We start from the raw sequence: 57,671 nt of genomic DNA, 5'->3' as shown, positions 1-57,671 counted from the left end.
TAACGGTTGGCGTTCCGGTTGGTTATAGTGCGCAGGCATGGGGAAACAGGAAAAACCGATGACGCATGGCGAGCCACTACCGCCTTCATCCCGCGCCCGGCCGCCGTCCGGGCCGCAGGGTACCCAGCTCCTTTCGGCGGAGGAGCTGCACCGATACGCGCTTGAGGACGGACACGTGTCGGACGGTCGTGCCAGCGTGCACGAGCCGGTACTGAAGGGACTCAACGGCGCGTTGAAGGATCGGCGCTTCCTGCTCCGGTCCGGGCGGCAGACGGTCGGGCGGCGGCCAGGCAACGACATCGTGATCGAAGACGCCAGCGTCTCCGCCTCGCATGCATGGATCGTCAACCAGCACGGCCACTATGTCGTGATGAATACGCTGTCGACCAACGGTACCTATGTGAACGGCAAGCGCATCCACGAAGCCGTACTCAAGCACGGCGACCGGCTGCACTTCGGCCACACCGAATTCGAGTTCCTCACCCGCGAGCGCGGCAATCTCACGACCAGCTGGCGTTGGGCCGCCGCTCTTGCCGTCGCGGGCATCCTGTTGATCGCCCTGCTGGTTTATGGATTCGCCTGAGCCTCTGCCTGCCAGTCCGGCCATCCCTGAAACGATCGGCCGGTTTCGCATCGAGGGCGTGTTGGGCGAAGGAGCGATGGCGGTTGTCTATGCCGGCTTCGATCCGGAAATCGAGCGGCCTGTGGCGATCAAATGCCTGCATCGGGAGATAGCCGGCGATCCGGTCTATCGCGAGCGATTCCAGGTGGAGGCCCGCGCTGCCGGCCAGCTTGTCCATCCGCACATCGTCACCATCCTCGATGCGGGCGAGATGGACGATGGCCGCTCTTACCTGGCGATGGAACGCCTGTCCGGCGAGACGCTGGCGCAGCGCGTCGCCAACGAAGGGTTTCCATCCGTTCCCGTGATCATCGACCTGGTCAGCCAGCTGGCTGCCGCGCTCGATTACGCGCACGCGCATGGCGTGGTCCACCATGACATCAAGCCTGAGAACATCATGCTGGTGGATGGCTGGCGCTACGCGAAGATCACCGATTTCGGCATTGCCGAGCGCGGAGCAGGGGCGTCGCTGCCAGCCGAGCCGCTTGCGGAGATCGGAGGCACGCCCGCCTACATGCCGCTGGAGCGGTTACTCGGCGGACGCTCCGATGCGCGTGGCGATCTGTTTTCGCTGGGCGTGGTGCTGTACTGGCTGGTGGCGGGCCGGCTGCCGTGGTCGCAGGCACCGGATCTGCGGCGCCTGGTCCGGCAACGCCGGCGCCTGCCGCAACCGCCGATCAAGCCGCGCGATCCGGCCACGCCATCGATCCTCATCGATATCATCCGTACCCTGATGGCGCCTACCGCGGACACTCGCTACCAGCGGGGCGCGGAAGTGGTGGACGACCTGCGGCTTGCCCGCCGCAGCTACGAGCGCTCGCACGAAGATCGCCCGCCGCCGCGCGCGCGTTCCATCCGGGTGCGCTGGGCGACGCTGCTGGGCGCGGTATTGAGCCTGGTGCTGATCCTGGGCATGCTGGCGATCCATGCCACGCAAAGCATTGCGGTGACCGGACTGGCGCTGGACTTTGGCAGTTCGCTCGGCCGAATGATTGCGCGCGACGCCGCGGAGAATATCGTCATCGACGATCCCGCCGCCACGCGCGCCCTGGTACAAGACGTCGCGCGCAACCAGCAGATCGATTACCTGGCGATTGCCGATCGCCATGGACGGGTCATCGCCAGTACGGTACCTGGCGAGATCGATGCAACGCTTCCTGCCTGGACCACCCAGCAGGCGCTGGCCAGTGCGGGCGACATCAGCCGCTATCGCGGCCAGCTTCCCGGTCATGCCAGCCGGCAGCGCGCATTGCTTTTCGACGTGCCGATCCACTACCAGACCAAGCAGGTCGGCGACCTGCGCCTGGGCATCAGCGATGCTCCGCTGCGCGCGGCGCAGGTTACGGCACTGTGGGTGATCGCCGGGGTGCTGCTGGTGACGCTGGTGGCGGTGGTGGGCGCGGCTTATTGGCTGTTCCGCCGCTTGCAGGTCGTGCTGGACTTGCTTGCCGATGCCATGCTGCGCGTGGCGCGCGGAGACTATCAGCACCGCATCCGGCTGGCGCGGCGCGATGAACTGGGAAGGTTGTTCGTCGCCTTCAACATGATGACCGAAGCACTGTCGTCAGATAAACCGGGGCGGAAAGAAGCGCCGCGGGCTGGCGCCGCGAACGTCGATGTCATCCAGCCTACCTTGATCATCGCCACGCCGATCGCCAGGGACGATCCGGCCTAGCGCCGGCTTTCCCGCGTGCCGGCAAGAAGCGGTTCAAGCGGTTAGTACTGCTGGAGCCGCTGCTTCAATTCCAAGGCGCGCGCGCGATAGATCTTGGCCGGCTCGTTGGTGGGGTCGATCGCCAGCACGCGGTCCCACAACGCAATCGCCCGGTCGAGCTGTTGGTCTCGGTATAGCACGATGGCTTGCTGGTGGAAGGTGTTCACCAGCTCCGTGCGCAACGCTTTTTCCCTGGCATTCGTGGGTGGCAGGGTGGGATCGAGCACCAGCGCCTGGTCCAGGCGCGCCAACGCCAGGTCTTTCTGTCCGTGATCCAGCAACGCGAGGCTTTGGGCTTGCAATTGCTCTGCCCGTGCGCTCTGTGACGGGCCGTCAGCACCGGCGTTGCCATTCGTGTTGTCGGAAGCCGGGGCGGAACCACTGGCGCCTGTCGCCGTTCCGGCATGAGCGCCGGCATTGGCGAGATCCGCCGCGCCGTTCGCCGATGCCGGCAAGCGTAATGTGGTACCTGCACGCAGCCGCGAAGGATCGGTGGAGTTGTTGTAGCGAGCCAGCACCACGAATAAATTCGCATCCCCCAGATAACGCGCAGCCAGGGTGCTGAACGATTCGCCGGGCTGGACCACATGCGTGCGCGATGGCGCTCCCAGCATCTGCACCGGGTCGGCCGTCAGCTGTTTCAGGATGGATTGCGCCGCGTGATCGCCGGGATGCCGTTGCAGGTAGCGCTCCAGCGCCAGGCGCCCTTCGGTATAACGGCCGTTCTGGAGATCGTTGTCGAGGATGGATGCCAGTGACTGTTCCGGCACCGCGGGCGTGACAGTGTTGATGGATGCTTGCGGCGGTACGGCAGGATGGCTGGAGCCGCTGCCCCATTTCGATTTGATCTGCGCGCAAGCCGCCGCGTTGACCAAGGCCAGCAGGACCAGCGTGCGCACCAGCCAGGCAGCGGGCAGGGCGGTGAGAGTTCGGGTAGCGGTCATGCTTCACTTCTTTTATGCACAGCCGTGCACGCGGACAGCCAATATATATCAGCCTTCGGAACAAGCTAGGGCCTGTTCGCACGCGAACAGGCCCTCTAGATGCGTAGAGGCCAAACCGGCAAGCGCATGTCCCGGGCGCCCCTGGATGCCTCGCCTTATGCGTGGCTTTCGACCATGCTCGTGGCATTACCCAGGCGACTGGACAGCCACGGAAGCGTTACCGCAAGCAGGCAGAATTTGGAAGCGAAGAATTTGTTGCCCAGGCAATGCCGGTGATCTTCCAGCCATTTCGGCGCTCCCGGCAGCAATCCGCGCAACTGCACGGCGAACGCATGCACCTGCTCGAAGCGTTGCCTTGCCAGGCCTTGCACGTCGAAACGGAATGAGCCCTTGGACTGCACGTAGGGCAATTGCTGGAAGTGCTGGGCGATGTATCGGCGCATCAATACCTTGTTCAAGCCGCCGGGGCCAATCAGGCGATCGTCCGGAACGCCGTTGAAAATCCACTCGCAGAATTGCTTGTCGCAATAGGGATAGGCCAGGCGCAAGCCCGCGGCCTTGGCGGTGTACATGCCCTTGGCCATTCCCGCCGCCTCCAGCACGACCAGCACCATGCGCCGCACCGCCTCCGCCGACTGCGCGGCCTCGATGTCGCCATGGAACGCCTCCATGCGCTTGCGCGAGTGGGTGGATATGTTCCAGCCGAACATGTCATCCACTTCACCGTCGCTGAAGCGCGAACCTGGGAAGTAGCGTTCGAACGCGGTCATCTGCAGCGTGCCAAGCGCGAAACAGAGCTTGAAGCTGCGGCCGACGAGCGGGTGCTTGAGCAGCGCGCCGGGTATCCGCGCGCTTCGTGCCAGCACGCGCAGCAGGTGATCTTTCAAGTGCAGGGGCACGCCGAAATAAGGATCCACGCCCAGCGCATCGATGATGCCGTCGCCTTGGCGATGGCCGATTTCAGTAGCCAGATCCGCATAGGAAAGGGTGGCGAAATCGGCCGTCAACAGAGGCATGCGCGGCGCCATGGCCAGATAGCGGTCGTAGGCCCGCGCCGGATCGCATACCAGGCCTTCATGGCGCAGGCCCAGCCGCCGCGCGACGAAACGCGCCGACTCGACCTCGTTCTCCTCCTTGCCGCCGAGGTAAGTCACGCAGGTCGTATCCGGACGCACGTCGGCGATAGCGATAGCCAGGGACGTGGAATCCTTGCCGCCGCTTTGCAGGAGCCAGGGCGCCTTGATATCGGCCGTGCACTGTTGCACGGCGCGGGTGAGCAGCTGATGGTAGGTATGCAGCAATGCTTCGTCGCTTACCGCATTGGATGCCGGACGCGATGCCGCCGAAGCCGACTGGTAGGCGAAGTGGAAGCGCAGCTCGTTGCCCATGTCTTGCTGCAAAGCAAAGCCGGTCGCCAGGTTCTTTACATCGCGATAAATGGTGTGCGGCGGATAAACGAAGGCATTGCGCAAGAGATCGGCAAGCGAGACGTGATCGATGGGCCCGCTCTCTGCACGGCGCGTTTCCAGCGGAGAAAAATCCGCGTCGCCCGCGTAGGGGCTGGTGTAAAGATAAGTAGGTTGCGCACCGGCACCTATTGTCTCGATGTGCGCAAAATCGCCACGGCCGCCAAGCAGGCCAAGGCCAGATGGCTGGCACTTCACGATGTCGTCACGCGATGCCACGGCACCCCCCAGGTTTCTCGTCGTCCGCATTAGCGGATGCGTAGCAGCGATCCTAGGAAGGGTGCCGTGTATGCGCTGTTAAAGCTTGCCAACCTAAACGCCTATGTGCGATCCGGAATGGAATAAGGGTTATGGCGGCCTTCCGCATATCCGGAACACGGGTTCGCTCTGCGGGTTTTCATGGCTTGGCTGGCGCCGTCGACCTGGAAAACCGGCGCAAGCGGAAGGCTGGACGGGCGATCCGGATCATGTTTCTGCTCGGCATGGATTGTTGGCACGGATGGCGGCAGCGGCGCTATGTCGCCTTGCATGCGCAGCGGTAGCGGAGGCAGCGTGGCCTGCAAGGCGGACACGGCGGCGTCCAGTGATACGTCGCCGGGATGGGGACACGCGCGCAGCAGATTTTCGAGCAGTTGATCTTGTGCGCGCCCGCGCTCATGCGCGTAGGCATAAGGCAGCTGCGTGAACGTGACCATGCGATAGCGTGCCATGAAATGGTCTGGCGCGCGTTGCGCCAGCCGTGCGCCGAGTTCCAGCTTAGCCAGATAATGTGGGTCGGTGACGGAGTCGCGCATCTCGACATAGTTTTCCAGCGTCATGGCCGCGATGGCATCGGCATTGGGCTTGCGGATGCGTTGGAACGCCGCGAAGGCACCGGCAGTGTCGCCAGCGGAGTTCGCCAATTGCTCGGCCAGGACCACCGCATCTTCAAAACCGCAGTTCATCCCTTGGCCGTGGAACGGTGCGATGGCGTGCGCCGCATCGCCGATCAGCGCGGCGCGGCCGTCGATATGCCAGCGGTCGAGATAAAGCGTGGCCAGCTTGCCCACCGGATGGCCGTCGTAATCGTGCGCAAAGCGTGGCATCAACGGCAGCAGGTCGGGAAATTCCCGGCGGAAAAGCGCGCTGGCGGCATCCGCATCAGGCAACGTATCGAAGCTTGGGTAGGACCCGTGTTGTGGCAGGAACAAGGTAACGTTGAAGCTGCCGGCGATATTGGGTGTCGCAATACACATGTAGCGGCCGCGCGGCCAGATGTGGAGCGCGTGCGGCTCGATGGCAAATTGGCCTCGGCCAGCGGCCGGGATCTCCAGTTCCTTGTAACCGTGGCCGAGCGGTTCCACACGGATGCCGAGCGGCAGATGGACGTCCATGGCGGCGCGCAAGGCGGAGCCTGCGCCATCGGCCCCGATCAGCAAGCCGGTATCGTGTTCGCGTCGAATATGGTTCTCATCGAACAGCGTGATGCGTTGTGCATCGATATCGGCCTCCGCCAGTGCGTGGCCAAAATGGAACCGGGCGCCGGCCGCCTCGGCCTGGTCGATCAACAGCGCGTTGAGCCCACTGCGCGAAATGGACCAGATCACTTCGCTATCGTCCACGCCATAGCGTTGCAATCCAGACATGCCATCAAGCGGGTGCACCATCCGGCCACGCATCATCACCGATTTTTGCAGCGCATGCTCGGCCATATTCGCGACACGCAATGCCTGCAAGCCACGCTCGGCAAGGGCAAGATTGATCGTGCGGCCACGGGTGAGGCTGGCACGCCTGGGATCGGATCGCTTCTCGAATACCTCGACGTTGAAGCCGCGCGCGGCCAGGAGCTGCGCGAGCAACGCGCCTACCAGGCCGCCACCGATCAGGGTGATTGTTTGCCTCGCCATGCCGCCTCCTCGTGGCGTGAATGCCGTTCCACCGCGGTTCGGCGATCAACCATCTCAATGCGGCGATCAAAAGCGAATGAAGCCGCTGTTAATCGCAGACACACATGGGTGCACGGCAAAGGTGTTCGTCGTTCGCGCTGCTCAGGTCATCGCGCGCGGCGACTGCCGTATCGTTGCGCTCGCGCAAACTGATCGATGGCGGCTACAGAAGCGTAATGTCGAGGCTGCTCCGGTGAAACGGCATGAAGATATGTCCCCCTTTTTTATGAGAACCGCTTGGCGATGGCGCGCCATGTTTCCCTCCATCGTCACATCGCTTTGACTTTGCCTTCGGCAGTTTCACATTTGTAGGTCTTGCGTGAATCGTTCTTGTCGGAACGTCCGAAGCTACTGTTCTTCGGCCGTCAAAATAAGTCCCGTTGATTCATTTGCCGATGACAAGCGCCTATGAAAATCCTGCTTTTTCCAGGTCAAGGAAGCCAATATCCCGGTATGGGCAAGGAGCTGTTTGGCGCGTATCCGCGTCACGTGCAAGCCGCCTCCGAGCTGCTGGGCTATCCGATCGACGAGCTTTGCCTGCGCGATCTCCACAATCGGCTCAATCTCACCCAATACACGCAACCGGCACTCTATGTAGTCAACGCACTGGGCTATTACCAGTGGCGCGAGCAGCATCCGGGCGCCACGATTGAAGCCATGGCCGGCCATAGCCTGGGGGAACTGTGCGCCTTGCATGCGGCAGGCTGCTTCGATTTCGAGACAGGCCTGCGCATCGTGCAAAAGCGCGGCGAGCTGATGAGCCAGGCCGGTCAAGGCGGCATGGCCGCGGTACTTGGCATGCGGGCAGACGCTTTGCATTCCTTTTTGCGCGAGCACCAGCTGGATGCGATTGACCTGGCTAATTTCAACTCGCCTGCCCAGACGGTGATCGCCGGCGATACCGCCAGCATCGTTGCTGCCGAAAAACTGCTGACCGCCCATGGCGTGCAATGCATCGTGCTCAATGTGAGCGCACCCTTCCATTCGCGCTACATGCAAAGCGTGCAGCAAGCGTTTTCCCATTTCCTGCGGGACTTCGCCTTCGCCGATCCCGCCATGCCGGTTATCGCCAATGCAACGGCACGCCCGTATGGCCCAGGACAAGTCGCCGAACTGCTGGCGCGGCAGATCGTAAGTCCCGTGCGCTGGACCGATACCATCCGCTACCTGATGGGACGTGGTGCGCTCGAGTATGAAGAAATTGGCGCGGACTCGAATCGGGCCGGCGGCAACGTCCTGGGCAAACTTGTCGACACCATTCGCAGGACCGAATCGCCGATCCGCGACGACGTGCCGAAGGCACCCGGCGCCACAGCGCGCCCGGCTGTGCTTGCTCCGGTTGCCGTGGCATCGACCGATGGCAACACGGCGCCTTCCACGACATTACGCCTGGCGCCATCGTCCGCCACCGCGATAGCGTGGGATGCGCAACAACTCGGCAGCGCGGTTTTTCGTGAGCGCTATGACATCCAGTATGCGTATGTGGCCGGCGCGATGTACCGCGGTATCGCTTCCACGCAATTAGTCGTCCGCATGGGGCAGGCCGGCCTGATTGGCTACCTCGGCACTGGTGGTCTGAGTCTTTCGCAGATCGAACAAGCCATCCAGGACATCCAGGCGCAACTGCCGGCACACGCTGCCTATGGCATGAACCTGCTGGCCAACTACGGCGATCCGGCGCTGGAGCGCGCCACCGTAGATCTGTACCTCAAGTACCACGTCCGCCACATTGAAGCGGCGGCCTTCATGCAAATGACCCCGGCGTTGGTGCTGTTCCGCGTGAAAGGATTGAGCCGCGATACCGCGGGCCGGGTACAGTGCGCGCACCGCGTGCTCGCCAAAGTGTCCCGGCTGGAAGTGGCCCGTGCGTTCCTGAGCCCGCCGCCTGCGGCCATCGTCGAGGCGCTACGCAAAGAAGGCGCGGTCACCAGCGAGCAGGCCGAGCTGGCGAAGTATGTTCCGATGGCCCACGACCTCTGCGTCGAAGCCGATTCCGGCGGTCACACCGAGGGCGGCCATCCCGCCATCCTGTTGCCGGCGATGTTGCAGCTCAAGGATGCGCTGGTCGACCAATTTCATTATCAGGAACCCATCTGCGTCGGTCTGGCCGGCGGCATCGGCACGCCGATGGCCGCGGCCGCCGCGTTCGTCATGGGTGCGGATTTCATCCTTACCGGCTCGATCAACCAATGCACGATTGAAGCGGGCGCCACGCCTATGGTCAAAGACCTGTTGCAGCAGGCCGGCATCCACGACACGGCCTACGCCCCTGCTGGCGACATGTTCGAGACGGGCGCGCGCATCCAGGTGCTCAAGAAGGGATCGTTGTTTCCGATGCGCGCCAACAAGCTCTATTCGCTATACACCCAGCACGACAGCCTGGATGCGATCCCCACCGCGATGCGCATGCAGCTGGAGGGCAACTATTTCGGGCGCAGCCTGGCGCAGGTATGGGAAGAAGTCGAGCGCCACCTGCGCGAAGACGGACGCACGCAAGACCTCACCAAGGCGCAGTCCAATCCCAGATACCGCATGAGCCTGGTTTTTCGCTGGTATTTCGCCTATTCCATGCGCCTTGCTTTTAGCAACTCGGACGAAGACCAGGTCAACTATCAGGTGCACACGGGCCCCGCGCTCGGTGCTTTCAACCAGTGGGTGAAAGGCACGGCGCTGGAAGCATGGACACAACGGCATGTCGACCAGATCGCCGTGACCCTGATGCAGGCAACGGCGGAATACCTGGGTTCGATGACGGCTGCTCGCGGTAGTCAGCAAGCAGCGGCATCCAGTCATCCGCCGAACCGCCCATCGCATCCCGCGGTCATCGCCGCGGTGCCGTCGCCCGCGATCGAAGCCTGTTCGTCGATGACCTGATTGACGGTGTGGACATCACGAAGCAACGCCGAGGCGGCGTGCGCTGTTTGCCATATGTGATGACTTTGTGAAAGCCGGCTCCACCGGCTCGAAGGCTTTTGCAAAGAACGGAAAGCGCATCTTTTTGCACCAACGATTGCATTGCTACCTGGCGACTATCAATGCGAACATTGGCGCCGGTATCTCCGGGGGGAATTGCCAAGCGCTTTATTCGCAGCATCAGGATGACGTTGGTCGACACTTCCTCGTTATAGCGACGGTTCGTGCGCCCGTAAGGGGCGCACGCTGCGTGGCCGTCGGCATTGTGCTGCGACAAGGCGTCGCGGGTGGGCGCGACTGGATCGCGTGCCCGATCCGCGTGCCATGTAGCGCCGTGGCGATTTCCTCCGCTTCGCATGGGCCGTTGGCGCAGTGCGTCCTTGGGGACGTTGATCCAGCCGACCACGGATAGCGTGAGGATGGAAGCAGCGATGGCACTGATGCATAAGGCAGTTGACGGCGAAGAAGCGGTATCGTTGCGGCGTGCGCCATCGCATGGCGCCACCACTCAGGTAGCTACGCGCCTGATGCAACGCCTGCACGATGGCCCCACGCAATTGATGACGCTGGCCCTGCTTGAACTCGATCAGGCCAGGCAATCCGAACGTGTTGCCGGTGCCCAGGTGCTTGGCGGCATTCGCTCGCTGGTGTGCGAGGCGCTGCGCGGCACCCGGCAAGTGCTGGAGGAATGGGACAGTGGCATGGCAGCGGACAAGTCGATGTCGCTGACGACCTCGTTGATCCATCTCGGCCGGAGGCTTTCCTCGTTTACCGGCCTGGCGCTGCATATCGACTGCGACGATTCGGTATTCGATCCGCCGCCGCCGGTTGCCATTGCCGTGCTGCAGGCGATCCAGGAGTTGCTGCTCAACACCTGCAAGCACGCGCCAGGCGCCAACGTGGAGTTGGTGCTGACGGCGCTAGCCTACGGCTTTGAATTGACGGTGAGCGACGATGGCCCAGGTTTCGACCCGGTCGCGGTCTACCAGCGGCACAGCGAGCATGGCGGCCTGGGCTTGGGCGCCATGCCCGAGCGGCTGGCCCGCGTCGATGCCAGTTTCAACCTGCAAGCCGGTCCTGGCGCGGGAGTACATGCGTGTATCCGCTGGCCGGGCGATTTTGCCGAACAAGGTTGGCCGGGCAGGCGAGTCGTGCGTTTGCCTGGCCGGGCGAGCTTGCGATGAAGGTGCGGGTTGTCCTGGGCGACGATCACCTGATGCTGCGCGAAGGACTGGTGGCACTGTTGCAGCGCGAGCCCGACTTCGAACTGCTGGGGCATGCCGGCCACGGCGTGGACCTGTTGCGGCTTGCCCGTGCCCTGCATCCGGATGTCGTGGTCGCGGATGTCACCATGCCGGTAATGAACGGCATCGAGGTGGCGCGGCGCGTGCGCAGCGAACGCCTGTCCAGCAAGGTGCTGTGCCTTTCGGCCAGCGCCCAGCCAGGACAAGTGCGGATGGCGATGGAGGCGGGCGCATCGGGTTATGTATTGAAGGAAAACTGTTGCGATGAGTTGGCGCGCGCCATTCGCCATGTTTTCAACGGACAGTTGTTCCTGAGCGCCGAGCTGGTGGCGCCCATCTTGGGCGCCTGCCGGGAAGCCGGCGGCGGCCAGGATGCCTGGGTGCCGCCGCCGCTCACATGGCGCGAGCGTGACATTACGCGGCTGCTGGCCGAAGGCCATTCCACGCAGCAAGTGGCGGACCGGCTCCACATCAGCGCCAAAACGGTCGCCACGCACCGTTCGCATGTATTCCGCAAACTCAACATACGCAGCGTGGCCGACCTTACCCGCTATGCAGTCAGGCAAGGCCTGACCGCGCTCGATTGAACGCAAGGCCGGCGGCGCCTGGCGCCGGCCGGCCTCGGCCATCCGATCCACGCCAGCCAAACACTGCGTACCAGCGTGCGCAGGCATCGTAAAAGTGTTGTCCGGCACTTGGCCGGCGCCTCGTGCGCGGCGGGTCGCAAGCATTGCCAGCATCCCAGTGCGAGCCTCGTCGCGGTGTTCCGCACGATCGCTCGCCTCAGCAAAACGGAGGTCAATATCAGCAGATTGCTGATAGGTCGCGACGGGTACGGCGGCGTAACCTAGCCCGGCCTTCTTGCAGGGAACCCTTACGGGCGCGGCTCAGTCCGCGGTGCAAGGCGGGGCAGGTCATGCAGAAGGACAGGGGCGGGTAGTGATCGATCGCGTGCTCGAACATCTTGCGTCGCACCTCAACGGCCACTTCCGTCGGCAGTTCGATGTGGCCGAGGACGTGGTGGTGGTCTGCAATCTGCAGGAACTCGGCGGGGTTCCGGTGGTGCTGTCGGCGAACAAGCTGGTGCTGTTCCTCAGCGGGGTCGAACGCGACACGCTGGCGCACCGGTCGACCGCCATGCCGATCGGGTACGGCAACGGCGTCATCCAGAATGCAGCGCCGGTGTACTTGAACCTGCTGGTGATGTGCGCCGCCAATTTCAGCGGCAGCCATTATCCGGAGGCCTTGAAATTCCTGTCCAGGGCGATTGCCTTTTTTCAAGGCAATCCCGTGCTGGATCATCAGAACACCCCCGGCATGGATACGCGCCTGGAACGGCTGGCGTTGAACATGGAGAACCTGAGCAGCCACGAGATGCACAGCCTGTGGAGCATTCACGGCGGTCGCTATCTGCCGTCGGCGCTGTTCCGCGTGCGCATGATCACGCTCGACGCCGGCGCTGTGCGCAGTCGCGATCCGGTGGTCAGCCAGACCGAAACCGAGGCGACGCCATGAGCGCGGCCATCGATCGCGGCAGCCTGCGGCGGGCCGGGTAACCATGCAACGGTATGGCTCCTTCGCAAGGCTCGACGTGCGGCACGATTATTTTGCCGACGGCAGTGCGCGCCACCTGGTGTTTCGGCCGCACGCCGATACCTCGGCGTTTCTGCGGCGCTTCGCGATGCTGGTGCATGCCGACGGCTGCAGCCTGAGCATCAGCGTTCCCGACTCCCTACTGCAAGGCATCTGGAGCGAGCGCATGGACGAGGGGAAGCCCCGCACACTGCGCCTGGACATCCATTCGACCGATGCGGACTGCGCTTACTACACCGGAGCGGTCAACGCGCAACCGGCGACAGAAGGCAACGGCATCCAGCCGCCGCCGCTGCTGCCCGTGCCGCCTGCGCCGATGGCGCCCCTGGCGACGATCGCCTTGCCGCTCAACGGCACGGGCGGCGACGATTTCGCGGCATGGAAGGCGGCGCTGGGCACGCCGTACCAGTTGCGCATGCAAAGCCGCAGCACGATCTGGAAATACCTGCTGCTCGGCGACTGGCGCGGCCGCGCGCTGTCGATCATCGATCAGCGTGGCGAGGTGACCTTCACCGCGCCTGCGCAGGAACGCCTGCCCAACGGGCAATCCGCGCTGGCGGTGCATTCCACCGCGCCGATTGCCTTGCAGGAGCGGCCGGCGCAGCGATTTCAGCTGCGCGACGTTACCGACGTTACCGAGCGCGTGCTTATTCCGAGGTTGCCGGGCGCCGCCCCGCAGCGCTTGTGGCGCGAGACCGTACACGGCGAATCGACTGCCGTGTCGGAAATTTTTGTCCATGGCTAACACACTGACAGGAGCCCGCCGATGGGTGCAATGAAGACACCGGGTGTCTATATCGTCGAGAAGAATGCGTTTCCCAACTCGGTGGTGGAAGTGGCTACCGCCGTACCCGCATTCATCGGCCACACCGAGATCGCAGACAACCGCAGCAAGCCACTTTCGTTCAAGCCCTGGCGCATCAGCTCGATGGCCGAGTACCACCAGTATTTCGGCTTCGGGCCCAATCCGCGCTTCAACATCGTGGAAAAAACCGATCCGTCCGCGCTGGCTGATTTCAAGGCGGCCGGCAAGGACAACAAGCTCACCGAGTACGTGTTCGAGCAGCCTGCCGGCCAGGACGGTGGCCGCTATGGGCTGTACAACGCCATGCGCCACTTCTTCCAGAATGGCGGCGGCCCTTGCTACATCGTCTCGGTCGGCGACTATCAGTCGGACCTGGATCCGGACAAGTTCAACCGTGGTGTCGACGAACTGCTCAAGGAGCAGGAGCCGACCATGGTGGTGATTCCCGAAGCCGTGCTGCTCAAGCAACCCGACTGCATCGGCCTGCAGCAGGCCGTGCTGCAGCACTGCGGCGACAAGATGAGAAATCGCGTGGCGATCCTCGATGTATGGGGTGGTGACAAACCGCGCAACGATCCAGGCGGCGATCCGGTCGACCTGTTCCGCAACAGCCTGGGCATCAACTTCCTCAATTTCGCGGCAGCGTATTACCCGTGGTTGAACACCACCGTGGTCGGCGACAAGGAGTTGAGCTACGAGAACATCTCCTCCGCCGATGTGCTGCAGCTGCTGCTGCGCAACGAGCTTGGCTTGCCGGAAACCGCGCCGGATGGCGCCTCGCTCAAGGACAAGGAGCAGATCCAGGCCATCGCCGATATCACCAAGGACTGGAGCAAGGTCGAGCCGGCGCCCACGCCGGACGCGATCCTCGCCAACAAGGCACTGCTCAACAAGACGCTGAGCACCATCAGTCCGCTGTTCAACACCGTCATGGACTTGATCAAGGGCAGGCTGAACCTCATGCCGCCCAGCGCGGCGATGGCCGGTATCTACACCATGGTCGACAACAGCCGCGGCGTGTGGAAAGCGCCGGCCAATGTCAGCCTGTCCGGAGTGGTATCGCCTTCTATCGCCATCTCCGCGGTGGACCAGGAAGATCTCAACGTCACCACCCAGGGTAAGTCGATCAACGCGATTCGCTCTTTCATCGGCGAAGGCGTACTGGTGTGGGGTGCGCGCACGCTGGATGGCAACAGCCTGGACTGGCGCTACATCAACGTGCGCCGCACCATGATCATGTTGGAGGAGTCCTGCCGGCTGGCCGCCAAGGCGCTGGTGTTCGAGCCGAACGTCGCCAATACCTGGGTCACCATCAAGAGCATGATCCAGAACTTCCTTACCAGCATCTGGAAGCGCGGCGGCCTGGCCGGCGCCGTGCCCGAGGACGCCTTCGGCGTGTATTGCGGCCTGGGCGAAACCATGACCCCGGACGATATTCTCGAAGGCATCCTGCGCGTCACCGTGCTGGTGGCGATGGTGCGCCCGGCGGAATTTATCGAGATCACTTTCCAGCAGCAGATGCAGAAATCGTGACATGGCGCGGGCGCCGCGTTGCGCCCGCCGCATAGCGCCTCACCTTGCACTGACGGAGTATTCGTATGGCAGACGACGGTTCGCAACAGTCAACCAGCATTTGGCCGATGCCCAAGTTCTACTTCCAGGTGAAGTGGGATTCGGCCGTGATGTCGTTTGAGGAAATATCCGGGCTCGATATCGAAGCGCAGCCCATCGAGTATCGCCACGGCGACAGCCCGGTATATGCGTCGATCAAGATGCCGGGGCTGAAGAAATTCAGCAACGTCACTATGAAGAAGGGCGTGTTCAAGGGCGATAACAAGTTCTGGGACTGGTTCAACAAGATCAAGATGAACACGATCCAGCGCGTGCCCGTCACGATCAGCCTGCTCGACGAAGCCGGCAAGCCGACCATGGTATGGACGCTGGCCAATGCGTGGCCGACCAAGATCACCGGTACCGACCTGAAGGCGCAGGGCAACGAGGTGGCGATCGAAACCATCGAGATTGCACACGAAGGCCTGACGATCGCCAATGGCTGATCCGGCGGCATGGCCTGCCGAGGTCGTGCAGGAAGACAAGCTCGGGGCACTGCTGCCGGCCGCGTTCCAGTTCACGGTCAGCATCGGCAGCGGCGCGTCGGGCGTGGACAGCTCGTTCCAGGAAGTGTCAGGCCTGGAATTGAGCATGGAAGTGGACGAGCTGCGCGAAGGCGGCGAGAACCGCTTCATGCACCAGCTTCCCACCGGCGTGAAGCAAAAGCGCCTGACGCTCAAGCGTGGCGTCGCCTCGACCGATTCGCCGTTGGTGGGCTGGTGCAAGAACACCTTGGAAGGCGGCCTGTCGGTATCGATCAAGCTGGCGCCGGTAACGGTCAAGCTGCTCGACGCCAAGGCCAATCCGTTGCGCACCTGGTCGTTCACCAATGCGTATCCGGTGCGCTGGGAGATCGACAGTTTCCATTCCACCAAGAACGAAGTGGCGCTGGAGACGATCGAGCTTGCTTATCAGTTTGTACAACGAAGTGACTGAGGCCCAATCGTGACGATCGAAATCCGCCAGATGGTAATCAAGTCGAGTATCGATCGCGGTGGCGCCGATAGTGCCGGCGAGCCGGCGCTGGCGGATGACGATCACGACGGCGGCGGCAATAGCGAGGGCAACCTTGGCGGCAGCGAGGAGCGTCGGCGCTTGCGCGCGCTGTTCACGGCGGAGTCTGAGCGGATGCGGGAGCGATGAATGCCAGATAGCCTCTCCTCTGGGAAATCCCAGCTGAAAATCAGCATCTGCGATACCAGTGGCAATACGCCGACACCCAGCGGCAAATCGATTTCGCTGCTGATCAATCCGTCCGAGCTCACCTTGTCGCGCAAGACCCGGTTCGGCGGCAGCGTGCCGCTGGGCGATACCGGCAGTGGACGGAACTTTTCGCGCATGCAGCCGGGCACGCTGGATTTTTCCACCGTGTTCGACGGTACCGGCGTGGTGCCGGTGCCATCCAACCTCAATCTGCCGGCCGAAGTCGAGGATCAACTCAATGCGTTGAACGATGTCGTCTATACCTACAACGGCAAGCAGCACGAACCCAACGTGGTGCAGGTGCTGTGGGGACGGCTGGCGTTCTACGGGCGGCTGACCACCTTCAACATCGACTACACGCTGTTCCGCCCGAGCGGCGCGCCCTTGCGCGCCAAGGCGAAGATGACCTTCCAGGGTTACAAGAATCCGCAAGAGGCGGCGCTGGAGGCGAACATGTCCTCCCCCGACCTCAGCCATGCGGTGGTGGTCACGGAAGGCGATACGCTGCCGCTGCTGTGCCATCGCATTTATGGCGACAGCCGTTATTACGTCGACGTGGCCCGCTTCAATGGCCTGCATGCGTTTCGCGCGCTAAGGCCCGGCCTGACGCTGCGTTTTCCGCCGCTGGGTTGAGCCATGGCCGAGTCTCCCAACGCCGATAGCAACGGTGCGATCCGCGTAACCATCAGCGCAGGCGGCCAGACGCTCGCCACCTTGCCGATCGTATCGATCACGGTACGCCGCGCGGTCAACCGCATTCCCTGGGCGGAGATCGTGCTGGCCGATGGCGATATGCCCACCGGCGACTTCGAGCTGAGCGACGCGGCCACCTTTGCGCCAGGCGCCGCGTTGAGCGTCAGCGCCGGCTACGGCAGCGACGAAGCGCCCTTGTTCAGCGGCATCGTGGTGCGCCATAGCGTGAAGATCGACAGCGAGAACAATTCGCGCCTGGTGATCGAATGCCGCGACCAGGCGGCCAAGATGACGATCGGTCGCAACAACGCCAACTACCTGCAATCCAAGGACAGCGACATCATCGCCACCTTGATCGGCAATCACGGCTTGTCGGCCGACGTGAGCAGCACGGCCACGCCCTACGACGAACTGGTGCAGTTCTATTGCAGCGACTGGGATTTCATGCTGGCGCGCGCCGACGCCAATGGCCTGCTGGTCAATGTCGATGCGGGCACGGTGAAGGTCAAGGCGCCGAACACGTCCGCTTCCGCGGTGCTGTCGGTGACCTGGGGCAACGACCTGATCGCGTTCGAGGCGGATATCGACGCGCGCAGCCAGTACACCGCGGTGCAGGCGGTTGCCTGGGATCCCAAGCAGCAGTCGGTGATGCAGGGCAATGCGGCCAGTCCGGTCACCCTCAACCAGCAGGGCAATCTCAGCGGAGCGACGCTGGCGCAGGTCGCCAGCCCGGCGACCTATACCTTGCAGAGCGGTGCGACCCAGCCGATGGCCACCTTGACCGATTGGGCCAAGGCCGCGCAGCAGAAATCCGCATTGGCCCGTATTCGCGGGCAAATGAGTTTTCGCGGCAGCGCCGCCGCCGTGCCCGACAGCCTGATCGAGGTCAACGGGGTCGGGGCGCGGTTCAAGGGTTCGGTCTACGTGTCGGCGGTCGAGCATGACATCAGCAGCGGCAACTGGACCACGCACGTCGAGTTCGGCCTGCGGGCGGACTGGCACATGGAGCGCGAAGACGTGGTGGCGCCGCTCAATGGCGGCTTGCTGCCGGGCGTGAACGGCTTGCAGATCGGCGTCGTGATGAAACTCGATGGCGATCCGGAAGGTGAACAACGCATCCAGGTCAACGTGCCGGTGCTGCAAGCGCAGACGCAGGGCGTATGGGCGCGCCTGTTGCAGTTCTACGCATCCAGCGCGTTTGGCGCGTTCTTCCTGCCGGAAGTCGGCGATGAAGTGCTGCTCGGCTACTTGAACGACGATCCCAGCCATCCGGTGGTGCTGGGCTCGCTATACAGCAGCTCGCGCAAGCCGCCGTACACGATCGAGGCACAAAACAACACCAAGGCGATCGTCACGCGCTGCCTGCACAAGATCGAGTTCAACGAACAGGACAAGATCATCACCGTGATCACCCCGGGCAACAATCAAGTGGTGCTCGACGACAAGAACCAGGCGATCACCGTGCAGGACCAGCACAACAACAGCGTCAAGCTGTCCAGCGCCGGCATTGCCTTGACCAGCCAGTCCGACATCAAGCTCACCGCGCAGGGCAACGTGACGATCACCGCGAACGCGGCGATCAATATCAATGCCACCGCCGATCTGAAAGCAACCGGCATGAATGTCACCTGCGAAGCGCAGGTGGGGTTCGCCGGCAAGGGTTCGGCCAGCGCCGAGCTGTCCGCCGCCGGACAGACCACGGTGAAGGGTGCGATGGTCATGATCAACTAAAGCGCCGAGAGACCCGATGCCGCCCGCCGCCCGCCTGACCGACATGCACACTTGCCCGATGGTGACACCAGGACTGCCGCCGGTGCCGCACGTGGGCGGCCCGATTGTCGCGCCCTGCGTGCCGACCGTGCTGATCGCCAAATTGCCGGCGGCGGTAGTGGGCAGTCTTGCTACCTGCGTCGGCCCGCCCGATTCCATCGTGAAAGGGTCGGCCACGGTGATGATCGGCGGCATGCCGGCCGCCCGCATCGGCGATACCACCGCGCATGGCGGCAGCATCGTGATGGGTTGTCCTACTGTCATCGTCGGGGGTTGAGCATGGCCGATTTCCTTGGACGAGGATGGAGTTTCCCGCCGCGCTTCGACCCGCGCACCAAAGAAGCGGTGATGGTGGCCGACAGCGAGGATATCGCCGAAAGCCTGCGCATCCTGCTGTCCACCCATCCGGGCGAGCGGGTGATGCTGCCGAACTACGGTTGCGGTATCCGGCGCATGGTGTTCGAGGAGGCCAGCGAACAGACCGTGACCGAAATCAAGGAGATGATCCGCAAGGCGATCCTGTTCTACGAGCCGCGCATCAGCTTGAACAGCATGGATGCGCAGCTGGCCGATGCGATGAGCGGCCGGCTGGAAATCCTGATCGACTACACCATCCGCACCACCAACACGCGGCATAACCTGGTTTATCCGTTTTATTTGCACCAGGCCACCAATCCGGTGCGGGCCTGACTGGCATGAACGCCGGCACGCAACAGGACCAACGCCTCGCCGACGCGCTTTGTCCCGGCTACATCGTGCCGGACGAGTTCACGCTGGCCGAGCGCATTCGCCTCACGCTCGGTTACGCCGCGCAGCTGCGTTTCGCCAGTGGTGACGGCGCCGATGCCGGTTGCTGGGACGATGCGCTGCTGCGCGACGAAAGCGTACTGCTGGCGGATATCGCCTCGTTTCCGCTGGCCAGTGCGCAGGAAGGCTTCGCCGCAGCGTGGCCGTGGGCCGATGAGCGGCATCTATGGTGGCGCGTGCGTCAATTGCTGTTGCGTTTCGACCAGTGGTGCCAATGGCTGGCCAGGCACGACACGCCGGTGGCAGCGCAGGTGTTGCAGGCGATGATGGCGGCGATCGGCAGCAACCTGCGTGACCTGATGCAGGAAGCGGTGCGCTGTTTCGGGCTCGATCCGGTCGAAGCTAGGCGGCTGCATCCGGCGTGGCGCCTGGACATGCAAGCCACGGGACCGGCCCCTGCCATGGAAAACGCCGTGCAGCGCATGCCATTGCTGCGCCGGCTGTGGGGAGCCTTGTGCGTCACCATTGCGCGCCTGCGTCCGCTGGCGCAGGCGCAGCTGCCGGCAAGCCTCGCCAGCGGCCAGCACGAACCGGCGATGGGATTGCTGCTCGCTGCGCTGCAGCTGTACCAGGACACGCGCACGGTGGTGAATCGTTTTCCCGAACGGCTTACCAACTTCTACTATCTCGATCTGCTGCGCATGCAGCCGCGGCGTCCGGCGCACGAGCGGGTGTATTTGCGTTTCGAGCGCGACCCGCGCTATGTCGCGCCGGTACAGATAGCGCGCGATGCGCGCTTCGTGGGCGGCAAGGACAGCCATGGGCAGGCGATCGAATTCGCCGCCGAGCAGGCGCTGGAAGTCACCGACAACCAGGTCGCCGCGCTTTACAGCCTGCGGCTCGAACGCGATGCGCTGATCTCGCCCGAACGCGAATTCGGCTATGCCACGCGGGTGATGTCGCAGGCCATTCCTTTGCTGCCGCCGGACGCCGCCTATGCGGAGGAGCCGGCCTGGTGGCCGCTGCTCGGCGGGCAGGCCAAGGGCTCGGCGGCCCATGCGGAGCACGCGACGCTGGGTTTCGCGCTCGCCTCGCCGATGCTCGCGTTGAAGGAGGGTGATCGCCGAGTGCGCGTGTTGCTGCGCCTGTCGCATCCGGCCAACGACGACGATACCTTGGCCACGCTGCTGCGCTGCACGAGCAAGCAGCGCGACGAGGCATGGCTGGGCCGGGTATTCGCGCGACTCGACCTTGCCGAAGCAAGGCATCATCCCAGCCGCGGGCCGACGCGCAAGGTCAGCGCTGAACAGCTCGCCGCCTCGGCGTGGACGCGCACGCCGCGCACGGAAGGCGATGTGCGCCTGTGCTACCAGGTATCTTGTTGCCTTGCCGCCGATGATAACCAGTCGTTCCGCGACAGCCTGGGACGGCTGTTCGCCGTATGGCTGATCGCCGGCAACGAAGCGCTGGATCCGCTCGATGTCGATGCGCTGCGCAAGCATGCCGCGGCTTTGCCGGGTTACGGCCCCAAGGCCGTCGAGATCGACGACCCGCTGATCCTGATTTATCCGCACGAGCACGACGACAGCCATGCCGCCGGCCACGGATTGCCGGATCGTGGACTGATCTTCGAGCGTGTGTTCCGCGGCGTGTGGCAGGCCGAGTTCAGCGTAGCGGGTGGCTGGCTGGTGCCCGGCGACGTGCTCGCGCGGCGACGCGACAGCGATGCTTTCGGCTGGGGCGGCTGCATTGAACTGTCGATGCACCTGGGGCTGGAACGACCGCCGGTAGTGCCATGCAAACCGGCCCTGCATGGGCCGGCCTGGCCGGCGCAACCGGTGCTGCGGCTGACCCTGCAAAATCGCACGCGGCTGTATGCCTACAGCCTGTTGCAGCAAGTGATCCTGCACGACATCGTGCTGTCGGTGGACGTTACTGGCGTGCGCGACATCGTGCTGTACAACCAGCTCGGCCGGCTCGACGCAGGCAAGCCATTCCAGCCGTTCGGTCCGCTGCCGGCACTGGGTGCCTACTGTTTGTTCGGTAATGAAGAACTCGCCGGCAAACCCTTGCGCGCATTGCGCCTGAATGTGCGCTGGGGCCAGTTGCCGGGCGAGGAGGGCGGATTTGCCGCGCGCTATCACGGCTATCCCGGCGAATGGTCGGCGGCCGGCTTCCAGGTGCGGCCGGAAATATTGCGCGACGGCCAATGGCGCGGCGGTAGCGGCGGCAGCCTCGGGCTGTTTCACGGCGAACGCCACCTGCGCGATACGACCAGCCTGGTGCTGCCAGAGACCGATCTTGCGCTTTATCACCGGCCACAGTCGCGGGGGCAGGAGCCGTTCGTCTACGGCACCGCCACGCGCAACGGTTTTTTCCGGCTGGAACTGTCCGCACCGAACGCGGCCTTCGGCCATGCCCTGTACCCGCGCCTGCTGTCCGATGCGCTGACCACCAACGCGCGCCTGAAGCGCGCGCAACTGACCGTGCCGCTGCCACAGGAACCGTACACGCCGACGGTGGAGCAAATCTCGATCGACTACGTTGCCAGCCAGCGGATCTCGCTCAAGCAAAGCGCGGAATCGTCCCCGGCGGGCCAGTTGTTCCATCTGCATCCATTCGGCTATGACACGCCGCGCGCGCGACCGGGCATGGACGGGGTGCCGCTGCTGCCGCGCTATTTCTACGATGGCAACCTGCACATAGGTTTGTCCGGCTCGGACCCGTGCGGCGCCTTGAGCCTGTATTTCCACCTGCGTCCGGAGAGCGCCGCGGAATGCTGGCAGGCGGCGCTGCCGCAACCGGCGTGGGCGGTATGGGGCGAAAACGGGTGGCGTGCGCTCGAAACCGATCGCCTGCTGTCAGATGGCACCCTGGGTTTTCTGCGCAACGGTATCGTCGTGCTCGATCTGCCGGCCGGCATGACGCGCGATTGTCCGCAGTTGCCGGGCGGCTGGTATTGGCTGCGCCTGAGCGCCGATGGCGTGCTGGAACGGCTGGCCGGTTTGTATGGCGTGTACACGCAGGCGGTCACGGCGCGTCGGGTGCATCCGCGCAGCGTGGACGAGACGAGTACGCCGCTGCCGCCCGCCACCGTTCGCACGCCCTTGCATGCCATCGGCGGGTTGCGCGCGATCCAGCAGATCGGTCCGTCGTTCGGGCTGAGCCAGCCGGAGGCGGCCGGCATGTTGCGTGTGCGCAGCGCCGAGCGGCTGCGCCACAAGGATCGCGCCAGCACGCCCTGGGATTACGAGCGTTTGCTGCTCGATGCCTTTCCGGCCGTGTTCAAGGTGAAGTGCTTCGTCAACGGCGAGGCACCCGCCACGGCGATCGCCGGCGCGCCCGGCGGCGTGCTGGTGGTCGTCGTGCCGGCGCCGCGCCAGGGCGTGCTGTTCCACAGCACCGAGGCGCCGCGCTTCGATGCGGCCGTGCTCGAACAGATGGCCGCCCATGTGCGCGAGCGCAGTGCGCCAGGCATCCAGATCGTGGTGCGCAACGCGGTCTACGAACGCATCCAGGTGCGCTGCGCGCTGCGCCTGGCGCGTGGCGTGCATCCGGGCGCGGCGATCATCCGCATCAACCAGGCCATTGTCGAATTCTTGTCACCGTGGCACGCGGACGGCTGCCGCGCCATTTTCAATTGGGACGTGCGCGCCGAAGCGATCGAAGCGCGCCTGCGCGAACTCGCTGAAGTCGACGTGGTTTGCGCGATGTCGCTGCTGCATATCGTGCGCACCGACAGCAACACCTATCAATTGCTGGACACCGCGCGGACCGGCGACGGCGTGCCGGTGCGGCAGGTACGCCCGGTGCAGCCGTGGAGCCTGCCGCTGCCGACGCCACGGCACCTGATCGAACTGATCGGCGTGCCGTCGACCGGCGCGCAGCCAACCGGCGTGGGCAAGCTTGAAATCGGCGGCACCTTCATCGTGGGTGGCGTGCCGGCAGCGCCGGGACAGGGCGCGCCATGACCATCCGCAACCGCGAATCGCTGCGCAGCTACTTCAGCGACGGCGCGCTGCCGACGCAGGAACATTTCGCCGACCTGATCGACTCGATGCTCAACATGAGCGACGAGGGCTTTCGCAAGTCGGTCGAACGCGGCTTCGAAATTTCCGCGGCGGCGGGTTACGAGGCGTTGTTGAGTTTCTTCCGCGACCAGGATCCGGATCTGCCGCTATGGTCGCTCGGCTTTGGCGGAACCCAGGGGCAGCTGCTGCTCCGCGCCAACCGCGACCAGCCCCAGGATGGCCAGGCGGACACCGCGCCAGCCCTGTTGTGCCTGGATCCGGCCGGCCGCATCGGCATCCGCAATGCCCAGCCGGAGGCCGCGCTCGATATCGATGGCGTGGTGCGTAGCAAGGGACGGCGCGGCAGTTACGCACGAACCAACCCGATACCGCTGCCGGCCAATGGCCAGTGGCACGACCTTACCGACGATCTGAACGGCTGCCAGGCCTTCGAGGTGACTGCCGGCGCCGGTCACCAGGGCAAGGGCCGTTTCGCATTGATGCACGCGGTCGCGCTCAATACCTATAACCCCACGTTGGGAATCCTGAATTTTCTCAATCGCAAGCGCGGCATTCGCAGCACGGATGCGTTCTATGCGCGCCGCTGCGATCGCCTGCAATTGCGCTGGTGGGGCAGCAGCGGTCGCAATGCCACGTACCGGCTGCAAATCCGCAGCGGCTGCGATTACGGTCGCGGCATCACGATCACCGCGCATGTCACGCAGCTGTGGTTCGACCCGAACATGGAACAGAAACAGCCATGAACGCGCGGATCGAAGCGGGCATGCGTGTGCCGGTGGCTGCCGGCGTGGCCGATCCGTTCCTCGGTCCGCCCACGCCGGTGCCGGTGCTGATCGAACGGCATCGCGGCGACGATCCGTTCGCCTACGACGCCTTGCGCGCACAGGCGCTGGCGTCGCTGCAGGCGCTCAGTGGCGAGCCGTGGACCGACTACAACCATCATGACCCCGGCGTCACCCTGCTCGATGCGTTGTGCTTTGCGCTCACCGAGGATCTGTTCGGCGCGCAGCAACCATTGCTCGACCTGCTTACCGCACCGGACGGCCGTATCCATTACCGTCGCCTGGGCCTGCATGCCGCCGAGGAAATCCTGCCCAGCCGTGCCTGCACCAGCATGGATTACATGCGCTGGCTGCTCGACCGCGTACCCGGCGCACTACAGGCGCATGCGCAAATGCCGGCCAGCAACGGCTTGTGGCGCATGAGCATGGAAGTGACCACGGACCAGGCAGGTGGCGCCACGGCCGCCGCTGCGCGCGCCTACTGGGCGCAGCGTAATCTCGGCGAGGACCTGGAGGATTTGCCAAGCGTGTTGCAGCCGCGCTGGTGCACGCTGCAACTCAATCTGAATATCGACGGCGTGCGTGCGCCGGAAGACATCCTCGCCGAACTGGTGGCACGTTGTGCCGATCACATCGATGCGGCGCCGCGTCGCCAATCGCTGATGGCGCGCATCAACGCGCAGGCGGGCGATCCATCGCTGGCCGAGCTGCTGGACGGCCCGCGTCTGCAACAGGGCTGGATCGATACCGCCAGCCTGGAGCGCGATCTGGACAGCCGGGTTTATTTCGGCGACCTGGCGCGCATAGCGCTGGCCGTCGACGGCGTGTCCGAAGTCAGCGCCATCAGCCTCAAGGTCGACGGCATGGACGGTTCCGGCGGCTCCTTGCCGCGTCGCGGCGACGGCTGGGTGCTGCGCCTGCGCTGGCCGGACCATCACGAGGCGATGCAGGATTGGCAGATCAAGCGACGTGGCAATCCGATCGCAATAGCCGAAGACGCATTGCTGCAGCGCCTGGATGATTTGCGCCGTAACACCGGCGGGCGCGCGGCCGCCGACAGTTCGCCCGAGATGGCCGGTTCGCCGCTGCTGCGTCCGCAGGGCCAATACCTGCCGCCGGATGGGTACGTGTCGCTGTACCGGCAATTGCCGCGCATCTATCGCGAGCGCTTCGATCTGGCGGCCAATGCCACCGATGCCGCGGACGCATCGCAATTGCGCGCCTATCTGGCGCTGCTGGAGCAGTGGCTGGCGCATGGCGGCGCGCAGACGCATTACCTGCGCGAGCTGTATACGGTCAGCCCCAGGCTGCGTTCCAGTTATGCCTGGCAGGTGCTCGGTGACGAGCACATTCCGGGGCTAGGCGCGCTGTACACAACCGATCGCGAACACGTGCGCGAAACCGTATTCGCTCCGGCCGATGCCACGCTCGAGCGGCGGGGCCGCGTGCTCGACCATCTGCTGGCCCTGCACGGCGAGGGCTGCTGGCAAGGCAGCATCCGCCCATTCGGCTGGTATTTCGGCGCGGAGGCGTGGACGCTGCACTTGTTCGAACAGAAGCGGCTGATGCTTGGGCGCATTGCCAAGCTGACGCGCGATCGTTACGGCGCGATCGACTATAGCCGCCGCTCCCTCGGCCGGCGCGGCAACAGTCCGGCCTTGCAACAGCGGGTGAGCTTGCTGCTGGCCTTCAAGTATCACCACAGCCGATTGCTGATGGCTCCCATGCGCGAGGCCCATATCGGCATCGTGGCCGAGCATGCCGCGCCGCCCGCCAGCGACCAGCTCACCGCCGCGGCACAGCCGCCGACGCTATGGAGCCCGCGTCGCCGCCGCGTGGTCGACAGCATGGGGCCGGGCCTCGCCAGCGCCGCGCGCACGCTGGCCCTGCATTTTTCCGCCCTGGACCTGCGTGCGCTGTCGCCGGCGCTGTTGCGCAGCGCGGTGCATGCGGAACGCTACCGGCACATCGATGCCGAATCGGTATGGCTCGGTGGCGATGACAAGCAGGCCTGCTGGCGGCTGCGTTTGCGTTCACGGCGCGTTTCGGCCGAGGCGGCGGCGATCTGCCTGCACGAATTCGCCTGCCGGCTGCAACTCGAATGCGAAGGCATGCATGTGCTCGAGCACGTATTGTTGCGTCCGCTTGCCGGCAGCGATCCGGACATTCCCGACGATTTCTACCAGCATCGCTTGACCGCGGTGTTCCCGGCATGGACCGCGCGCGGACACGATGCATCATTCCGCCGCGTGGCCAACGAGACGCTGGCGCTCAACGCGCCCGCGCACCTTCGCTTGCAGACCTTATGGCTGGATGCCGCGGCGATGTTGCGCTTCGAGCGCAGCTACCAGGCATGGCTGGAGGCCAAGCAGGCCCATTGCGCGGCGTTACTTGCACCCGATGGCGATCAAGCGGCGGCGACGCGACGGCTGGACGACTGGACTCGCTTGCTGCGCTGGCTGCTGTGGCGGCACCTCGCCGCCGCCGATGCTGCGGGGAACACGGCATGAGCCGCCATGTGATCGAAACTCTGCAGTGGACCTGCCATGGCAGCGACCGCCAGCCAGGCCTGGCGCAGCAGGACATGAGCGATTTCCTGCAAGGCCCCGGCGCGCAGGTGCTGGAAACCGTGTTCGACCGGCTGTCGGCGCGCGAGGAAGTCTGGCGCATCGATCAACTGGAGATCGATCTTGGCAACGTGCCGGCCCGGACCGACGCCGATGGCTGGGCGCGGCGGCTGGAGCTGGCACTGGATACCGCGCTGCAACGATGGCGGCAGGGGCACGCCGCGCTGCCTGTGCACCACCCGGCCAAACACACCGTCAGCCGCACGGAAGACCGCGAACTCGAGCATTTCCTGTACTACCTCGAACACGGCCGCATGCATTGGTCGATGCCGCCGCGCGCCAGCGGCGGCATGGCCGACTGGCTGGCAAGTTTGACCAGGCAGGCCGGACCGCGCCTGTGGCCGGCGCTGCTGCGCCTGCCGCATGCCGATCGCACCTTGCAGCGATTGAGTTACATATCGCCATGCCACGGCTTGCAGGATTTGCTGGCGCTGCGTCATGGCGAACTCGCGCATGCCTTGGCGCACCTTGACGACACAGTGCTGGAGCCGCTGCGCGCACAAGGGCGATTGAGCGCGTACCAGCTGGCGCAGGTGTGCCAGGCCTGGCGCGTGGCCGGTTTGCAGGCGCTGTGGGGGCAGGGCAGCAGCGCCCTGGGCGTGGCGCGCGTGCAACGGTTGCTCGCCGCGTTAGGCGGCAGTTTGCTGGCGCAGTTGGGCGAAAGCGGCGCAGCGCGGCTCGGCGCGTGGCTGGATACCGCTTCTCCGGCGTGGGCCACCACCGGCTTGCGACGCAGTTTGTTGCTGGGCGTGCAAGCGCGCCTGCTCATCGCAACGCCAGACCTGCGCCAGCACGATTCGCAAACATCGCGCAGGCACGCCGATGGCAAGGGCGCATCCGGCGATGCTGCCAGCGACGTAGTGCTCACCGCAGCCTGGCACGAATCCCTGCGGCAATTCGCACTCGTGCACCAGTCTGATCCGAACGTGCGCGCGGCAGGATTGGGCCTGTCGGACCTGCAAATGTATCTGCTCGATTACAGCCTGGCCTATCTCAGCGAAGCCGCGCGGGTGCCGCAGGACCATGTCGCCTGGCAACAGGTATGGAACAGCGCGCTGCTTGCCTTGGCGGATGCGCCTATGGAAGACACCGCCCATCTCCTGGAACAACCGGCGCTATCGCCATCCGCCCGCGAGCTGGCCGTGGCGGACGAACGGCCGACGATCCGTCTTGCCAGCAACAGCAACGGCACCGTGTCGCCTGCTGACGATCATCCGGACAACGAAGCGATCTACATCGCCAACGCCGGGCTCGTGCTGCTGGCCAACTACGCGCCACGCCTGTTCGGCATGCTCGGCCTGTTGCGGGACGGCGCATTCGTGGATGAGGCCGCACGCCATCGCGCCGTGCACTGCCTGGTTTACCTGAGCGACGGGCACACCGATACCGAAGAGCATGAGTGGGTGCTCAACAAGCTGCTGTGCGGCGTGCCGATCGATGCACCGGTGCCGCCCGCCAAGTCACTCGATGCGATCGCGCCCACTCTCGACAGCCTGCTGTCGGCGGTGATCGAACACTGGAAGGCGCTGGGCAGTACCTCGCCGGCAGGGTTGCGCCAGACCTTCTTGCGCCGGATCGGCCGGCTGGTCGAGCACGATAGTTACGAGGACGGGCACTGGCGCCTGAAAGTACAGCCCGGACCGTTTGACTTGCTGCTGGACCGGCTGCCGTGGAGTTACGGCACGATCAAGCTGCCGTGGATGACGGGGGCGATCCATGTCGATTGGCGTTGACGATCGTTACGCGCTGCATGCCGCGGCCCTGAGCCAGGAACTCGACTGGCTGGATGCCGTGCTCAATCTGCGCCTGGAGCAGCATTTCCAGCAACATCCCGCCGGCTTCGATGCAGCGCCACCGCCGCCCGCGCTGCCATCGGGCAGCGCGCTGGCCGAACTGGTCGGCGAACTGGGCCTGGCGCCGGCCGAGCGGGCCGTGCTGGCATTGGCATTGGCGCCGCACTTGCGGCCCGGCGTGCTCGATCTGTTGTTTGTGCGCAACCAGAATCTCGATCGCGGTTTCACCGAATTCGGCGGTTGGAAGGCACAACGTCATGGCGGCTTCCTGCCCACCGGCGAAACGGCGGCCTTTCTGGTCGCCGGTGAAAACCTGGCCGCACGCATTGCGCTGCTCGAGCTGTTCGATGCGCAGCATCCTTTCAACGCGCGCGACATCCTGCGCCTCGATTGCGAGGCCGCCGGCAACGAGCCGCAACTCAGCGGTGCGCTAAATGTGGGCGCCGAAATATTGCAACGCCTGCAAACCGGCGTATGGCACAAGCCCGACTACAACATTCAGTTTCCGGCCAAGCGCATCGCCACCGACCTGGATTGGTCCGACCTGGTCCTGACGCCCGACGTCATGGACGAGCTGATGGTGATCCAGACCTGGATGCGGCAAGGAGCCGACCTGATGCATGAGTGGGGCCTGGCTCGTGCCGTCAAGCCCGGCTATCGCAGCTTGTTCTATGGGCCGCCCGGCACCGGCAAAACGCTGACCGCAACGCTGCTTGGACAATCGGCCGGGGTGGATGTCTATCGCATCGACCTGTCGATGGTGGTGTCCAAATACATCGGCGAAACCGAAAAAAACCTGGCGCGGGTGTTCGACCAGGCGCAAAGCCGGCGCTGGGTGCTGTTCTTCGATGAAGCCGATGCGTTGTTCGGCAAGCGCGCCGCCGTGCAGAGCAGCAACGATCGCCATGCCAACCAGGAAATCGCCTACCTGCTGCAACGGGTGGAAGATTTTCCCGGCGTGGTGATCCTGGCCAGCAACCTGCGCGGCAATATCGACGAAGCATTCTCGCGCCGGTTCCAGTCGATGGTGTATTTCCCGATGCCGGATGCCGAACAGCGCCTGCGGCTCTGGCGCGGCTTGCTGCCGCAGGCCGCGCGCATGGCGCCTGATGTCGACCTGGAAGCGATTGCCGAACAGCACGTGTTGTCGGGTGGCGCGATCGTGAATGTGCTGCGCTTCGCGGTGTTGCAGGCCGCGCGTAGCGGCGCCACGCAGATCGGCGCCGCGCATCTGCGCACGGCATTGGCCAAGGAGCTGGGCAAGGAAGGGAGGACGGTCGGATGAGGCTTTTCGCGCACGCACGCGCTGTCTTGCGGGATGCCGCCGCGCGTTGGTGCGGCGTGATGCTGTTGCTGCTGGCCTGCATGCCGGGAGCGGCCAAGGCGGTGTCATGCGCCAACGTGCAACCCTTGCAGCTTGGCAACAGCGTGGTGATCTTGCCGCCCGGTACGGTCGGCCAACCGTACCAGTACACCTTGCACGCTACCGGTGGCGTGCCGCCATATACCTACCACGCCGGCAGCTTGCCGCCGGGCGTCACGATCAGTCCTGGTGGCGTGCTGTCCGGCACGCCCAGTTCGCTGCCGCTGATCGCCGTATTCGTGGCCGGCGTGCGCGATCGACATGGCTGCATCGCACAGCAAACCTACAAGCTGGCGATCGTGGCGCCGTGGCAACCCTCGCCAGCCCCCGTGCCAAAGCCGGCGCCTGCGCCAAAACCACCACGGCCGCCGGCACCCGCGCCGAAACCGCTGCCGCCCACGCCGCTGGCCACGCTGCCGCTGGCCGACACGCTGGCCGCGCCGTTCTCGCCGCAATCGGCGATGGATACCTACCTGCTCAGCGATGCGATATTCAAGGACAAGGACGTGCTTGCCGCGCTCAAGCAAATGTCCGCCAACGCGGCTTCTGCGGGAGGCATGGCGCCGGCGGACGATCCGGACGATACCGGCAAGGACGCCGCGGCCGGCCAGGATGACGCCGCCGATGATGGCTCATCCGGCGATGCCACGTCGAAGCCTGCTGCGTCGAAGGACGACGCATCGAATGGTCTCGCCAAGGACGATTCATCCGGCGCTGCTGCCAGGCAGCCAGCAGATGCCGCGATCGAAGCCGATGCCCAGGCGCAATTCCAGCGCATGTTGCAGCCGCTGATCGGGGTGGAATATCCAGGCCAGGAATTATTTGCCGCCGCACTCGACACGCGCTTGTGCCAATTCTCGAAAGACCTGATCGTCGCCGCGGCGAATGCGCAAGGACGACCGGCGCCTTTATTCAAGGACAGCGATTGCCCGCCGGACTGGGCCAAGCTGGCCACGCAGGATGACTATGTGCCGCACGATCCGCTGCCATGGCAACAAGTGCCGCAATGGCTGATGACCCCCGCGCTGCGCAGCCTGCTGATCGACAAGGCCAGACAGTCCCACCCGCTGCTCAATCCACCGGCGCCGGAATGGACCGGCAAGGGCTGCGGCTGCGTGCGCCAGCTCAGCGGCGAGATCTACGGCTTCTATCCGTATTGGCACAACCAGGACAAGCCGTTGCCGCTGGATTTCAGCCTGCTCTCGCGCATCAGCGTGTTCGCGCTATGGTTCAAGGACAGCGGCGACCTGGTCGAGCCGGCATGGACGACCTTGCAGGACACCGATTTCATCCGCACCGCGCATCGCCATCGCACGGCACTGGATTACACGCTTTACCACAACGATTGGGGTTTCCTGAAAGACGCCACCGATGACGATATCAAGAGTGTGTCCGAACGATTGGCGGTGCAGGCGGCGAACTTCATCGACACGCCGCTTACCGATCTCGCCTCGCGCAGCCATGCCTGGGTACCCGGGTTTGCCAACATCGAGCGTTATGGCGGCGGACTGACGCTTTACCTGGACCAGATGCCGGCGGCCAACGATCCGCTGCGGCCGGCATTCCAGCGTTATCTCGACCGCCAGGTCCGGGAGCTGATTGCCGAGCTGCGCCGGCGCAATCGTCCATACGTACTTAATATCGTGCTGCGCGATGCGGACCTGACCGGTGCAAATGGCATCTGGCAAGTCAATGCGATGACCGAATACTTGCGCCAGGCCGAGTCGGTCGATCCGCGTGGCGGCAGCGTTGCCAGCCAGAATGCCCGCGCGCGCAGCAGTACCAACCTGACGCTGCGCTATCTCGTGCTGCTTGACCAGCCCACCGAGCACAGCATGCGCGAAGTGCTGTCGACCATCGACCGCGACAAGAACATCGATGAAGAAGCGTGCCGGATATTGCTGCGCCGGGTGATCCCGATCGTTTCCACCGGCGCCCTGACCGAACCGGAACTTACCGAAGACCTGGCTTACGCCTCCGATAACTTTGGCGGTGCCGGCTTCTGGAGCGCGCCAAGCCTGGAACAGCCGGCAGGGCGAACGACTGCCGCACGCATCCGCGGCAGCTTCCTGCAACGGGTGCCACGGGCGGAACAACTGAATGCGTGGACCTGCGAATACCGCTGGCCGCTGCGCATGGCGGCCGAAGCCCTGCTGCTGGTGTGGCTGATCGCGTTCATGGTGTACCAGTCCAGTTGCCGCATCCGGCAGATCGGCCTGCCTTACCAGTTGGGCTTGCTGCTGGGCGCCATCGCGTTTCTGATCGTGGGCGCCCTGTTGCTGGCCGGCGATCCCGCGCTGGCGCAGGTCCGCCAGGGCAATGCCCTGCTGGGATTGTTGCTGGTGGCGCTGATCGCCACGGTTGCTTATCACATGCTCAAACCAAGGGTGGAGAGACCATGAAGATGCATAAGGCGGCACAAGCCAGGCCAGCATCCGGGCCGGCGGCGGAACCGGGCGAGGGGATCGGCGCCGTGCAAAGGAAAGTCGCGAATACGCCAAGGCAGACCGGGGAGGCGACGCATATTGCGCAGCTCAAAGGCGATGCCAAGCCGAAGGGAAAGATGCCGCCGCCGAAGAAAGGCAAAGGCAAATAAGGCGATTTGGAGGCTGCGGATCATGAAGCAAACCGTTCCCGGCGACCCTGGCAAGGTAAACACCGAGCCAGCATCGTCCAATGCTGGCGGCAGCACCTTGCATCCGGCGCAACGAAAGGTCGATGGGAGCCCAAGGCAATGCGCCCAACAGGATCGCCTGACTCAATTGCAGGAGGCTTCGCCGCAGCCCAGGTCCAATGGCTTGCCATTGCCGCTGCGCACCGGCATCGAGGCGCTATCGGGCATGGATATGGGCGATGTTGTCGTGCACCGCAATTCGGCCAAGCCCGCCCAGTTGAATGCCTTGGCCTATGCACAGGGAAATGAGATTCATCTTGGACCCGGACAAGACCAGCACCTGCCGCATGAGGCCTGGCATGTGGTGCAACAAGCCAGGGGCAGGGTGGCTCCGACCATGCAGGCCGGTGACGGAACGCCGATCAATGACGATCACGCGCTGGAACGCGAGGCCGACGTGATGGGCGCCAGGGCGCTGCAGCGCAAGGAGGCCGCTGGACAAGCTGCGCAACACCATGCGCCCGCCTACGCCCAAGGTTCTGGCCTGTTCGCTCCCGCCTTCCACTCAAGGCAGTTGCGGCAGCGCAAGGTACCTGTCAACCCACATGGTTGTCCTATCGTTCAACGGCTCGAGGTGGGTGGAAAAGAAATCGCCGTGGATGCCAGCCTGGAGCCCTCGGTCGCGCGCGATTACCTTGTGCGGCTCAGCAAAAAAGACGCGGAAATCAAGGTCAAGGATAACGACGAGTACTACGCGCTCGCCTTGCGCGGCATGGCTGACAGCGAAGCAGTCCAAAATTACCAGGAAGCGCTTGCCCGTATCACGCTCGCGAGGGATAGAAGCCCCGAAATCCCGGCGCTCAAGGAATCGGCGACGACGATCAGGGACATCGCTGCAAAGGCGATCGGCGAAGCCAATGAAATCATGGCGGCTGGATGGCTGATAGCCGCCAGTAATCGGAACTGGACCGAAATGGCCCAGGCCATTGGCAAGGCTTACAACAAAAAAACCAATGCGCTGAGCAAGGGCAACGGTGACATTCGGCGGATCGGCTATCGTGTGGGCCTGCCGGGTTTCAACGAAGCGACGCTGAAGGATTTTGCGTACCTGGAACGGGTGAAAAAGCAAGCCCGCAAAACGCGAGCGCCGATCGACGACATCTTCAAGAAATTCTCGCTGGAATTGCATGGCAAGCTGCCGGGGGCGAAGCTTGCCTACCGCGGCAGCCTCGCGCGTGGGGTCAAATCACCCAGTAAACACGTGCCGAGCAGGTCAGGACCTGCGCTCGCCGAGTTCAATGCCGAAGCGTACAAATCGAATCCCGCGTCGTTGCGGCCGTCGAAGGGCGTGGCCTGTTTCGATGTGGATGCGAATGTCGAACTGCCGGAAGACATGATCAAGGATGGCATTGTCGAGGGCCCGATCTCGAGAAGCGACGCGAATAATAAGGTAATCAAAGTGCTGCTCGACCTGCAGAAGCAGATGGACAAGGCGATCAAGGAAGAACATATCAAGGGCTACGATACGAGCGACCCGTTTTCGTTCTTCATCTCTTCCGTGCGGAAAGCGGACCGGCAACTGGAGCAGGGAACGCCCTATCCCATCGACATGTTGACGAACGCCGGGCTAACAGGATTTGCCGCTTCCCTGCCACGCTTCTGGTCGGGCGAACTGGTGCGCAAAGTGCGCGAATACGCAGAAAGCCGTACCGTCTGGAAGACAGATGGCGTGTGGATCGTGCCGCCGCTTGACGATTGGGATCCGTATTTTGCCCGCCTCTACCAGACCATCAAGACCTCCGGCCCCCGGGCCGTCGCCATGCCCGATGTGCAAGTCGTATTCGAGAAAGGCGCGATGAGCGAAGCGACCGATACCGCCGAACCACGCGACGATTCGGAATTCAAAGGCCCGGTGGATCTGCTGACGCCCGAATACGGATATGAATTTGCAAAACTCGGCGGCGTACCGAAGGTCGGTGATTTCTATGCGGGAGCCATCACCAAGGTCGTCATCCCCAAAAAAGGCGGGAATGACATGGTATTTATTGATGCCGGCGACATCCATTTCCTGTCCTTCCAGAAGGAGGGCAGCGGATACGCGAGGGATGCGCATGTGTTATGTAAAGTAACCAGCCTGCCAAGAACGTCGGAGGAGAAACATCTCGTGAACATATTGAAGGTGATCTGATGGCTAATGCGACGCCGGGGGGGCTTCAGGTACGCCTCCTGTTCTCCTTTGATGGCAGCGGCGCTGCCTGCAAGCGGGCTGTGGAAAATGCGCTGGGAGTCGTTTTCCGCGAAGCGCGCCCCGACGCCACGGGACAGGCCTATCTGGCCGCCATGGCGATGGGACTTGAAATGCACCTGGGTCTGCCGGACGCCGGGCATAAAGGCTCGTTTTCCGCGCTCAGTCTTAACGACGTTCGTACCCAGGGCAGCGGTTTCGCAGACATAAGCTGGCACTTCGTTGCGATCTTTTCTGGAATTGAGGGAATGCGCGAGGTCACCGCGCTGGCTTGAGAGCGCGGGGTTATGAAAATTCGCTCGGGTAATACGAGCCGGGTGGTGCAAGGGGCAGGCATTTAGGCAGGGAAAATATGTTCCCCGTTGGCGCGGGAAATGGCGCTGGTTGTCAATTCTATTGAAACCGCGGGATGCGGCTCGGTTCATCTCAATGAGGATGGCAAGATGAAGCAAGCGGTTTCGATGAAGCGCGAACTGAACAGCTGTCATCGGTCTGCTCCGTCGGCGGCCGCGGCTTGCATGCATCTCATGCAGCAGAAGATTGATGAAGGTCCGCGGCAAGTGGCGCAGCAAGATAAATTCGCGCGGTGGCAAAGGCGCCCGGCCATGAACAACGAGAGTGGCTTGCCATTACCCCTGCGCAGGGGTATCGAGAAGTTATCCGGGATGGATATGGAAGGCGTAGTCGTGCATCGCAATTCCGCCAAGCCGGCGCAATTGAATGCCCTGGCCTATGCGCACGGCAATGACATCCATCTTGGGCCAGGACAAGACCGGCACTTGCCACATGAAGCATGGCATGTCGTGCAGCAAAAGCAGGGGCGTGTGCAGCCGACCATGCATGCGGACGGCCTGCGCATCAATGATAGCCGGAGCCTGGAAGCAGAAGCCGATGCGATGGGGCATCGGGCTGTTCAGATGCAGGTCGCAAACTCTTTTCAGCCATCTTCTGCCCCTGTCCAGAGCCAAAGCGTAGTTCAACTCGTGCGAAGGGAGCACAAGGGTATCGGGGGATTGACGCATCTGGTCGAAATGACCGGCGACGGCCACATTTACCACGACACCAACTGGGCAGAGAACGAGCGTGAAGAAGTCAGCGCCGGAGACCTGCTCCTGGTCGATATGGATGATGCGTGGCTTTCCCGCAGAGGCATGCATCAGGAGGCCAATTGGGAACGGGACCGGGCCGGCGAGCAGAAGCATCTTTGGGTCAAGGCGATTGCGCTCAATCACAAGAAGCTGGGCGCCAACCGTTATGTGCGGGAAGAAATGCTGATCGACGGTCATGAAGAAATCCCCAAGACCATGCATAGCATTTGGGTGCAAGGCAACTACGCAGATAACCCGGAAGCTGGAAAGGGATTGGCCACCAGGCAGGGCGACAACATGCCTGGATGGGTCAACATGATTTGGCTATACCGTAACGAATCGGAATCAGGCGGTTTTGATCCAGGCCTTAAATCCAAGCCATTGGATGTTCGCACCGAGGGTTTCGAACGCCTCCTCGAACGGGGATTCGTCGAAGAAATGGAGCGCTGGCAACGGCGCGGGGACAGGCCCGGCTGGGTCGCCCATTGGCTGCCCATTCTCGATGTCCTTTACAGGAAGAAATCGTATATCGCCATGAGCGATATCATGCGAATGATCATCCTGTATTACGAGGGTGGCCTTTATATGGATATGAAAATCCAGGTCGACGCAGGGCGTGCATCCTTCAAGGAACGGCCCATGCTGTTGATCAATACGGCCAATTTCTATGATCGCGAGAATTGGGCGATCATGGCCAATGCGGGTTGCAGGATGATCGAAGCCATCATGTTGGCGGCATCGCAAAAATTCCCTTCCGTGGAAGAGCTCCAGACCTATCCGGAAAATTACCAGGGTGCGGCTGGCCAGGAGGGGAGTACGCACGTGGCGCTGCACGAAGACAAAGGCGTCTGGAATGCCGTGGAAAAATACCGGGAACACTGCTATGAGCTGGGCATAAAGTTGACCAATCCCCGCGCGATCAATTCCTGGTTCGACGCTTACGACGATCGCGCGGGGACGACTGAACCGCAAGAAAAGGATTTGCTGGCGTCTTTCAGAAGAGAGCTGGAGCTCATGGGCAAGGCAGATGAGGATCGTGCCATTGAACAGCCCCAATCTCATTCCGATGACGATGACGATGAGCTGGATGCGTTGCTCAGCCAGATGCCCAGTGTCCCCGTATCCCGCCCAGGTGCGTCCTCGTCCAAGCGCGATGACGCCAACCTCGACATGTAGTCAGGGCGGGCTTGTCCTGTGAAAGAGTTTGCTCCAGCACAAAGTGCGGCAGCTAAAGCTGCGGATGACGTTTCCGTTCTGATCGAGCACCCGTTGCAAAAGCGAATCGATAGCGGTGCCAGGCAGGTGGCCCAGCGGGAAAGGCTCGCGCAACTGCGTAAAGAACCGCAGGCAACCGGCTCGAATGGACTTCCGCCGGCACTGCGCGCGGGCGTCGAAGCACTTTCCGGCATGGATATGAGCGAAGTCGCCGTGCATCGCAATTCTTCCAGGCCGGCGCAATTGAATGCACTTGCCTACGCGCAAGGCAACGATATCCACCTTGGGCCAGGGCAAGAACAGCACCTTCCGCATGAAGCCTGGCACGTCGTGCAGCAACGGCAAGGACGTGTCCGCCCGACCATGCAGCTGAAAGCGGGCGTGGATGTCAACGATGAAGCGACACTTGAACACGAAGCCGACGTGATGGGCGCCCGCGCGCTAAGCGCGGGCAGGCACGGTTTCCTCCAGGCCCGGACGGCATCCGTCTCCGCGCCTGCGCAGGTGGTTGCATGCAAGGTGGTCCAGGGGAATTTCGCGGTACAGGTGCTTCTCGATGAATTCGACATTGAAGACCCGTCCACGGGTGCGGATGCTGCCCAGACTTCCCATAAGGAGCTGCGCATCGCCAAGGTGCATATAGCCGATCGTCCGGATGGATTGTTCAAGCCGGACGAAAAAAGCCATACCACCGCATGGGCGGTCTACACCGATCAGCTGCGCAATGCCGTGCTGGGCCGGCCGGTATCCGAAGCGGCGATCGCCATCCACCACCTGTATACAGATGCCCAGAATCTGCCAGGCGTCGCACGGGTCGCCCATCTGTCCGGCAGGCCTTTGACCACGTATCAGACGGCCAAGCGCACTATGGATGAACTTGTGGCTATTGATCTGTCTTCAGTGTCCGAAGCGCATCGGGTCGAGTTCGTTCAGCGCCTGGCCAAGGGGTTCCTGGCTTATCGCAATGCCATTCCGTTGTCGCAGGTAGATATCGGGCGGGCAACCGGACACGGCGAGCCGGCGGTCCTGGATGTGTTGCGGCCGATCAACCATCTGGTCGATGGATGGGAGGATGATCCTGCCGATAAAGGCGGTCTGCGCCTAAAAGCCGGCGAAGCCGAGAAGGCCCGCAAGGCGATGTGGGCGCTGCTGGATACCGGCGTGATCGCCGCATTCCACGACTTGAACACAAGCCCCGATACGGCTCCTGGTACGGTCGATGGCGGCGCCGATGGCGGTGCTGCCCAACGCATCGCCGACGTGATCACACAACATTTGTGGACATTGGAAAACACCTACGAAACGGCATTTCGCCACGTAGAGATGGATGGCGAGCCATCCATCCGCGACTATCTGCGCTCCCTCGGCTTTCGCGGCCTGCTGCAAGATCTTATCTACACCAAGATAAGCCGCCACTATGAAGCTGCCGGAGAAAAGGCCACCGAAGAAAACAAGGATCGTGTCTTGACGGCGGGTGCGGCGGAGCAGGGGATGTTTTCGGTACAGATAACCCTCTCGGACACTGGCCTGGTATCCAGCCTGGATATAGGTGGCAGGGCGCCGACCGCGTTGGGATCTGCCCAAGGCAGCCATGCCACGGCCTGGGTCGTTTATGTCGATGCGGTGCGTAATGCCGTCGACCAAAAGCCGTTCGGCGCAGCGTTGGCCGGAGTCCTGAAGCTGTGCGAGGCGGCCCAAAATCTGCCCGGCATGCAAAGAGTGAAACTGCTTACCGAGAAGCAGAATCCCTGGTTCAACCAAGCCGCCGCGGAACTGGTGAAGGCGACCACGGTAGCCAAAGGCACCATTACGGACCTGGCTGCGGTATCGACATTGCAGCGATTGGTCCGGGCGTATCTGGCTTTTCGAAATGTCGTGCCGTTATCGGAGATCAAGGGCGGCTTGGCCGACGGCAATGCCGAAGCCCGCAATCGCGCCAAGATCCGCTACCTGGAAAGCAACTTCACTGCATGGACTGGCATTGGCGCGGCACCGGAACGAGACGCTGCCATCTATCTGGAAGCATTCTGGGAGTTATATGACTACAAGGCCGTCTATAAAGCTGCTTTGCATCTAGTGGAGCCGGAGGACGCTCCCGGCCTTGATCCAAAGGAAAACGGCATGCTCATGCTGGGCGACAGCCTCCGGCAACACCTCATATCCATGCACGCCGCCTATCCAAAAGCATTCAGTGAGCTGGAGGCCGACCAGCGTAAATCTGTTTACTACGTGCTGGACAAAATGGACATCCGGAACGATTACTGCGGGCTGATTTTCGCGCGGATCCACGGGGAGGCGTGAGGCGGCTTTTAAAATAGTGCCCACAAAAGCAATCGATTCAAAACGTCTGCATGCCTGAATCAGGGTTCTTTCCCAACTGGACAGGATTATCAAGGGCGGGGAGGGCGGTTTCGAACCAGGCGGACAGATGGCCGGCACGGTGGACTCCGCTGGCGGGATGCGTGCCGAGTTGCGCATTCTTTGACGTTCGACGCGGCAAGATGATGCGGTTTCACCAACTGCAGCAACCAGGCGCCGAGCTTGCGATGACGCCGCTGGCGCAAGGTCTTGACCAACAAATCTCGGGGCGCCCTTATGTCGCACACCAAGCCCAGTGGACCCGCTCCCGCCCATTCGCTCGGCCATCACGCGATCGGAAGCGGCTTTGTCCAAGTGCGCGGAGCGCGCGAGCACAATCTCAAGGACGTGGATGTTTCCATTCCGCGCGATGCGCTCGTGGTGTTTTCCGGTGTATCCGGTTCCGGGAAGTCGTCACTCGCATTCGGCACGATCTATGCCGAGGCGCAAAGGCGCTATTTCGAGTCGGTCGCGCCCTATGCGCGGCGCCTGATCGATCAAATGGGCGTGCCGGATGTTGACGCGATCGATGGCCTGCCGCCGGCAGTGGCGCTGCAGCAACAGCGCGGTGCAAGCAATGCGCGTTCATCGGTGGGTAGCGTGACCACGTTGTCCAGCCTGGTGCGGTTGATGTATTCGCGCGCCGGAACCTATCCCGCGCAGCAGCCGATGCTGTATGCCGAGGACTTCTCGCCCAACACGCCTCAAGGCGCGTGCCCGGCCTGCCATGGCTTGGGTTACGTGTACGACGTGACCGAGGCGACCATGGTGCCGGACCCGTCCCTGAGCCTCCGCGAAAGGGCCATTGCCGCGTGGCCGCCGGCCTGGCATGGGCAAAACCTGCGCGACATCCTGGTCACGCTGGGCTATGACATTGATCGACCGTGGAAGGATTTGCCGAAGAAAGACCGCGATTGGATTCTGTTCACGGAAGAAACGCCCACGGTGCCGGTCTATGCCGGTTTCACTTCCGCGGAAGTGCGCGCGGCGCGCAGGCGAAAAATGGAGCCAAGCTACATGGGCACGTTCACTGGCGCGCGGCGTTATGTGCTGCACACGTTCGCCCATACCCAGAGTCTCTTGATGAAAAAGCGCGTGTCGCGTTTCATGCAGGGAAAATTATGCCCGGCATGCCACGGCAAGCGACTCAAGCCTGAGGCGTTGTCGGTGAGGTTCGCGGGCTTGGACATCGGCGATCTTTCGCAGATGCCCCTGGACCAGGTGTCGGCGTTACTCGAGCCTATCGCAAAGGGAGACTTCAGCGCGCATGTCGCTGGAATGGGCATCAATGGCGGGGTCACGCGGCGCGACCGTGCCGAGCGTGCGGCGTCCGGCCGTGCTACGCATGCGGCAGCTCCGGACGTGCGCCGCACGTCGGCGCTATCGGAGGAGAAGCGTCTGGCGGCGCAACGCCTGGCTGAAGGTGTGGTGGCGCGCCTGCGCACGTTGCAGCATTTGGGATTGGGCTATCTCACGCTGGAGCGTGCCACCCCGACGTTATCGTCGGGTGAGCTGCAGCGATTGCGGCTGGCTACGCAGCTGAGCGCGATGCTGTTCGGGGTGGTGTACGTGCTCGATGAGCCATCGGCTGGCCTGCATCCCGCCGACAGCCAGGCCCTGTACGACGCGCTCGATACGTTGCGCGGTGCCGGCAATTCGGTGTTCGTCGTGGAGCACGACCTGGAACTGATGCGGCGGGCGCAATGGCTCGTGGACGTCGGCCCCGACGCAGGCGAACGTGGTGGGCGGATACTGTACAGCGGAGCACCGGCGGGCTTGCGCGAGATCGCCGAATCCCACACCGCGCGTTACCTGTTCGACGAGGTCCCGGCACAGCCCAGTCGCGGACGCGAGCCATCGGGCTGGCTGGTACTGAAAGAGATCCGCCGCCACAATTTGCAGGGCGTGGACGCGCGTATCCCGCTGGGCGTACTCACGGCAGTCACCGGGATCTCGGGTTCGGGCAAATCCAGTCTCATTGCGCAGGCGTTACCCGAATTGATGCTGCTGCACCTGGGACATGAGCCCGAGGACGACAGCGAGGTTGCATCCGAGGGGCCTGCCGTGATCGAGACCACGGGTGGGCACTTGGCCGGTGATGTGGATGCGGTCCAGCGCCTGGTGCACGTTGACCAAAAGCCGATTGGCCGCACGCCACGGTCCAATCTGGCTACGTACACGGGGCTGTTCGACCACGTCCGAAAGTTGTTCGCCGCCACGCCAGTCGCTCGTCGTCGCGGTTATGGCGCGGGTCGCTTTTCATTCAACGTAGCCAAGGGGCGCTGTGAGACCTGCGAGGGTGAAGGCTTCGTAAGCGTGGAGCTGCTGTTCATGCCAAGCGTTTACGCACCATGCCCGACCTGTCATGGCGCTCGCTACAACGAGGCCACGCTCAAGGTTCTCTGGAAGGGACGCAACATCGCCCAAGTGCTGCAAATGACGGTGGAAGAGGCCTGCGACTTCTTCTCGGAGGAGATGGCGGTTTCGCGCCCTTTGCAATGGCTGCGCGAGATCGGGCTGGGCTACCTGCGCCTCGGTCAACCCGCCACGGAACTGTCCGGCGGCGAAGCCCAGCGCATCAAGCTGGCCACCGAGCTGCAACGCAGCCAGCGTGGACGCACCCTTTACGTACTTGACGAGCCGACCACGGGACTGCACGCGGCGGATGCCGACCAACTGATGGTGCAGCTGCAGCGCCTGGTCGACATGGGCAACACGGTGGTGATGATCGAACACGACATGCGCATGGTGGCGCAGGCCGACTGGGTCATTGACATAGGTCCTGGTGCGGGTGCGGCCGGTGGTCGACTTGTCGCAACCGGTCTTCCGCAGACGGTGGCGCGTGCATCTGGCAGCCGCACCGCATCTTATCTTGCAGCGCAGCTGGCGCGTGCTGAATCGGCCGTTTCCCAAGTTGGTTGCGGTGCCAGGTTTTGAGATGGCTGGATCGTGTTCAGACGGGCAGGTTTCGACGAGCGTCGTGCCAGGCTGCGGCTAAGCGAATGTTGGTGCCGACAGACACCAGGCGGTCAGCCTGTTGCCGTCGACAAGCCGTGGCTGGCACGCTACGCATCGGTCAACGGACGGCCGCTCTGCCCGTATTCCGCCTGTTATTAGACATACGGGGCAGGTGGCTGTGCGAAGGCGATGATTGGATATCGCATCACCATCCACCAGCCCGCTATGGCACAGGTATTAAAACCGCTTGGCAAACCCAAGGCTCAACGCATTGTCGTGCAACCGGCCGGCAAACAATCCCTGGTAATCCATATACAGGTTCCACGTTGCGCCAGCCTTGGCCGTAATGCGTGCGCTCGCCGTAGCCATGCCCCGGTTCTGTGCAGCGCCCGGTAACGCAAACACGGTGCCATCCTGCGCGGTGACTTGCACCACCGGCATTGCCGCATGGCGGGTGTCGTAGCGGTAGCCGACGCTGAACTGCGGCACGTATGTCACGCCTTGCGCCATGAAACTGCGGACAAAGCCGAAGGCAGCATACGGTTGCAGCGTGATATAGCGGCTGCGCGAGCCGTTGACCGGGAAATCAGGCGCCGCGGGATTGTCGCTGGCCAGCGTCTCGCTGAAGCCATTCATCACTTGACGTTGATAAAGTGCACCGATCTTCGGCGCGAGCTGCCACTGTGCAAGCTGCAGCGGCCATGCGGCCTGCAGTGCGCCGGACAACATATTGCCCTGGGTCGCGGCCGTCGCGGCGCCGATGCCGCTGGCACGGTTGAAGTGATAGTCGCTGTGCATGTAGTCAACCACGGCCGACAGCACTGCCGGACCTGCATCGGCATAACCATACAGGCCGCCGTGTACATTCCCGGCCCGGCCGTTGCCGCCGGACTTGTCGTTGCCGTCGATCTGGCCGACACCCGCCTGCACGCCCGCGTGCATCGTATCGTCGAAGCCATAATCGGCGCCGCCCAGCAAACCGAACGCGGAGCTGTTCAAGCCGTCGGCGCCGTCCAGCGAAAGATTGGACCCGGTGTACTGCGCCCACACCCCGGAACCGCAGGTGGACGAACTGACGTTTTGCATGGATGGCGCATGGTCGGCGCCGCATGGGGCGTGCTGCGGCAAGGACACATCGAGCACAGAAGCGAGATCCTGCGCACCGGCCACATTCACGCTTCGCATCAGGTTGCCGTACAGGCTGCCGTCCAGTGGCGACACCGTGGCATTGGCCGGCGGATCTGTCAGCACCAGTTGCGCCTCCGTGCCGGTATAGCTGACCTGTGACGTCACCGAAGTCGGAATGGTGCCGTTGACGGTGGCGAATGTGCCGCTCAAGGTGCCCGCCTGCACCAGTGGAAACATGGTGGTGCCGTAGGTGCCTGGCGCAAAGACCAGGTTGAGCGTACCCGCCAGGCTGGCCTTGCCACTGACGATCAGCGTGGATGCCTGTCTTGGTGTTACGTCGATCTGCAACGCACCGTCGGCGTTCTGCGTGTAGTTGCCCTGGATGGTGAACGGCCCTGCCGAACCCCCCGGCCACACTATGCCGTCATTGGACACGTCGCCGACGACCGTGCCATGGCCGCGCAATACGCCGCCGCTTTGCACGTCCACCGCGCCTTCGATCGATGCGCTGGATGCGTGGTCGCTGTCGCCGATTTCCAGCGTGCCCGTGCTGACAGTGGTGCCTCCGGAATAGGTGTTGGCAGCATCGAGGGTGAGCGTGCCGCTGCCGGTCTTGACCAGCGCGCCGTCGCCGGACATCACGCCGGCATAGATGCCGTCCGTCTGTTGCGCGAACACCACCTTGGCATTGTTGGTGATATTGCCTTGCAGGCTTGCCGCATTGCCCAGCAGCGTGCCGCCACTGACGATAGTGCCGCCGCTGTAGCTGTTGCTGCCGGCGAGCATCAGTGCGCCAGCGCCGCTCTTCAGTAGTCCGCCGCTGCCAGTAAGCGATTGCGCGACAGTAAAAGTGTTGCCCGCATCCGCGATATCGAATCCGCCACCGGTACTGCCCCATACGATGTTGCGCGAAGTCTGCAGAAAACCCGTTCCGGTGATTTGCAGCGTGCCGCCTTCGAAATCCAGCGCATTGCTGCCCTGGCCCAGGTTCGCATCCGACGACACCGACAGATAGCCGCCGCTCAAGGTAGTGGCGCCCTGGTAAGTGTTTGTACCGGTCAGCACGAGCGTGCCACCGTCCGTCTTGTCCAGGCCACTGGAACCTTCAAGTACGTTGTCGATGATGGTGGTGGCGCCGCTGCTGACGCGAATGACCGGTGCGGTGCCGTCCCCGCTGATCAGGGCGATCGCATCGCCGGCAAGGTGATAACCATCGCTGACGAATTGCATGCCGGTGACGCCGACCGTGCCATGGCTGTCGTCCACCGTGACCTTGCCTGGCGCTCCGCCGAAAATCGCGAAGCCCGGTTGCGGCGCCATCGCACTCACGTAGCGGCCCTCGAGGTCGGACCAGGTCGCCGAACTGGCGCTCCATGTGCCGCTGCCACCGCCCATCACACCGGGCGCAGCCTGGACGTTGGCATCCCACTCGTTGAGCGTCATGCCCTGGGTATCGATCAGGTTGATCTGTCTGTCGCTGGTCAGAACTTGCAGCGTCATGCCGGTGGGCAGCGCAAAGTCGCTGTCATTGAGGGAGAGCGAACCGGCCCAATCGAACAGGTTATACAAGCCCGGCCCCATGCTGCCGAGATGGGTGATGTTGAGCGTGGCGTCACCGATCGACAGATTGCCATTCACCACCACGTGATCGCTCTGGCCGGGCGTATGGAAGTTGGATCCTGGCGAACCGAAATCGAAATCCAGTTGCGAGCCGTCATTGATGGTGAGATTGCCGGCAACAGTGAGCGTGCCCACGTGACCCACGTCGCCGGGTGCAAGCGTGGCGTTGTTGGAAAGGATGGCAGAGCCCTGGATCGTGCCGGAACCACCGAGTGTGCCGCCATTGACGCTCACGTCGCTGCTGATGGATGCCGTGGCGTGCGTGCTGTCGCCGATGATCAACGTTGCGCCGGCGGCGACCGTCGTCGGTCCCGTATAGGTGTTGATGCCGTCCAGCACTTCGCGGCCGCCCGCAATAAGGACCGGCCCATCGCCCATGACCACGCCGCTGTAGGTATCGTTGGCTTGGGTGATCACGACCCCCGCGCTGCTTATGCATAGGGAGCCACCAAGGCCGCCTAGGCTCTGGATATCCAGCATGCTGTTGGCGGACTTGCCCGTGGAATCCAGCGAACCGCCGTCGATCTGGATGCGCGAATCGCTGAGTTCGCTGTCGCCTTTGAGCGCCAAGGTGCCATTGTTGATCAGGGTGGTGCCCGAATAGTCATCGTTCCCCGCCAGCGTTTGCCTGCCGCCGTTAAGCGTCAACCCGCCGCTGCCGCTGATGGTGCCGCTGAACCAGTCGTCGGCATTGTCGATCACCAGTGTGCGCGTGCCGAGCAGCACGTTGCCGGCACCGGTAATGCCGGCGATGACTGCGGTGGCAGCGCTAACGTTGCTGATATCGAACTGCATGCGATTGCCGGAGACTTCCGTGCCTTGCAGATTGCCGTCGTTGACCAGCGCCACACCACCGTTACTGATTACTAACGCCCCGCTGAAGGCGGACAGGTCACCGGAAAGGGCGAGCGTGCCTGTGCCGTCCTTGATCAGTTCACCCGAACCTGCGATCGCGCCATTGAAGCTGCCGTTGGCGCTCTGGTAGAAGTCCAAGGTGGGCGACGTTCCCTGGCCATTGTTGGAAAACGTCAGGTTGCCGGTGAAGGTGGCGGTGTTGCCGACCAGTTCACCCTGCTCAATGGTCCAGTCGACACCAGTGTTGCCGGTGCCGGTCAACGTCCAGATGCTGTTGCCGGTTTTGATGGCGGGTCCGTATAGCAATCCCGCATTGATCGAATCGTTGCTGTCGCCTCCCAGCGTCACCGGGTTAGCGCCAGCCGCAGCGGTCTGGCTCCATGCAGGGGCGTCTACATACGCGAGTGCCAGCCAGGCCATGGCCAAAGCGAGCGCTTTGCGTCGTGGTGCGCACGAGCTTCCATTGCGGTCGCTGCCTTGCGCACGGGTCAATTCCGAAGTCACTTGCATAGCAGCGATCGAGCGATTCCATACAAGCTTGTAAACGCGATTCATCGTCTTCCCCTGCCATAGATTCTTGTGGCGCACAGACGCGCGCACAGCGACATCACCACGTCAATGCCGAGTGAAATAAAAAAATTAGAGAGAAAGCCACCACACGCGCGCCGCGCGGCCAGAGGTGCGTCTGTTCAACGCGCACCGGCAAGCGACACAAATATCGTGACGGGCGTCACAAATAACAGTTAGATTGGAATTTGATGTGAACGCACAGGCGCTTGATGCGTGAGCACTTCGTGGATGAGTTGCCGCGCAATTTGGCGCGCTGATTAAGCCATTGCCAACATCGAGGAATGGCGGCAGTGGGTAAATAATGGCTGCCTCACTTATTAAAAAACGACACATCCATTGCCGATTACTTTTTGGAGATTATTTGCGTTCGAAGATTGAGATGAAGCGTCTGCTAACAGAGCAGGAGCGGCTGCCGCTTATTGCCAAACTTCATACTTTCAGCCTTTTCGCTCATGGGGTCGCCTGTATCTTTTTTCTGCACCGTCAACTATCTATGAACGGGCTTTTCGTCGGTCCTTGGCGGGAACAGGAAAGGCGCGGAGACTCGGCTCGGTTCGCGCTGGCAGAGCCGGGTGGCTTCGCGGGAATTACGATGCTAGGGCTGGAGCCTTCGCGCGCGAGCTGACGCATCGGGAAGGGCAACAAGAACCTCGCATGAAAAATTCAATAGCCGTAAGTCATGCTCAAGCGCGTGCCATTGCCCTATTGGCAGATGCCAAGCAAGCGCCCACTCACGGTGTTTATGGCGTTATCGAAGGTGGTGAGCGTGCCCATCTCCGGCATGGCGAGCATAGCGAAAGCGACTCCTGTTGCCGCTCATTGCCGCAGCGCGGGGCATTGAAGGCGCACCCATAATCGGCAGAAGGCGAGCATGGTTCGCCTTGCGCCTTGCGACGTTTGCAGTCTGAAGAGAATGCTACGCAAGGGCGGTGATTCGGTTGCCACGGGATGTGAAGTGCGGTGGAAAACCCAGGCAGCAGCGATGCGGGTCGGTGAAACTGTATATTCGCCGTTCGCCAGCGCTGAAACGGAATATCGGTACACGGCCGCGGGCGCTATTCCACATTAACTTCTTGGGTATCTGCTATGACATCTGTATCGCTGACCACGCCCGCAGACTCGGAACCGCGCGGTAGCATCGCCTGTGTGGGGTTGGGTATGACGCTGGGTTCGCATCTCTCGCCGTTGGCGCGCAGCCATATCCAACAGGCCGACGTGGTGTTCGCGGCGCTTTCCGACGCCATTGTGGAGGTGTGGCTGGAACACCTGCACCCGGACGTGCGCAGCTTGCAGCCGTATTATGGTGATGGCAAAAACAAGTCGCGCGCCGTGACCTATCGCGAATGGGTCGAGGTGATGATGGCCGAGGTGCGGGCCGGCAAACGGGTCTGTGCCGTGTTTTACGGCCATCCCGGCATCTTCGCCTGGTCGCCGCATGAAGTGATCAAAGTGGCCCGTGCGGAAGGTTTCCAGGCTCACATGGAGCCAGGCATCTCGGCCGAGGACTGCCTGTATGCGGACCTCGGCATCGATCCCGGCCGCCTTGGCTGCCAGCATTACGAGGCCGGCCAGTTGCTGTTCTACGAGACGCCGATCAATCCCTGTGCCTGCCTGGTGCTGTGGCAGGTGGGCCTGGTCGGCGACCGCTCGATGACACGTTTTTCCACCGGCCCCGAGTACCGGCAAGTGCTGGTGGATGTGCTGAGCCGGGATTACCCGCTGGACCATGAGGTCATCATTTATCGCGGCGCTACCTTGCCGATCGAGCAGCCGCGCATTCGCCATGTGGCCCTGCGAGACCTGCCGGCGACGGACGTGAGCGCTGAGGAAACCGTGGTGCTGCAGCCGGCATCGCCGCTGCGCGCCAATCATGCGGTACGCAAGCGTCTGGCTGCGCTGGATCGGGTCATGGCGTCGCCGAACTAGCGTCATCGGGGGCCATCATGCGCCTTGCCGATCGGTGGTAAAGTATGCAGTGGTGTTTGGGGGCGCCGTGTTGTGATGATTCGGAGCTGTGCGCCCACTCGCATGCAGCGTTCTCACCCTGGAGATGCGTTTCATTGCGTCCAGCAGGGTGAGTGATTCATCCACAACAGAAGCAGGGGTAAACATGTCCAAGACGATCGAGCTGCTGGAACGCATCGGGCAGGATGCATCGTTGCGTCACGCTTCCCGGGAAGACCTGGCACAGGTGCTCGGCGAATTGAATGCCAGCGAAGGCCTGAAAGTGGCGGCGGCTTCCGGCGACAAGAGTCGTCTCACGCAGGAGCTCGGCCCCAAGCACCACCCAATGCAGCCCCCCAACAACCCCGGTCATGGAGGGTGCGATCCCTGCGAGGACGATCCAGAAAACGTGCCACAGCGTGATGATGACGAAGCGGATGAAACGCCTTTGCCTCCGGATCGCAGTCCATAACCGGTTAGCTTTCGATGGCGCGTGGTGTACCGCTTTGCCTGGCAGTAGCCGCCGTCATGGCGGCTCTCCTGCTGTGCATGGATGCAAGGTCGAGCACCAGGTCGATCGCTAACTCGCCAGTCGAGGCATGGCTGACGCAAGCTGATAATGCGTGGTCGAATGATATTCCCCGTTTCCGTGGCATTTTGGCGCAACTGCAGCAGCACGAGGATCAGCTGACTTCCGTTCAGCGCTGGCATTTTCGATTGCTCGATGCGCAGTTGCTTGCAGACAAGGGTGACTACGCCAAGGCCGAGCCCATCCTGTACGCCATCATCAATCACTCGGGCGACTTGCCCTTTTCCGTCCGTGCCATGGCGGCGTTGATCCGGGACAAGTTCCTCAATCGCGACTACGTGAGCGCTTATGCGTTAGCCAATACCTTGATGGCGGAGCTCCCCAAGGTCGATGACCCGCAGGCGCGCCTGGAAGGCATGCAGGAGGTCATCCTGTTGTTGGATCAGAACGCCGTGGGGCAACACGATCTGGCGTTGGATTATGCCCGTCAGATGAAGGCATTACTCCCTTCGGCCAAAGGCCAGTGTTACGGCAGCGCGCTCGAAACGCAGTCCATGCTCTATGCGGGCAAATTGACCTCGACCAGTCCCGCGTTTCAGGCCGCGATAGATGGATGCCTTGCAGCGGGGCAGTCCCTTCAAGCCGATGCGCTGCGTCTGGATCTGGCCTACGAAATGGTCGACGAAGGCCATGCTGATCGGGCAATCGCCTTGTTGCACAGCATCGCCTCCGAGATTCAGGGCACCGAGTACACGCCTTATCTTGCCTCGCTGCCAGTCACCCTGGCCCGGGCCTATCTGAGCCTGGGCGACGCACCCAGAGCACGAAAGTTTGCCCTGGACAGCATTGCCATCACAGGCCCGGACAGTCCGTTGTGGACACTGCAGGCCGCCTATGAGGTTCTCTATCAGGCGGAAAAGAAACAGGGCCATGACGCCGCCGCGTTGGCCTATTACGAAAAGTACGCAGCCCAGGAAACCGCCGCCATGGACAATGCCAAGGCCATTGGCCTGGCCTACCAGACAGTCAGGCAACAGGTCTTGTCCGAGAAGATGAAGGCGGAGGCTCTGGGTAAAGAGAACAAAATCCTCCAGCTTCGCCAGGACCTGGCGAGCCAGGCGCAGAAAAGCAGCCGGTTGTTCAACGCGCTACTGCTGGCGGTAATCGCCTTCTTCGTTCTGGCAATGCTGTGGCTGTGGCATTCCTGGCGGCGCTTCCGCTGGATGGCGCGACACGACGGTCTGACCCGGGCGTACAACCGCGAACACTTTTTCGTCGAAGCGAGGCGAACGCTACGGCAGCTGCACAAGGCAAGGGTCGATGCCTGCCTGGTGGTGCTGGACCTGGATCATTTCAAACGGGTTAATGACACGCACGGGCATGCCGCTGGCGATCAGGTATTACGTTCTGCCGCGATGATCGTTGGCCGCGAACTGCGCCCCAATGACCTGCTTGGCCGCTTGGGTGGTGAGGAGTTCGGTATCCTGATACCGGGCTGTTCGCGCGACCAGGGATTGGAGGTGGCAAATCGCATCCGCAATGCCTTGGCCACTACGCCAGTGACGCTGGATTCCCAGGTCACCGTCGTGGTGTCCGCTAGCTTGGGGCTCGCCTGCGCCGCCAACTCGAGCTACATGCTGCGCCTGTTGCTGATAGACGCCGACGCCGCGCTTTATCAGGCTAAGGAGAATGGCCGCAACCAGGTCGTGGTGGACACTTCGGAGACAAAATCCATGCTCCACAGCTGATCAGGTCCGGTGAGCACACGTCGCTGCCACCTTGCGCCACCGGGGCTGCTTCGCGTGCAGATTCAAGCCCGCTTGCACATATGGACGACGGATATGTTTGCTATCTACTTCTGGACAATGACTTGCCCAACCGGTCGGGGTCAGTCGACCTTTGCGAAGCGGTTCGCGCATTTGCCCGGTAGTTCCCTGTGGGCAGCCCCATCGGAAGTGAGCTGGCTCCAGAAGTACATCGGGAAAAGCTGACAACACTTCGAAGTAACTGCGATTTCGTTTCCCAGGTCCGACGACGGCGATAGGAGACGATAGGGCGAGCGTCCACTTTCGATCCTGAAGTGTCATCCGACGTCTTGATCTGGCTGCCACAAAGCCGCCGGTCGAAGCTTTGCCCACGCTTGGCATGCGCAGTTGGGGTTCGGAGCGAGAGAGGGGCTACGTGCAATTTGCGCCCGTGGAGTCACCCCCTTGCAAATCACTCATGCACGTTTTACAGTGAACCATATGGTTCACTATCAGGCCCGCCTCGACGCAACGTTCGCCGCGCTCTCCGACGTCACCCGACGGGGCGTGTTGGAGCAGCTCGGGGGTACAGACGCCTCAATTACCGACCTTGCCCAAAGGTTTCACATGTCCCTCACGGGCATGAAGAAGCACGTCAGCATCTTGGAGCAGGCGGGGCTCGTGACCACGGAAAAGGTGGGGCGCGTACGAACCTGCAAGCTCGGACTGCGCCGGCTTGAAGAAGAGGCCGCTTGGATCGAGCGGCACCGTCAACTGTGGAGCGCACGCTTCGACGCGCTGGACGAGCTTGTCGAACACTTGAAACGTAAGGAGAAGGCAGATGCCCAATCAAAAAGAAGGTAGTTCCGCCGCCATGCACACTTCCGTGGAACGCAAGTCCGACTGCGAACTCGTCGTGACGCGAACGTTCAATGCCCCCGCATACATCGTCTTCGAAGCGTGGAGCAAACCCGAATTGTTCAAGCAGTGGTGGGTTCCGAAGTCGGCGGGCATGTCGATGCTCTCGTGCGACATGGATATTCGCACCGGGGGCACGTATCGCCTCGTGTTCCGCCATCCGGCCTTCGATCAACCGATGACGTTCTTCGGCACGTACAAAGAAGTAACGCCGCACAAGCGCCTCGTATGGACGAACGAAGAAAGCGACCAGGGCGCCGTGACTACGGTGACGTTCGAAGAAAATGTCGGCAAGACGCTGGTCACCCTGCACGAACTCTATCCCACAAAAGCGGCCCTCGACGAAGCCCTCGCCGGTTCGGCGGAAGCCCTGCCCGAACAGTTCGCGCAGCTGGATGAGTTGCTCGCAGGCAGGTCGTGACTACGCCGCGGCCCACTGGTGTATGGAAGGCCAAAGTCTCCCTCCAACCGGCCAGCTGCGCTCGTCGCTGCACAATTTCGCCAACCGCAGCAGGCGACAGGGCAGGGCCAATGCGCTCTTCCATAGCCGTCGAAAAATCGCCCCGTCGGTGATGCCGGCGGCGGCCAGCCAAGCTTCCCGCGCCAGGGTCGCCCGATCGAGGGCCGGTTTATCCGGTGTCGGCACGCGGTCGTCTTGCCATCGATCCGCTCCTTCTACGGCGATTATCATTGCGTCATTGAGCAGGAAATCCACCTGCGCACTGCTCAATTTTCTGGGGCCAGCTCTCTCGCGCACCGCTGCTGAGTAGTAACGCTTATTCGATCACATTCGTGTGTCGCAATCTTGCATATTGACTTTCACCATCTAGGGATGAGTAGACTCCATGCGGGCTGTACGTCCATGAAGGGTATGCTTGCCGCGGGGGAGTGGGGGATGAACGGATGTTAGATCTCGGAAAGAGCGGCTCTCTTGCCAACGTGATGCCGCGTCGCGCCTCTCACCGACTCCTAAAGGCGTTAATCATCGACTGTGGCGCTAAACGGGCTGCAACGTAGCCCTGCGCGACGAAGAAGAAGTCGTACGGCCAAAAATCGAGACTGCATTCACACGGATACAAGGAGTTGTCATGGTGATCTTCTGCCGTCCTCCACAGGACACGTCTTTTCCCGCCCGAGCGCCTTGCCGATTGCGTTGACCCTGCACCAGAAGCACCCATGGCCTCGTGCCGATGGCGTTACTGGTATGCATGCCTTAGCAACCACTCCATCGAGTTCGCGCTGCAGCGGAATGGATTTTCCTGATGCCGGTGCTGGACGCTGCTGGTCGCCATAGCTGGTGTAACGATGCGGGCAGGCAGAACATCACCATCGCAAGTGAGAAGCACGTCAGCATGTCAGACTGGCTAAGGAAGGAGGAAGCAATGCGGCAAGCAAAGGATGATCTAGTGCGAAGTCATCAGTCTCGCTTTGAGTCGAACGAGGCCCCCATACTTCGTATTGCGCATTCCGACTATCTTCGTGGGTGGCGCATTTGATATTCCACCAGTTACACCCCCGTTGCCGATCTTTCGGCAAACCGCTGATCTCGCCGAGCAGGAGCTTGCGATGACTCGGGAGGCGGAAGTCGTGGAAAACATCAATTCGACGCTGACTCGATTTCAACGACCTACGCTATCCGAAATACAGACAGGTAGCCATGTGGATTGCCAAAAAGTATATGAAGGTAAAATTTGCGAACAACGCGCAACGGCTCTTGAAAGGGATGGCATTATGACAAGCTCATTGCTGATCAAAATTTCAATCGGATTGGCTATTTTCTTGGTGATGAGCATTTATCAAATAAAGAAAATTAGGGAGTTCACGCCAAGTCTATTGGATTTTAGTCAAACGACAGATATTTCTGGGGTTTCTTCATATCTTACCAGCGGTCGTGTTGGTGCAAGTCTAGTCGATGGAAAAGTATTTTTCTGCGGAGCAGGATATTCGGGCGGTGATGGACCCTGCCGTGCACTTGCTAAGCTCCCGAAGGGCAGCAAGATTACAGTGGCGGCAGCTACGCTTAAGACAAGTCGCGGGACGATTCTATATGCCATGAATGTCAAATTTAATTCGCAAGAAGTCTACAAGATAAGTCCCGAAAAGGCTCTCCGGGAGTGGTTGATTGGGAGCTGCATCGGAATGGCAATTATGTCCGTGCTTTCAGTGTCAATGTACTTTGTGATCTTAATCATGGCCTTAAAACCTCGAGGTAACGCAAATGGATAATGATTCCTGATTAGCGCCGAAGTTTAGCCTGAGTCGCACGAATTGCGACGGTGTTAAGTAAAGCTGTGACCGTCATCGAAGAGGGTCGCGCCTATGGGCGTGGCGACCGCGACAACAGCGTTGCTCATCGGGTTGCCGATCCTCTCGGTTCCAAGCACGTTGGAGCAACACGTGGTCGCCCATGCGTTGGAGCGGACTGGGGCAGCCAAGACGGTGGAGGGCGTTGCTTCATTGGAAAGCATTGCTTGGGATATTGGTGAACTATTGGGGAGTCCGAATTACAGGCAGGCAGCCGTACAGGTTGCCATGAAGTATATCGCAGTCAAATTTGAAAATAATGCACAACTTCTTGCGGAGAAATGACTGATGACCGGTTCATTGTTTTTCAAAATTGTAATCGGTTTATTCATTTTCTTGGCTGCGATCACCTATCAGTTTGGAAAGCTAAAAAAACTGGCTCCGAGTTTGGATGAATTTCAGGAAAACGACGGACATTTCAGGGATTTATACATATGAGAAATTTGGGAAAAATACCGAAACGCAGGTGGGGGGTAAATACATATATTGTGGCGTTAATTACAACGGTGGCGTGGGTTCGTGCGTCGTGCAGTTAAAGGATGTTCCGCCAGACAGTCAGGTCACAGTCACGGTGGCATCGATTAAGACAAATAGTGGAGACGTGTTATGTGCGAGCAGCATCAAGTTTGACGGCCGGGAAATATATAGAAAGCCACCGGAAAAAATCTTCAGTAATTGGTGGTTTACAAGTCGCCTGCAGGTTACAAGCATTCCAATGCTTCTGGTTGCCATGTATCTCTTTATCATATTTGTATTCTTTACTAAGCGAGGGTGATTTCAGAATTATATGAGGATCGAATTTGAGAATAAATCGCAATATATTGTGGAGATTTTGAAATTATGATTGGTTCATTGCCTGTTAAAATTATCATTGGGGTGGTCATCTTCTTGACGGCCATGGCTTATCAAAATGAAAAACTGAAAAAGCTAGTTCCGGATCTGGATCAGTTTAGTCAAAAAATTAATATTTCGGGGATATATTCGTATGAGCAGTTTGGTAGAAATATTATAACGAGAGTTGGTGATACTTTATTTTACTGTGGAGTAGATTATAACGGAGGAAATGCATCGTGTTTTTCGCCTTTAAAGGGGTTGCCAAAAAATAGCCAAATTACTGTTGCAGCAGCCTCTATTGGCACGACTAGTGGAAAAGTTCTATGCGCCACCAGCATAAAATTTAATTCACAAGAATTATATATAAAATCTCCAGAAAATTATTTGCACAATTGGTGGATTTCAAGTTACCTGGAAGCTTCTAGAATTCCATTGATATTAATGGCGATATACGCTTTGATCTTAATCATCCTATCTTAAGGTAGGGGCCAAAATGATGAGTGGTTCAATGTTTTTCAAAATTGCTATCGGTCTGGCTATTTTCTTGATGGCAATCGCTTATCAAATTGGAAGGCTCAGGCAGTGGGAGCCAAGCTTGGAGGATTTCAGTCAGACGACGAATATTTCGGGAGTTTATTCGTACAAATGGTATGGCCGAAATGTTTTAACGTGGGTTGATGGCAAGTTATTGCAATGCGGAGTGGATTATAGTGGCGGAACTGGTTCGTGCTTTGTGCCTTTAAAGGACACGCCGAAAAATAGTCTGGTCACAGTTTACGGGGCGTCGATTCAGACAAATAGTGGGAATGTTTTGTACGCGACCAGCATAATGGTTAATGGCCAGGAGATATACAGAAAATACCCGAGGCAATCTTTGCACGATTGGTGGTTTGATGGCTGTGTTGAGGTGATGTCTTTCCCGCTATTGCTTCTGACAATATACATTTCTGTCTTGATCTTCCTTAAAATACGGAGGTAAGGAAAATTGAAGCATCAATTCGATTCCAAGGCGATTCCAGCGGTCGGATCTGAACATGATGCCCGGAGAATGTATTTTATGAGAGTTTCGGCAATCGGCTATCTCGTGCTTAGCATTGTCGTCTTTGTGGTTTTCTTTGGCATTCAGGCGTTGATCGTTCCTTATTTCCTGCCAGCGCCGACCATTGAGGATCTTGGTCATCCATTAGAGGTGACCGGCACTTACACCTATTTTGATGGCGCTAGATCATCTTTCATCTGAAGAAGAGAGTTTCCGGAGAGTCGATAGGGCGAATTGCTGAAAACATAAGCGAATTGCTGGGTGATCTAAAGTACAAGCGAGCGTCGAAAAGGATGGCTATGAAATATATGGCATTTAATTTTTAAAAAAAAGTGCGGATAAATTGAAGTCGAAAAATATACTTGAGGTGTGCTTGCAATGAAGGATTCGGCAATCCATTATATTCTCCTTGGCGCTATAATTTTTGCAGCTTTCTTTGGCATTCAGGCGATGGTCGTTTCTCATTACTTTCCGGTACCTGACACTGAGGACTTTAACCATCCTTTAGAGGTGACTGGAACCTACAAATATTATAAAGCTTCTCGCGGCGCGAGCACTGTTTGGATAAATAACACGCCGTTCTATTGTGGGGCTGGAGCTATAAGCTTTTATACCTGTCTTCGATATACAGAGCGTTTGCCACAGCGGGCAGTCATTACCGTGCAAATTGTAAACATAAAAATGATATACGGCGATATTGCGATGGCAATGAATATCAAGTCATCAGGTGCGGAATTATTCATTCAAACCCCCGCTCAATGCATAAATGCGTGGAGAAATGAAAATATTTATTGGTTTTCCAGCTTGTCTTTGATTATTGCAATCTTTGTTGTGGGCTGTACACGTATTATTCTCACTCGGAATAGGATGGCCACATGATCGCAGCGACGAGTTTTTGGAGGCATGGGCTGAGAATTTCTCCTCTGAGGAAGGGAATGGAAATATCATTTCCTCATTCGCTGGGCTCGGCGTAGACTTCGTGGTGCTTTCCATCTATTCGGCTCGCGCACCGCTGCTGAGCAGCAACGCCTGTTCGATCACATCCAGTGCGTCGCAAAATCTTGCATGTTGACTTTCACCATCTAGGAATGGGTAGACTCCATGCGGGCTGTACGTCCATGAAGGGTATGCTTGCCGCGGGGGAGTGGGGGATGAACGGATGTTAGATCTCGGAAAGAGCGGCTCTCTTGCCGACGTGATGCCGCGTCGCCTCTTTACTGACTCCTAAGGCGTTAATCATCGACTGTGGCGCTAAACGGGCTGCAACGTAGCCCTGCGCGACGAAGAAGAAGTCGTACGGCCAAAACCTCGAGACTGCATTCACACGGATACAAGGAGTTGTCATGGTGATCTTCTGCCGTCCTCCACAGGACACGTCTTTTCCCGCCCGGGCGCCTCACCGATTGCGTTGACCCTGCACCAGAAGCGCCCATGGCCTTGTGCTGATGGCGTTACTGGTATGCATGCCTTGATCAATCGATTCGGTTCGTTCGGCACAAAACAGCCTCGGCAACCACTCCATCGAGTTCGCGCTGCAGCGGGATGAATTTGCCCGATGCCCGAAGTGCTGGACGCTGCTGGTCGCCTTAGCGGGTGTAACGGTGCGGGCAGGCGCAAGTGAGAAGCACGTCGGCACGTCAGGCTGGGTAAGGGAAAGAGGAAGCAATGCGGCACGCAAAGGATGATCTAGTGCGAAGTCAACAGTCTCGCTTTGAGTCGAGCGACACGCCGAATCCGCAAGGTAAAGGGCGAGTTCTTATAGCTGGCGAATTCGCAAATAACTGGGGGCACCTCGGTTCCATGCTCGCCATGGCGCGTGCCTATCGCGCTACTGGCCACGAGGTGGTTTTGGCTGTCAGCG

General features: G+C 61.5%; 41 protein-coding genes and 3 pseudogenes. 39 read left to right on the top strand and 5 right to left on the bottom strand.

The features are described 5' to 3' along the window. The first annotated feature begins 175 nt into the window (after positions 1–175). Positions 176–583 carry an FHA domain-containing protein gene (locus tag ISP15_RS00220; protein ID WP_404543746.1) on the top strand — a complete coding sequence of 136 codons (408 nt, stop codon included), beginning with the start codon at positions 176–178 and terminating at the stop codon, positions 581–583. Next, a complete protein-coding gene (locus ISP15_RS00215) occupies positions 570–2,297 on the top strand; it encodes a protein kinase domain-containing protein (RefSeq protein ID WP_404543743.1) in 1,728 nt (575 codons plus the stop codon). Before ISP15_RS00220 ends, ISP15_RS00215 begins: the two co-directional genes overlap by 14 nt. A 41-nt stretch (positions 2,298–2,338) precedes the next feature. Here ISP15_RS00215 and ISP15_RS00210 read toward each other — a convergent pair whose 3' ends face one another. From ISP15_RS00210 to ISP15_RS00200, 3 genes and pseudogenes are all read right to left on the bottom strand, one after another. Further along, positions 2,339–3,280, bottom strand: coding sequence for a LysM peptidoglycan-binding domain-containing protein (locus ISP15_RS00210; protein ID WP_404543741.1), 942 nt, complete (start codon positions 3,278–3,280; stop codon positions 2,339–2,341). A 155-nt stretch (positions 3,281–3,435) separates the two neighbouring features. Continuing rightward, positions 3,436–4,965: an asparagine synthase-related protein gene (locus ISP15_RS00205; protein ID WP_404543736.1), complete on the bottom strand. Its 1,530-nt coding sequence runs from the start codon at positions 4,963–4,965 to the stop codon at positions 3,436–3,438. A 320-nt stretch (positions 4,966–5,285) separates the two neighbouring features. Then, positions 5,286–6,632: pseudogene (locus ISP15_RS00200) on the bottom strand (FAD-dependent oxidoreductase); the annotation flags it as partial. Between the two features lie 447 nt (positions 6,633–7,079). Between ISP15_RS00200 and fabD the strand changes: the two are divergent. The 26 genes and pseudogenes from fabD (at position 7,080) to ISP15_RS00070 (ending at position 42,303) form a co-directional block, all read left to right on the top strand. Continuing rightward, a complete protein-coding gene (gene fabD / locus ISP15_RS00195) occupies positions 7,080–9,545 on the top strand; it encodes an ACP S-malonyltransferase (RefSeq protein WP_404543732.1) in 2,466 nt (821 codons plus the stop codon). A gap of 479 nt (positions 9,546–10,024) precedes the next feature. Further along, a complete protein-coding gene (locus ISP15_RS00190) occupies positions 10,025–10,768 on the top strand; it encodes a sensor histidine kinase (RefSeq protein ID WP_404543729.1) in 744 nt (247 codons plus the stop codon). Further along, positions 10,765–11,415, top strand: a complete 651-nt coding sequence (locus ISP15_RS00185; protein WP_404543727.1) for a response regulator — start codon at positions 10,765–10,767, stop codon at positions 11,413–11,415. The genes ISP15_RS00190 and ISP15_RS00185 overlap by 4 nt, the downstream gene beginning before the upstream one ends. A 352-nt stretch (positions 11,416–11,767) precedes the next feature. Continuing rightward, a complete protein-coding gene (locus tag ISP15_RS00180; RefSeq protein WP_404543725.1) occupies positions 11,768–12,343 on the top strand; it encodes a DUF4255 domain-containing protein in 576 nt (191 codons plus the stop codon). Between the two features lie 76 nt (positions 12,344–12,419). Then, positions 12,420–13,166 carry a hypothetical protein gene (locus ISP15_RS00175; RefSeq protein WP_404543722.1) on the top strand — a complete coding sequence of 249 codons (747 nt, stop codon included), beginning with the start codon at positions 12,420–12,422 and terminating at the stop codon, positions 13,164–13,166. 21 nt (positions 13,167–13,187) lie between these two features. Beyond that, on the top strand, positions 13,188–14,759 hold the full coding sequence (locus tag ISP15_RS00170) for a phage tail sheath family protein (protein WP_404543720.1): 1,572 nt from the start codon (positions 13,188–13,190) through the stop codon (positions 14,757–14,759). A 107-nt stretch (positions 14,760–14,866) separates the two neighbouring features. Further along, the gene (locus ISP15_RS00165) at positions 14,867–15,283 is read left to right on the top strand and encodes a phage tail protein (RefSeq protein WP_404543716.1); all 417 of its coding nucleotides are present in this window, start codon (positions 14,867–14,869) and stop codon (positions 15,281–15,283) included. Next, entirely contained in the window at positions 15,276–15,773 is a 498-nt protein-coding gene (locus ISP15_RS00160) for a phage tail protein (RefSeq protein ID WP_404543714.1), read from the top strand. The genes ISP15_RS00165 and ISP15_RS00160 overlap by 8 nt, the downstream gene beginning before the upstream one ends. A gap of 9 nt (positions 15,774–15,782) precedes the next feature. Then, positions 15,783–15,980, top strand: a complete 198-nt coding sequence (locus ISP15_RS00155) for a hypothetical protein (protein WP_404543711.1) — start codon at positions 15,783–15,785, stop codon at positions 15,978–15,980. Continuing rightward, complete coding sequence (locus ISP15_RS00150; protein WP_404543709.1) at positions 15,981–16,673, top strand: CIS tube protein; 693 nt, start codon at positions 15,981–15,983, stop codon at positions 16,671–16,673. A gap of 3 nt (positions 16,674–16,676) precedes the next feature. Then, entirely contained in the window at positions 16,677–18,464 is a 1,788-nt protein-coding gene (gene vgrG, locus ISP15_RS00145; protein WP_404543707.1) for a type VI secretion system tip protein VgrG, read from the top strand. Positions 18,465–18,480: 16 nt separating this feature from the next. Further along, complete coding sequence (locus tag ISP15_RS00140; protein WP_404543705.1) at positions 18,481–18,780, top strand: PAAR domain-containing protein; 300 nt, start codon at positions 18,481–18,483, stop codon at positions 18,778–18,780. 2 nt (positions 18,781–18,782) lie between these two features. Then, positions 18,783–19,193, top strand: coding sequence for a GPW/gp25 family protein (locus tag ISP15_RS00135; protein WP_404543703.1), 411 nt, complete (start codon positions 18,783–18,785; stop codon positions 19,191–19,193). Positions 19,194–19,198: 5 nt separating this feature from the next. Further along, positions 19,199–23,221: a baseplate J/gp47 family protein gene (locus tag ISP15_RS00130; protein ID WP_404543701.1), complete on the top strand. Its 4,023-nt coding sequence runs from the start codon at positions 19,199–19,201 to the stop codon at positions 23,219–23,221. Beyond that, on the top strand, positions 23,218–24,024 hold the full coding sequence (locus ISP15_RS00125) for a hypothetical protein (RefSeq protein WP_404543698.1): 807 nt from the start codon (positions 23,218–23,220) through the stop codon (positions 24,022–24,024). The genes ISP15_RS00130 and ISP15_RS00125 overlap by 4 nt, the downstream gene beginning before the upstream one ends. Further along, entirely contained in the window at positions 24,021–26,573 is a 2,553-nt protein-coding gene (locus ISP15_RS00120) for a hypothetical protein (RefSeq protein ID WP_404543696.1), read from the top strand. The genes ISP15_RS00125 and ISP15_RS00120 overlap by 4 nt, the downstream gene beginning before the upstream one ends. Beyond that, complete coding sequence (locus ISP15_RS00115; RefSeq protein ID WP_404543694.1) at positions 26,570–28,423, top strand: contractile injection system tape measure protein; 1,854 nt, start codon at positions 26,570–26,572, stop codon at positions 28,421–28,423. Before ISP15_RS00120 ends, ISP15_RS00115 begins: the two co-directional genes overlap by 4 nt. After that, complete coding sequence (locus tag ISP15_RS00110; RefSeq protein ID WP_404543692.1) at positions 28,407–29,768, top strand: ATP-binding protein; 1,362 nt, start codon at positions 28,407–28,409, stop codon at positions 29,766–29,768. The genes ISP15_RS00115 and ISP15_RS00110 overlap by 17 nt, the downstream gene beginning before the upstream one ends. Continuing rightward, a complete protein-coding gene (locus ISP15_RS00105) occupies positions 29,765–32,248 on the top strand; it encodes an Ig domain-containing protein (protein WP_404543689.1) in 2,484 nt (827 codons plus the stop codon). Before ISP15_RS00110 ends, ISP15_RS00105 begins: the two co-directional genes overlap by 4 nt. Beyond that, positions 32,245–32,442 carry a hypothetical protein gene (locus tag ISP15_RS00100; protein ID WP_404543687.1) on the top strand — a complete coding sequence of 66 codons (198 nt, stop codon included), beginning with the start codon at positions 32,245–32,247 and terminating at the stop codon, positions 32,440–32,442. The genes ISP15_RS00105 and ISP15_RS00100 overlap by 4 nt, the downstream gene beginning before the upstream one ends. Positions 32,443–32,464: 22 nt before the next feature. After that, on the top strand, positions 32,465–34,648 hold the full coding sequence (locus ISP15_RS00095; protein WP_404543684.1) for an eCIS core domain-containing protein: 2,184 nt from the start codon (positions 32,465–32,467) through the stop codon (positions 34,646–34,648). Further along, positions 34,648–34,980: a hypothetical protein gene (locus ISP15_RS00090; RefSeq protein ID WP_404543681.1), complete on the top strand. Its 333-nt coding sequence runs from the start codon at positions 34,648–34,650 to the stop codon at positions 34,978–34,980. The genes ISP15_RS00095 and ISP15_RS00090 overlap by 1 nt, the downstream gene beginning before the upstream one ends. A 99-nt stretch (positions 34,981–35,079) precedes the next feature. After that, positions 35,080–36,969, top strand: coding sequence for an eCIS core domain-containing protein (locus ISP15_RS00085; protein ID WP_404543678.1), 1,890 nt, complete (start codon positions 35,080–35,082; stop codon positions 36,967–36,969). Positions 36,970–37,200: 231 nt separating this feature from the next. Next, a pseudogene (locus ISP15_RS00080) lies at positions 37,201–37,296 on the top strand (hypothetical protein); the annotation flags it as partial. A gap of 75 nt (positions 37,297–37,371) precedes the next feature. After that, on the top strand, positions 37,372–39,309 hold the full coding sequence (locus ISP15_RS00075; RefSeq protein WP_404544371.1) for a hypothetical protein: 1,938 nt from the start codon (positions 37,372–37,374) through the stop codon (positions 39,307–39,309). A 294-nt stretch (positions 39,310–39,603) separates the two neighbouring features. Next, positions 39,604–42,303, top strand: coding sequence for an excinuclease ABC subunit UvrA (locus ISP15_RS00070; RefSeq protein WP_404543676.1), 2,700 nt, complete (start codon positions 39,604–39,606; stop codon positions 42,301–42,303). A gap of 258 nt (positions 42,304–42,561) precedes the next feature. Here ISP15_RS00070 and ISP15_RS00065 read toward each other — a convergent pair whose 3' ends face one another. Then, entirely contained in the window at positions 42,562–46,482 is a 3,921-nt protein-coding gene (locus ISP15_RS00065; RefSeq protein ID WP_404543673.1) for an autotransporter-associated beta strand repeat-containing protein, read from the bottom strand. Positions 46,483–47,583: 1,101 nt separating this feature from the next. Between ISP15_RS00065 and ISP15_RS00060 the strand changes: the two genes are divergently transcribed. The 5 genes from ISP15_RS00060 (at position 47,584) to ISP15_RS00040 (ending at position 52,054) form a co-directional block, all read left to right on the top strand. Further along, entirely contained in the window at positions 47,584–48,423 is an 840-nt protein-coding gene (locus ISP15_RS00060) for an SAM-dependent methyltransferase (protein ID WP_404543671.1), read from the top strand. Positions 48,424–48,607: 184 nt separating this feature from the next. Further along, positions 48,608–48,913, top strand: a complete 306-nt coding sequence (locus ISP15_RS00055) for a hypothetical protein (protein WP_404543668.1) — start codon at positions 48,608–48,610, stop codon at positions 48,911–48,913. A gap of 56 nt (positions 48,914–48,969) precedes the next feature. Further along, entirely contained in the window at positions 48,970–50,718 is a 1,749-nt protein-coding gene (locus ISP15_RS00050) for a tetratricopeptide repeat-containing diguanylate cyclase (protein ID WP_404543665.1), read from the top strand. A 462-nt stretch (positions 50,719–51,180) separates the two neighbouring features. After that, a complete protein-coding gene (locus ISP15_RS00045) occupies positions 51,181–51,579 on the top strand; it encodes an ArsR/SmtB family transcription factor (protein ID WP_404543662.1) in 399 nt (132 codons plus the stop codon). Continuing rightward, positions 51,557–52,054 (top strand): SRPBCC family protein, encoded by a 498-nt coding sequence (locus ISP15_RS00040; RefSeq protein WP_404543659.1) that lies wholly within the window; start codon positions 51,557–51,559, stop codon positions 52,052–52,054. Before ISP15_RS00045 ends, ISP15_RS00040 begins: the two co-directional genes overlap by 23 nt. On the opposite strand, the pseudogene ISP15_RS00035 reads toward ISP15_RS00040, so the two are convergent. Continuing rightward, positions 51,952–52,273 (bottom strand): annotated as a pseudogene (locus tag ISP15_RS00035) (hypothetical protein); the annotation flags it as partial. The gene ISP15_RS00040 and the pseudogene ISP15_RS00035 overlap by 103 nt on opposite strands. Before the next feature lie 839 nt (positions 52,274–53,112). Here ISP15_RS00035 and ISP15_RS00030 point away from each other — a divergent pair. The 6 genes from ISP15_RS00030 (at position 53,113) to ISP15_RS00005 (ending at position 56,689) form a co-directional block, all read left to right on the top strand. After that, entirely contained in the window at positions 53,113–53,859 is a 747-nt protein-coding gene (locus ISP15_RS00030) for a hypothetical protein (RefSeq protein ID WP_404543656.1), read from the top strand. A 93-nt stretch (positions 53,860–53,952) separates the two neighbouring features. Continuing rightward, the gene (locus ISP15_RS00025) at positions 53,953–54,222 is read left to right on the top strand and encodes a hypothetical protein (RefSeq protein WP_404543653.1); all 270 of its coding nucleotides are present in this window, start codon (positions 53,953–53,955) and stop codon (positions 54,220–54,222) included. A 3-nt stretch (positions 54,223–54,225) separates the two neighbouring features. Continuing rightward, positions 54,226–54,375: a hypothetical protein gene (locus ISP15_RS00020; RefSeq protein ID WP_404543651.1), complete on the top strand. Its 150-nt coding sequence runs from the start codon at positions 54,226–54,228 to the stop codon at positions 54,373–54,375. A 402-nt stretch (positions 54,376–54,777) separates the two neighbouring features. Beyond that, positions 54,778–55,251: a hypothetical protein gene (locus ISP15_RS00015; protein WP_404543648.1), complete on the top strand. Its 474-nt coding sequence runs from the start codon at positions 54,778–54,780 to the stop codon at positions 55,249–55,251. A 505-nt stretch (positions 55,252–55,756) separates the two neighbouring features. Beyond that, entirely contained in the window at positions 55,757–56,011 is a 255-nt protein-coding gene (locus ISP15_RS00010) for a hypothetical protein (protein ID WP_404543646.1), read from the top strand. 177 nt (positions 56,012–56,188) lie between these two features. Beyond that, entirely contained in the window at positions 56,189–56,689 is a 501-nt protein-coding gene (locus ISP15_RS00005) for a hypothetical protein (RefSeq protein WP_404543645.1), read from the top strand. The last annotated feature ends 982 nt before the right edge of the window (positions 56,690–57,671 follow it).

It is taken from the genome of Dyella jejuensis (assembly GCF_044904675.1).
GTDB classification, from domain to species: domain Bacteria; phylum Pseudomonadota; class Gammaproteobacteria; order Xanthomonadales; family Rhodanobacteraceae; genus Dyella_B; species Dyella_B jejuensis.
This window is presented reverse-complemented; position numbering and strand designations above follow the sequence as displayed.

What these genes read in the sequence shown, in the direction of transcription:
- ISP15_RS00055 (WP_404543668.1), top strand. Translation starts at nt 48,608, where the DNA reads ATGTCCAAGACGATCGAGCTGCTGGAACGCATCGGGCAGGATGCATCG.
- ISP15_RS00065 (WP_404543673.1), bottom strand. Translation starts at nt 46,482, where the DNA reads ATGAATCGCGTTTACAAGCTTGTATGGAATCGCTCGATCGCTGCTATG.
- ISP15_RS00020 (WP_404543651.1), top strand. Translation starts at nt 54,226, where the DNA reads ATGACCGGTTCATTGTTTTTCAAAATTGTAATCGGTTTATTCATTTTC.
- ISP15_RS00040 (WP_404543659.1), top strand. Translation starts at nt 51,557, where the DNA reads ATGCCCAATCAAAAAGAAGGTAGTTCCGCCGCCATGCACACTTCCGTG.
- ISP15_RS00060 (WP_404543671.1), top strand. Translation starts at nt 47,584, where the DNA reads ATGACATCTGTATCGCTGACCACGCCCGCAGACTCGGAACCGCGCGGT.
- ISP15_RS00160 (WP_404543714.1), top strand. Translation starts at nt 15,276, where the DNA reads ATGGCTGATCCGGCGGCATGGCCTGCCGAGGTCGTGCAGGAAGACAAG.
- ISP15_RS00140 (WP_404543705.1), top strand. Translation starts at nt 18,481, where the DNA reads ATGCCGCCCGCCGCCCGCCTGACCGACATGCACACTTGCCCGATGGTG.
- ISP15_RS00095 (WP_404543684.1), top strand. Translation starts at nt 32,465, where the DNA reads ATGAAGCAAACCGTTCCCGGCGACCCTGGCAAGGTAAACACCGAGCCA.
- ISP15_RS00115 (WP_404543694.1), top strand. Translation starts at nt 26,570, where the DNA reads ATGAGCCGCCATGTGATCGAAACTCTGCAGTGGACCTGCCATGGCAGC.
- ISP15_RS00210 (WP_404543741.1), bottom strand. Translation starts at nt 3,280, where the DNA reads ATGACCGCTACCCGAACTCTCACCGCCCTGCCCGCTGCCTGGCTGGTG.
- ISP15_RS00150 (WP_404543709.1), top strand. Translation starts at nt 15,981, where the DNA reads ATGCCAGATAGCCTCTCCTCTGGGAAATCCCAGCTGAAAATCAGCATC.
- ISP15_RS00050 (WP_404543665.1), top strand. Translation starts at nt 48,970, where the DNA reads ATGGCGGCTCTCCTGCTGTGCATGGATGCAAGGTCGAGCACCAGGTCG.
- ISP15_RS00005 (WP_404543645.1), top strand. Translation starts at nt 56,189, where the DNA reads ATGAAGGATTCGGCAATCCATTATATTCTCCTTGGCGCTATAATTTTT.
- ISP15_RS00015 (WP_404543648.1), top strand. Translation starts at nt 54,778, where the DNA reads ATGATTGGTTCATTGCCTGTTAAAATTATCATTGGGGTGGTCATCTTC.
- ISP15_RS00025 (WP_404543653.1), top strand. Translation starts at nt 53,953, where the DNA reads ATGGGCGTGGCGACCGCGACAACAGCGTTGCTCATCGGGTTGCCGATC.
- ISP15_RS00185 (WP_404543727.1), top strand. Translation starts at nt 10,765, where the DNA reads ATGAAGGTGCGGGTTGTCCTGGGCGACGATCACCTGATGCTGCGCGAA.
- ISP15_RS00105 (WP_404543689.1), top strand. Translation starts at nt 29,765, where the DNA reads ATGAGGCTTTTCGCGCACGCACGCGCTGTCTTGCGGGATGCCGCCGCG.
- ISP15_RS00190 (WP_404543729.1), top strand. Translation starts at nt 10,025, where the DNA reads ATGCATAAGGCAGTTGACGGCGAAGAAGCGGTATCGTTGCGGCGTGCG.
- ISP15_RS00215 (WP_404543743.1), top strand. Translation starts at nt 570, where the DNA reads ATGGATTCGCCTGAGCCTCTGCCTGCCAGTCCGGCCATCCCTGAAACG.
- ISP15_RS00135 (WP_404543703.1), top strand. Translation starts at nt 18,783, where the DNA reads ATGGCCGATTTCCTTGGACGAGGATGGAGTTTCCCGCCGCGCTTCGAC.
- ISP15_RS00120 (WP_404543696.1), top strand. Translation starts at nt 24,021, where the DNA reads ATGAACGCGCGGATCGAAGCGGGCATGCGTGTGCCGGTGGCTGCCGGC.
- ISP15_RS00090 (WP_404543681.1), top strand. Translation starts at nt 34,648, where the DNA reads ATGGCTAATGCGACGCCGGGGGGGCTTCAGGTACGCCTCCTGTTCTCC.
- ISP15_RS00100 (WP_404543687.1), top strand. Translation starts at nt 32,245, where the DNA reads ATGAAGATGCATAAGGCGGCACAAGCCAGGCCAGCATCCGGGCCGGCG.
- ISP15_RS00110 (WP_404543692.1), top strand. Translation starts at nt 28,407, where the DNA reads ATGTCGATTGGCGTTGACGATCGTTACGCGCTGCATGCCGCGGCCCTG.
- ISP15_RS00165 (WP_404543716.1), top strand. Translation starts at nt 14,867, where the DNA reads ATGCCCAAGTTCTACTTCCAGGTGAAGTGGGATTCGGCCGTGATGTCG.
- ISP15_RS00070 (WP_404543676.1), top strand. Translation starts at nt 39,604, where the DNA reads ATGTCGCACACCAAGCCCAGTGGACCCGCTCCCGCCCATTCGCTCGGC.
- ISP15_RS00125 (WP_404543698.1), top strand. Translation starts at nt 23,218, where the DNA reads ATGACCATCCGCAACCGCGAATCGCTGCGCAGCTACTTCAGCGACGGC.
- ISP15_RS00085 (WP_404543678.1), top strand. Translation starts at nt 35,080, where the DNA reads ATGGCGCTGGTTGTCAATTCTATTGAAACCGCGGGATGCGGCTCGGTT.
- vgrG (WP_404543707.1), top strand. Translation starts at nt 16,677, where the DNA reads ATGGCCGAGTCTCCCAACGCCGATAGCAACGGTGCGATCCGCGTAACC.
- ISP15_RS00170 (WP_404543720.1), top strand. Translation starts at nt 13,188, where the DNA reads ATGGGTGCAATGAAGACACCGGGTGTCTATATCGTCGAGAAGAATGCG.
- ISP15_RS00130 (WP_404543701.1), top strand. Translation starts at nt 19,199, where the DNA reads ATGAACGCCGGCACGCAACAGGACCAACGCCTCGCCGACGCGCTTTGT.
- fabD (WP_404543732.1), top strand. Translation starts at nt 7,080, where the DNA reads ATGAAAATCCTGCTTTTTCCAGGTCAAGGAAGCCAATATCCCGGTATG.
- ISP15_RS00075 (WP_404544371.1), top strand. Translation starts at nt 37,372, where the DNA reads ATGCAGCTGAAAGCGGGCGTGGATGTCAACGATGAAGCGACACTTGAA.